This is a genomic window from Paenibacillus sp. J22P165 (assembly GCF_059692015.1).
This window is the reverse complement of record NZ_JCAUAP010000002.1, coordinates 115,344-173,014: the sequence shown is the minus strand read 5'-3', so window position 1 is coordinate 173,014 and position 57,671 is coordinate 115,344. Positions and strand designations below refer to the sequence as shown.

General features: G+C 44.2%; 49 protein-coding genes (2 of these 49 cut by a window edge). 43 read left to right on the top strand and 6 right to left on the bottom strand.

All coding sequences use genetic code 11. The features are described 5' to 3' along the window. From miaA to AC58QM_RS04835, 6 genes are all read left to right on the top strand, one after another. Positions 1–948, top strand: partial view of a tRNA (adenosine(37)-N6)-dimethylallyltransferase MiaA gene (gene miaA, locus AC58QM_RS04860; protein WP_497282757.1) — the 3' portion only. Its footprint begins 24 nt before the window's first position; the window shows 948 of its 972 coding nt (coding positions 25–972); its start codon lies beyond the left edge, outside the window; it ends in the stop codon at positions 946–948. Positions 949–1,015: 67 nt separating this feature from the next. Beyond that, positions 1,016–1,255, top strand: a complete 240-nt coding sequence (gene hfq, locus AC58QM_RS04855) for an RNA chaperone Hfq (protein ID WP_056620871.1) — start codon at positions 1,016–1,018, stop codon at positions 1,253–1,255. Positions 1,256–1,404: 149 nt separating this feature from the next. Next, positions 1,405–3,960, top strand: coding sequence for a transglycosylase domain-containing protein (locus tag AC58QM_RS04850; protein ID WP_497281873.1), 2,556 nt, complete (start codon positions 1,405–1,407; stop codon positions 3,958–3,960). Between the two features lie 172 nt (positions 3,961–4,132). Continuing rightward, on the top strand, positions 4,133–4,861 hold the full coding sequence (locus AC58QM_RS04845) for a peptidylprolyl isomerase (protein ID WP_497281871.1): 729 nt from the start codon (positions 4,133–4,135) through the stop codon (positions 4,859–4,861). A gap of 43 nt (positions 4,862–4,904) precedes the next feature. Then, positions 4,905–5,564, top strand: coding sequence for an alpha/beta hydrolase (locus tag AC58QM_RS04840; protein ID WP_497281869.1), 660 nt, complete (start codon positions 4,905–4,907; stop codon positions 5,562–5,564). A gap of 5 nt (positions 5,565–5,569) precedes the next feature. Next, positions 5,570–6,280, top strand: coding sequence for a YdcF family protein (locus AC58QM_RS04835; protein WP_497281867.1), 711 nt, complete (start codon positions 5,570–5,572; stop codon positions 6,278–6,280). Positions 6,281–6,332: 52 nt separating this feature from the next. On the opposite strand, the gene AC58QM_RS04830 is transcribed toward AC58QM_RS04835, so the two are convergent. Together AC58QM_RS04830 and AC58QM_RS04825 are read right to left on the bottom strand one after the other, a co-directional pair. Beyond that, positions 6,333–7,199: an SDR family oxidoreductase gene (locus AC58QM_RS04830; protein WP_497281865.1), complete on the bottom strand. Its 867-nt coding sequence runs from the start codon at positions 7,197–7,199 to the stop codon at positions 6,333–6,335. A 34-nt stretch (positions 7,200–7,233) separates the two neighbouring features. After that, positions 7,234–8,040 (bottom strand): GNAT family N-acetyltransferase, encoded by an 807-nt coding sequence (locus AC58QM_RS04825; protein ID WP_497281863.1) that lies wholly within the window; start codon positions 8,038–8,040, stop codon positions 7,234–7,236. A 126-nt stretch (positions 8,041–8,166) separates the two neighbouring features. On the opposite strand from AC58QM_RS04825, the gene AC58QM_RS04820 reads away from it, so the two are divergent. From AC58QM_RS04820 to AC58QM_RS04770, 11 genes are all read left to right on the top strand, one after another. Beyond that, complete coding sequence (locus AC58QM_RS04820; RefSeq protein WP_497281861.1) at positions 8,167–8,646, top strand: GNAT family N-acetyltransferase; 480 nt, start codon at positions 8,167–8,169, stop codon at positions 8,644–8,646. Positions 8,647–8,663: 17 nt separating this feature from the next. Beyond that, positions 8,664–9,665, top strand: coding sequence for a lipoate--protein ligase (gene lplA, locus AC58QM_RS04815; RefSeq protein ID WP_497281860.1), 1,002 nt, complete (start codon positions 8,664–8,666; stop codon positions 9,663–9,665). Positions 9,666–9,789: 124 nt separating this feature from the next. Beyond that, entirely contained in the window at positions 9,790–10,767 is a 978-nt protein-coding gene (locus tag AC58QM_RS04810; protein WP_497281859.1) for an AAA family ATPase, read from the top strand. Positions 10,768–10,951: 184 nt separating this feature from the next. Next, the gene (locus AC58QM_RS04805; RefSeq protein ID WP_497281857.1) at positions 10,952–12,439 is read left to right on the top strand and encodes an FTR1 family iron permease; all 1,488 of its coding nucleotides are present in this window, start codon (positions 10,952–10,954) and stop codon (positions 12,437–12,439) included. A 27-nt stretch (positions 12,440–12,466) separates the two neighbouring features. Then, the gene (locus AC58QM_RS04800) at positions 12,467–13,633 is read left to right on the top strand and encodes an imelysin family protein (protein WP_497281856.1); all 1,167 of its coding nucleotides are present in this window, start codon (positions 12,467–12,469) and stop codon (positions 13,631–13,633) included. Between the two features lie 19 nt (positions 13,634–13,652). Beyond that, positions 13,653–14,918 carry an iron uptake transporter deferrochelatase/peroxidase subunit gene (efeB, locus tag AC58QM_RS04795; RefSeq protein WP_497281855.1) on the top strand — a complete coding sequence of 422 codons (1,266 nt, stop codon included), beginning with the start codon at positions 13,653–13,655 and terminating at the stop codon, positions 14,916–14,918. 211 nt (positions 14,919–15,129) lie between these two features. Next, positions 15,130–16,461 (top strand): GTPase HflX, encoded by a 1,332-nt coding sequence (gene hflX, locus AC58QM_RS04790; RefSeq protein ID WP_497281854.1) that lies wholly within the window; start codon positions 15,130–15,132, stop codon positions 16,459–16,461. Positions 16,462–16,492: 31 nt separating this feature from the next. Then, on the top strand, positions 16,493–17,713 hold the full coding sequence (locus tag AC58QM_RS04785; protein WP_497282755.1) for a methionine gamma-lyase family protein: 1,221 nt from the start codon (positions 16,493–16,495) through the stop codon (positions 17,711–17,713). Positions 17,714–17,808: 95 nt separating this feature from the next. After that, on the top strand, positions 17,809–18,219 hold the full coding sequence (locus AC58QM_RS04780) for a MerR family transcriptional regulator (RefSeq protein ID WP_047676992.1): 411 nt from the start codon (positions 17,809–17,811) through the stop codon (positions 18,217–18,219). Between the two features lie 56 nt (positions 18,220–18,275). Continuing rightward, positions 18,276–19,604, top strand: a complete 1,329-nt coding sequence (glnA, locus tag AC58QM_RS04775; RefSeq protein WP_497282754.1) for a type I glutamate--ammonia ligase — start codon at positions 18,276–18,278, stop codon at positions 19,602–19,604. A 91-nt stretch (positions 19,605–19,695) separates the two neighbouring features. Then, positions 19,696–20,934 (top strand): aminopeptidase, encoded by a 1,239-nt coding sequence (locus tag AC58QM_RS04770; RefSeq protein WP_497281852.1) that lies wholly within the window; start codon positions 19,696–19,698, stop codon positions 20,932–20,934. 72 nt (positions 20,935–21,006) lie between these two features. Here the strand turns inward: AC58QM_RS04770 and lexA are convergent, their stop codons facing one another. Beyond that, positions 21,007–21,624, bottom strand: coding sequence for a transcriptional repressor LexA (lexA, locus tag AC58QM_RS04765; protein ID WP_056620907.1), 618 nt, complete (start codon positions 21,622–21,624; stop codon positions 21,007–21,009). 144 nt (positions 21,625–21,768) lie between these two features. Between lexA and AC58QM_RS04760 the strand changes: the two genes are divergently transcribed. The 3 genes from AC58QM_RS04760 (at position 21,769) to AC58QM_RS04750 (ending at position 23,331) form a co-directional block, all read left to right on the top strand. After that, complete coding sequence (locus AC58QM_RS04760; RefSeq protein WP_497281851.1) at positions 21,769–22,170, top strand: LysM peptidoglycan-binding domain-containing protein; 402 nt, start codon at positions 21,769–21,771, stop codon at positions 22,168–22,170. Positions 22,171–22,314: 144 nt separating this feature from the next. Then, the gene (locus AC58QM_RS04755) at positions 22,315–22,500 is read left to right on the top strand and encodes a DUF896 domain-containing protein (RefSeq protein WP_497281850.1); all 186 of its coding nucleotides are present in this window, start codon (positions 22,315–22,317) and stop codon (positions 22,498–22,500) included. Positions 22,501–22,539: 39 nt separating this feature from the next. Beyond that, positions 22,540–23,331 (top strand): HAD family hydrolase, encoded by a 792-nt coding sequence (locus AC58QM_RS04750; protein ID WP_497282753.1) that lies wholly within the window; start codon positions 22,540–22,542, stop codon positions 23,329–23,331. 86 nt (positions 23,332–23,417) lie between these two features. Here the strand turns inward: AC58QM_RS04750 and AC58QM_RS04745 are convergent, their stop codons facing one another. Further along, positions 23,418–23,957 carry a 1,2-dihydroxy-3-keto-5-methylthiopentene dioxygenase gene (locus AC58QM_RS04745; protein ID WP_497281849.1) on the bottom strand — a complete coding sequence of 180 codons (540 nt, stop codon included), beginning with the start codon at positions 23,955–23,957 and terminating at the stop codon, positions 23,418–23,420. Positions 23,958–24,171: 214 nt separating this feature from the next. Between AC58QM_RS04745 and metH the strand changes: the two genes are divergently transcribed. The 9 genes from metH to AC58QM_RS04700 all read left to right on the top strand — a co-directional run bounded on the left by metH (position 24,172) and on the right by AC58QM_RS04700 (position 38,151). Next, positions 24,172–27,609, top strand: coding sequence for a methionine synthase (metH, locus tag AC58QM_RS04740; protein ID WP_497281848.1), 3,438 nt, complete (start codon positions 24,172–24,174; stop codon positions 27,607–27,609). 105 nt (positions 27,610–27,714) lie between these two features. Next, positions 27,715–28,644 (top strand): ribonuclease Z, encoded by a 930-nt coding sequence (rnz, locus tag AC58QM_RS04735; RefSeq protein WP_497281847.1) that lies wholly within the window; start codon positions 27,715–27,717, stop codon positions 28,642–28,644. Between the two features lie 304 nt (positions 28,645–28,948). Further along, a complete protein-coding gene (locus AC58QM_RS04730; RefSeq protein ID WP_497281845.1) occupies positions 28,949–32,203 on the top strand; it encodes a discoidin domain-containing protein in 3,255 nt (1,084 codons plus the stop codon). A gap of 147 nt (positions 32,204–32,350) precedes the next feature. After that, positions 32,351–33,124 (top strand): GNAT family N-acetyltransferase, encoded by a 774-nt coding sequence (locus AC58QM_RS04725; RefSeq protein ID WP_497281844.1) that lies wholly within the window; start codon positions 32,351–32,353, stop codon positions 33,122–33,124. A 17-nt stretch (positions 33,125–33,141) separates the two neighbouring features. Next, positions 33,142–34,062 carry a lysophospholipid acyltransferase family protein gene (locus AC58QM_RS04720; protein ID WP_497281842.1) on the top strand — a complete coding sequence of 307 codons (921 nt, stop codon included), beginning with the start codon at positions 33,142–33,144 and terminating at the stop codon, positions 34,060–34,062. 17 nt (positions 34,063–34,079) lie between these two features. After that, positions 34,080–35,075, top strand: a complete 996-nt coding sequence (locus tag AC58QM_RS04715; protein WP_497281840.1) for a metal-dependent hydrolase — start codon at positions 34,080–34,082, stop codon at positions 35,073–35,075. 187 nt (positions 35,076–35,262) lie between these two features. Beyond that, the gene (locus AC58QM_RS04710; RefSeq protein WP_497281838.1) at positions 35,263–35,802 is read left to right on the top strand and encodes a prepilin-type N-terminal cleavage/methylation domain-containing protein; all 540 of its coding nucleotides are present in this window, start codon (positions 35,263–35,265) and stop codon (positions 35,800–35,802) included. Next, on the top strand, positions 35,786–36,322 hold the full coding sequence (locus AC58QM_RS04705; protein ID WP_497281836.1) for a PulJ/GspJ family protein: 537 nt from the start codon (positions 35,786–35,788) through the stop codon (positions 36,320–36,322). The genes AC58QM_RS04710 and AC58QM_RS04705 overlap by 17 nt, the downstream gene beginning before the upstream one ends. 11 nt (positions 36,323–36,333) lie before the next feature. Further along, positions 36,334–38,151, top strand: coding sequence for a hypothetical protein (locus AC58QM_RS04700; RefSeq protein WP_497281834.1), 1,818 nt, complete (start codon positions 36,334–36,336; stop codon positions 38,149–38,151). A gap of 72 nt (positions 38,152–38,223) precedes the next feature. Here AC58QM_RS04700 and AC58QM_RS04695 read toward each other — a convergent pair whose 3' ends face one another. Next, positions 38,224–42,822 (bottom strand): Ig-like domain-containing protein, encoded by a 4,599-nt coding sequence (locus tag AC58QM_RS04695; protein ID WP_497281832.1) that lies wholly within the window; start codon positions 42,820–42,822, stop codon positions 38,224–38,226. 316 nt (positions 42,823–43,138) lie between these two features. Here AC58QM_RS04695 and AC58QM_RS04690 point away from each other — a divergent pair, with 316 nt between their 5' ends. From AC58QM_RS04690 to AC58QM_RS04660, 7 genes are all read left to right on the top strand, one after another. Further along, complete coding sequence (locus AC58QM_RS04690) at positions 43,139–44,803, top strand: GspE/PulE family protein (RefSeq protein ID WP_497281830.1); 1,665 nt, start codon at positions 43,139–43,141, stop codon at positions 44,801–44,803. A 20-nt stretch (positions 44,804–44,823) separates the two neighbouring features. Next, a complete protein-coding gene (locus tag AC58QM_RS04685) occupies positions 44,824–45,876 on the top strand; it encodes a type IV pilus twitching motility protein PilT (RefSeq protein ID WP_497281829.1) in 1,053 nt (350 codons plus the stop codon). Further along, the gene (locus AC58QM_RS04680; RefSeq protein WP_497281828.1) at positions 45,876–47,084 is read left to right on the top strand and encodes a type II secretion system F family protein; all 1,209 of its coding nucleotides are present in this window, start codon (positions 45,876–45,878) and stop codon (positions 47,082–47,084) included. Before AC58QM_RS04685 ends, AC58QM_RS04680 begins: the two co-directional genes overlap by 1 nt. Positions 47,085–47,106: 22 nt before the next feature. After that, positions 47,107–47,598: a type II secretion system protein gene (locus tag AC58QM_RS04675; RefSeq protein ID WP_497281826.1), complete on the top strand. Its 492-nt coding sequence runs from the start codon at positions 47,107–47,109 to the stop codon at positions 47,596–47,598. A gap of 79 nt (positions 47,599–47,677) precedes the next feature. After that, a complete protein-coding gene (locus tag AC58QM_RS04670; RefSeq protein ID WP_497281824.1) occupies positions 47,678–48,436 on the top strand; it encodes a prepilin peptidase in 759 nt (252 codons plus the stop codon). 15 nt (positions 48,437–48,451) lie between these two features. Then, positions 48,452–50,059, top strand: a complete 1,608-nt coding sequence (gene pilM, locus AC58QM_RS04665; protein ID WP_497281822.1) for a pilus assembly protein PilM — start codon at positions 48,452–48,454, stop codon at positions 50,057–50,059. After that, complete coding sequence (locus tag AC58QM_RS04660) at positions 50,043–50,645, top strand: hypothetical protein (RefSeq protein ID WP_497281820.1); 603 nt, start codon at positions 50,043–50,045, stop codon at positions 50,643–50,645. The genes pilM and AC58QM_RS04660 overlap by 17 nt, the downstream gene beginning before the upstream one ends. Before the next feature lie 60 nt (positions 50,646–50,705). On the opposite strand, the gene AC58QM_RS04655 is transcribed toward AC58QM_RS04660, so the two are convergent. Further along, a complete protein-coding gene (locus AC58QM_RS04655) occupies positions 50,706–51,299 on the bottom strand; it encodes a nitroreductase family protein (RefSeq protein WP_497281818.1) in 594 nt (197 codons plus the stop codon). Between the two features lie 156 nt (positions 51,300–51,455). Between AC58QM_RS04655 and AC58QM_RS04650 the strand changes: the two genes are divergently transcribed. The 7 genes from AC58QM_RS04650 to AC58QM_RS04620 all read left to right on the top strand — a co-directional run. Next, positions 51,456–51,671, top strand: coding sequence for a hypothetical protein (locus AC58QM_RS04650; protein WP_497281816.1), 216 nt, complete (start codon positions 51,456–51,458; stop codon positions 51,669–51,671). Positions 51,672–51,730: 59 nt separating this feature from the next. Continuing rightward, positions 51,731–54,019, top strand: a complete 2,289-nt coding sequence (locus AC58QM_RS04645; RefSeq protein WP_497281814.1) for a DEAD/DEAH box helicase — start codon at positions 51,731–51,733, stop codon at positions 54,017–54,019. After that, entirely contained in the window at positions 54,016–55,404 is a 1,389-nt protein-coding gene (locus AC58QM_RS04640; RefSeq protein ID WP_497281812.1) for a ribonuclease H-like domain-containing protein, read from the top strand. Before AC58QM_RS04645 ends, AC58QM_RS04640 begins: the two co-directional genes overlap by 4 nt. A 156-nt stretch (positions 55,405–55,560) precedes the next feature. Continuing rightward, positions 55,561–56,364 (top strand): Fpg/Nei family DNA glycosylase, encoded by an 804-nt coding sequence (locus tag AC58QM_RS04635; protein WP_497281811.1) that lies wholly within the window; start codon positions 55,561–55,563, stop codon positions 56,362–56,364. A gap of 16 nt (positions 56,365–56,380) precedes the next feature. Continuing rightward, the gene (locus AC58QM_RS04630) at positions 56,381–57,214 is read left to right on the top strand and encodes a deoxyribonuclease IV (protein ID WP_497281809.1); all 834 of its coding nucleotides are present in this window, start codon (positions 56,381–56,383) and stop codon (positions 57,212–57,214) included. 4 nt (positions 57,215–57,218) lie between these two features. Beyond that, a complete protein-coding gene (locus AC58QM_RS04625) occupies positions 57,219–57,569 on the top strand; it encodes a cyclic-phosphate processing receiver domain-containing protein (protein WP_497281807.1) in 351 nt (116 codons plus the stop codon). Positions 57,570–57,589: 20 nt separating this feature from the next. Further along, positions 57,590–57,671 carry the beginning of an ABC transporter ATP-binding protein gene (locus AC58QM_RS04620; RefSeq protein WP_310223868.1) on the top strand. Its footprint extends 692 nt past the window's final position, so only the first 82 of its 774 coding nucleotides appear in the window; it begins with the start codon at positions 57,590–57,592; the stop codon falls past the right edge of the window.

Below are 57,671 nucleotides of genomic sequence, written 5' to 3'. Positions count from 1 at the left end.
CCGAAATTACTCGTGCTACTTGGTCCCACCGCAGTTGGCAAAACCAAGCTCAGCTTGGAGATTGCGCAGCGCTTCAATTGTGAAATTATTTCTGGTGATTCGATGCAGGTTTATCGTGGCATGGATATTGGCACTGCCAAAGCTAGTGAAGCGGAGCAGCAAATCGTTCCGCATCATTTGATTGACATTCATGATCCGTCGTACTCGTTTTCTGCAGCCGAATTCCAAGAGCGGGTCAAAGGATTAATCCATGACATCCACTCGCGTGGCAAGCTGCCTTTTATCGTAGGTGGCACAGGCTTATATATCGAATCGGTTTGTTACGATTATCAATTTACCGATGTCAGTATGGATGAGGAATTTCGGCAAGCACAGGAAGCCTTTGCGAATACGCATGGGGAAGAGGCCCTGCATGCCAAGCTGCGGGAGATCGATCCTGAAAGTGCAGACCGTCTGCATGCGAACGATCGAAGACGCGTCATTCGAGCGCTTGAGATTTTCCATATCTCAGGTGAAACGATGACCGCTCATTTGGCCTCCCAGAAAAAAGAATCTCCTTACGAACTATGTATTATTGGGTTAACGATGGATCGAGCTCTTCTTTATAAGCGGATCGAAGAACGCATTGATGCGATGATACATGAAGGTTTGGTGGAAGAAGTACAAGCGCTTCTTGCCGCTGGCACCCCAAAGTCAGCGATTTCGATGCAAGCACTTGGCTACAAAGAGATCGTTAGCTATCTGGAGCATGAGCTTAGTTTCGAGGATGCCGTGACCCTGCTTAAGCGGGATACACGTCGATTTGCGAAGCGTCAATTGTCTTGGTTTCGGCATATGAAGGACATTGATTGGGTTGATGTGACGGACATAGCAAATTTTTCTGCCCATTTCGAAATGATTAGTGATATACTAGCAGGAAAGTTTGTACATAAAATAGAATATAATTAACAAATATCACCATTAGAAAATAGCGCCGTGAAGGCGAAAGTTTCATTCCATTAAGGGGGACATACTGATGAATCGATCCATTAATATTCAGGACAATTTTCTAAATCAGCTGCGTAAAGAAAGCATTCCCGTTACTGTTTATTTAACGAATGGCTTTCAAATTAGAGGACTTATTCGTGCATTTGATAACTTCACCATCATTATTGACAGCGAAGGACGTCAACAAATGGTGTACAAGCATGCCATCTCTACCTTCACACCACAGCGTGCTGTTTCGTTAATGGCAGCTGCAGAAGCAACGGAATAATTGGGTTCTCGCTTCAATTTGCAACTTTTTAATGGACTGAAACGTCTAACCGAATAGAAACTTTTGGGAGCAACCTTGTATAAAGGTTGTTCTTTTGTTGGTTTCATCTTCTAAATAGAGAGAAACGAAACGTAAGGGAGTTGGTGAATATGGATAAACCTACGAGACGTCCATCCACGCCGCAAACCAAGCCAAGGGAGTCCAAACAGAGCAATAATAAGGGCTCTAAGAAAAAGCGATTTAGTGCACGTAAGCTCATTATGGGTACCATCATTGCTGCAATCGTTGCTGTGATCTGTGCGACAGGAATCTATATTGTTGTCATCATGAGCGGCTTCAAAATTTTGGATGCGAATATTGATAAAATTATTTCCACGACAGAGTCGACACTTATTTATGCACAAGAGGAAGGCAAAGATAAGGATGGGAAAGACAAACCTGCCACAGAGATCTCAAAAATTTATCGTGGTGAAAATCGGGAAAGCGTTAATATCAAAGACGTGCCTGAACGACTGCAGCAAGCTTTTATCGCTACAGAGGATCGGCGCTTCAATGAACATTCGGGTGTTGATTTGAGAGCAATCGGCCGTGCACTTGTTACCGATATTGTTCACATGAGTGCAGTTGAAGGCGGTAGTACAATTACGCAACAGCTGGCCAAAAACGTATTCCTTAGCTCAGAGAAGACCGCGTTCCGGAAAGGAACGGAAATGTCAATCGCCTTTGCGCTTGATGAACGGTTTACGAAGGATGAGATTCTAGAGAAATATTTGAATCGTATTTTCTTTGGGAGTAATGCCTACGGTATTAAAGCAGCAGCCAAGGTGTACTTTGGCAAATCGAATTTGAATGACTTGGAAGTATGGGAAATGGCGACGCTTGCCGCGTTACCCAAAGCGCCTTCGAGATACTCACCATTAACACATCCTGATTTATCCAAGGAACGTCGAGCTGTTGTTCTAAGGCTGATGACGGATCAGGGTTACATTACAGAGGCTGAGCGTGCGAAAGCCGCTGCTGTCGATTACGTACCGCCTACGACTGTAAGCACGGGGACGAAAGCATATGCCTCATTCGTAGACTATGTCGTAAATGAAGCGGAAGATATGTATGGTATTGAAGAAGATGAGCTTTTAACCAAAGGGTATCGCATTTACACAACTATGAATATCAAAGCGCAGCAAAACATTGAGAAAACCTACGCGGAACCGAGTTTCTTCCAAAAGGACGCAACAGATGGTCAAAAAATTCAGAGTTCGATGGTAATTTTGGATAATAAAACCGGTGGTATCATGGGATTAATTGGTGGACGCGATTATAAAACCAAAGGGTTCAGTCGTGTGTACTCGAAAAGACAGCCAGGATCTTCATTTAAACCAATTGCGGTTTACGCTCCTGCTTTAGAAAGTGGGAAATATACCCCATATTCGTTACTTGATGATACGCAGACGTCTTTCGGCTCGTATACACCACAAAACTATGACCGTCAAACACATGGGCAAGTTACGATGTTTGAAGCCGTCAAGAAATCCTACAATCTAGCACCTGTCTGGTTATTAAATAAAATAGGTGTTGGGACGGGGACTGCTTTTGCTAATAAATTAGGTACTACCTTAAACGCTCAGAAGGATCAGAATTTGGCAGTTGCGCTAGGCGGCCTCACGGATGGCGTATCGCCATTGCAAATGGCGACAGCTTACACGGCCTTTGCTAATCAAGGGATTCAAAACAAAACGCATGCGATTCTACGTATAACCGATTCACAAGGTAAAGAAGTTGCGGCATACAAGCCGGAGAAAAAGCAAGTCATGCAGGCGAAAACTGCCTACTACATGACCTTGTTATTGCAAGGTGTAGTAGAAACAGGTGGTACGGGTGTCAAAGCGAAGTTGAATCGGCCAGTTGCCGGGAAGACGGGATCTACAGGACTTGATATTAAAGGCATTGAACAGTACGATCGAGATGTCTGGTTCGTGGGCTATACGCCTGAATGGACTGCGGCCGTGTGGGAAGGCTTTGATAAAGTCGATTCCAAGCATTATGTGACGGTAGGAAGTGGCAGCACAGCTGCTATTTTCAAGGAAGTCATGACGTTGTCGTTAGCGGGCAAGACAGTTACAAACTTTGTTAAGCCTGCAAATGTAGATGATTTGAAAGAACCGCCGACTGGGATTGCGGATGTATCAGCCGTTTACGTCCCAGAAACGAAGCAAGTGAAAATAGCATGGACTTCGTTAGGCGATAAAGTTAGCTACCAATTGTTCCGTAAAAGCTCAACTGAGGCAGAAGCTCAAATGATTATTCAAACACCTAAATCGCAAATTGAAGACACGACGATAAACAGTGGGGAAACCTATCAATACTACGTCGTTCCGATGGAAACGAGTTCGAATACGCCAGGTGCGAAGTCGAATGTAGCTACCGTCGAAATTCCAAAGGATAATTCGTTGCCGAACGGAGGGCTTCCATCTCCTACACCATCGTTATCTCCTTCACCTTCACCTGGGAATGGGACCAGTCCATCCCCGTCACCTTCTGGGAAGCCAGTTCCTTCGCAGTCGCCAGTGCCAACGATTAAACCAGGTAATGGCAATGAAACCGGACCTAGTCCAACGCCGAGTCCATCCTTGAGTCCGAAGCCGACACCAACGCCGACACTTTCTCCGGGTAAGCCAACGGATGACAAGCCGAAGAGTGGGACTTAGTTCGTAAAGCGAGCATAATAAGGCCCTAAAAGGGCCTTATATCTCAGGGCGAGGCGGACAAGCATTTAACGTCCGAAAATGGCGTTATAAAGCTTTTACTCATCGCCAAGCAATCGCTCGATGGCACTTACGTCCTGCAATGCCAATCACATTTAAACTGGAGGATCAATTAATGAAATTTGCCACCAAGTCAATGAATTACAAAATGCTAATCACCGCTTCCTTACTTACGCTAACGCTTCTCGCTTCCGCATGCGGTAACAAACCAACAGAAACAACTGGCGGGACTTCTTCGCCGAGTACGAGTACATCTTCTCCAACTGCAGCAGCATCGCCGGCGACATCGCCCTCTGGAGCGAAGCAGTGGAGCAAAGCTCCTGATATGATCATTGATTCCAACAAAACATATCAAGCTGAAGTGACCACTTCCAAAGGGACGTTCACCATTGACCTGTACGCCAAAGAAGCGCCAAAAACAGTGAACAACTTCGTCTTTTTGTCCAAAGAGGGCTTTTACAATAACGTGACGTTTCACCGTATTATCAAAACGTTCATGATCCAAACGGGAGATCCTCAAGGGACCGGCAGAGGTGGCCCAGGTTATAAATTTGCTGATGAGCTGAAAACAACGCATACCTACGAACCAGGTACGGTTGCGATGGCAAACTCGGGCCCTAATACAAATGGCAGCCAATTTTTCATCTGTTCGGGTGCGGATTGTGCCTCATTGAACAAGATGCCGAATTACTCTATTTTTGGAAAAGTAACGGCTGACGGTATGGCGACTATTGCAAAAATCGCGGAAACACCTGTGGAAAGAGATCCAAATGGTGGAGATTCTTCCCCAAGTAAGCCAAAAGAAAAGGTCACGATTAACACCATTACCATCAAAGAAAAATAAACTAACATAAACAACGCTTTCATGCTAGATAGGAGTGGATCTCATGAAACAACCGTGCTTATTGTTCCATGGATTTACAGGTGGACCTTATGAGGTTGAGCCGTTAGCTCGGCATTTACGAGAACGTGGTCAGCTATGTGAGGTGCCGATCCTACCTTGGAATGGAGAGAGCCGTCATCAGCTTCACGCGTCGCGTTGGGAAGATTGGGTGCAGGCAGCCGAAAGGCATGCGGACAGAATGACAGAAACCTATGGGTCCTTTGATATGGTGGGATTTTCAATGGGGGGTCTTCTAGCTGCTTATTTATCCGTTCGGTACCCTGTACGCAAACTTATTTTGTTAAACACAGCTGTCATCTATGTTAGCCCTGGCAGGCTGCTGAACGTCCTGCGTGATGAATGGAAGTATCAGCGAAAAATCACTTTAATAAAAGGGAAATCCACCCCGCTCGTTGCTACATGGCAATTCACAAGACTAGTTCGACATTTGAAGCCAGAGCTGAGTCAAGTGAATAAACCAACACTCATCGCGCAGTCGGAGAGAGACCAAGTGATTCATCCGCAAAGTGCGCGATATATTTATAGTAAGCTGAGAGGGCAGCGAGAGCTGCATTGGCACGCCAAATCGGATCATTTGATCTGTTTGAGCGAGGATGCTCCGGCCTTATTTAGACAAGTAAGTGCATTTTTGGATAAGGAGTAGGTTGGATGCCGGTAAAGCCTAGCATGAACAAGAAACAAAGCGCCATCATACCCGCGCCAACGAAAAGGAAAGCCAATACGACTAAAGGCAAACGGCCTTCTAAGTTGTACCGCCTATTTGTAAGGACATTTCAAATTACATTGATCTCTTTTACACTGCTGGTTGCATGGCTTGTTTTTATCCAGTGGAAAGTGCAGGTTGGTCCGCAACAGACTTTACCGAAGCAAGTAGATGTAGGTATTGTATTAGGTGCCTCTTTGCGCAATGATATACCGAGCCCAGGTTTACAAGAACGGCTAGACTTAGCCGTGAATTTGTACAACCAAGGACGTTTCAAACAACTTATCGTAACCGGTGGATTGGATCACAATGGCTCCAAGCTAACAGAAGCTGAGGGGATGCGGGACTATTTGGTGAAAAAAGGGGTGCCGAAAACAGGCATTTTAATCGAGCCCAATGCGACGAGTACCTATGAGAATTTACTGTTCAGCAAACAAATTATGAATGAAAAATCATTTGTGAGTTCAATCATCGTTACCCATAAGTTTCATGGCTCACGGTCACTTGATATTGCCAAAACGTTGGGCTACATAGATCCACTTGTCTCCACGACAAAGTCAGAAGTACTCTTCATGCCTTATCATGATACGAGAGAAACGTTGGCTTACACGAATTGGTATTTAACCAAATTGCAATTGAAGCTTGGTCTAAAATAAAGAAAGCATGACAGGAAAGCGGAGAACCGCTGTCTGTCATGCTTTTTCTCTTCTAGCCATTCACAATGGTGCCACCGTTGATATGAAGAATTTGCCCAGCCATATACGAGGAGTCCTCGCTGGCTAAGAATACATAGCTCGGAGCCAATTCACTAGGCTGTCCTGCTCGTTTCATTGGTGTCGTAGAGCCAAAGACCTCTACTTCCTGAGCTGTAAACGTAGAAGGGATCAGAGGCGTCCAAATCGGCCCAGGAGCGACCCCATTCACTCGAATGCCTTTGGCATTCAACTGGAGGGAGAGTGAACGTGTGAAGGTGACGATGGCGCCTTTCGTTGATGAATAATCAATTAATTGCTCGTGACCGTGGTAGGCGGTAATGGAAGCAGTGTTAATGATAGCACTGCCAGACTTCAAATGAGGAAGCGCGGCTTGCGTCATATAGAAGTATGAGAAAATATTCGTACGAAACGTTCGTTCCAGTTGAGCGGATGTAATATCTGTAATGCTTTGTTGGGGATGTTGTTCGGCTGCATTATTCACCAAGATGTCGAGCTTCCCGAACTCCTTGATAACTTGCGAGATGACTTGTTTGCAAAAGCTCTCTTCACCAATGTCACCTGCGATGTGCAGACACTTCCGGCCTGCTTGCTCTACATGTTGATGTGTTTCTTCCGCGTCCTTATGCTCATTCAGGTAAACGATGACAACATCTGCACCTTCTTTCGCATAAGCAACAGCAATGGCGCGACCGATCCCGCTATCACCTCCCGTGATGATGGCGACCTTATCCTTGAGTTTGCCTGCTGGTTGATAACTGGCCTTCTCAAATTCGGGGAGCGGCGTCATGTCGGATTCTATGCCAGGCTGGTGGTTCTGGTGCTGTGGTGGGAATACGGGTTTCTCCTTCGTGGCAGTCATGTAATCGTCTCCTTTCATCCAACGAAATTCTTTGTTAGGATGATACAAGAGCAGCCAAATCATACTTCACACGGTAATGATAGCCATATTTCGTTTGATATCCCAGGTTCTCATATAAAGAAACGGCTGGTGAGTTGTCAGTAATAACTTGTAAATATTGCTGTGTAGCGCCTTGGGTAATACTCCAAGCTGTCATGGCATGAAGAATGGCGTATCCGTAGCCTTTGCCGCGATGCTCTTCATGCACAATCACATTGACGAAACCAGCCCATTTGCCCTCTACGATGGCTGTGCCAAGTGCAACGATTTGCCCTTGTTCCTTCAGTGTGATAAAAGCTTTAGGTGATGGCATCCGATCACATAACCCTTGATAGAAGCTCCTACGTTCTTCTGGGTACTTTTCAAGGTATAGGAAGGCATCCAACCACTCTGGAGTTAGCGTTTCTGAAATCATTACATCAAGTGATAAGGAGGTAGGATACTTCCTTTGCATGCACGTTAGTGCTTTAGCAGCTACGAATGCACTCTCAGCCGTCATCATTAAACAAGGAGTATCGAGTTCATAACCTTGATCTTGCAACAGGCGATCCAAATGCTCAGGTGATGCATGACTGATATGGAAAATAGCAGGTAGCCCGTGACTATGGTAAAATTGTTCAACACGTGAAAGCCAATTATCCTCACGCGGGTAAGAACCAACTGCAAAAACGCTGTTTGCCCGTTTGGTTATACCCTGTGAAGCTCTGACATGCCAGTGATCCACCATGGAACTAGTTTCTGCTGGCCAAGTATTGGCTGCTATGCGATCGATGAATTCGAAAAAATCTCTTTCTGTTTGCATGAAATGTAACCTCCATCCCCTTAAACTATTACATAAACATACATTTTAATGCATAAAAATTCAATGTTAAAAAATCAAATGTACCTACATTAGACGATTGGATTTAATTTTCGGAGGTAAACAAGGATGGAACTATTATTGCGATCGGCGACGTTGGAAGACTTCAATGCTGTGAACGCCATCATTCGAGAGGGTCAGGAAGAACATGCGGAGGCATTGCCAGATCGATTTACCCGACTAGATCATGTTGTAGCAATGGGATGGTACAGGAGCTTCTCGGCGAAGTCGGACAAGGAGATCCTTGTAGCGGTACTTGGTTCTGACGTGATCGGTGTAGCTATGCTGGAGATGAAACAGAGTCCGAACTATGAAGCGTTAGTTCCACGTAAGTATGCCTACTTAAATGAACTTGCCGTAGCTTCCACGCACCAGCGGCAAGGTGTTGGCAGGAAGCTTTATGAGGCTGCTACCCGATGGGCGCGAGAGCGCGAAGCTGCATCTCTAGAGTTAAATGTTTGGGAATTTAATGAGCGAGCGATGCGCTTCTATGCATCCCTTGGTATGCTGACCTTAAATCGTACCCTTACGACAAAATTAATGGATTAGAATAAAGGAGAATAGGTATGCTTTTTATTGATAATGAAGGAATTACAGATCCGAGGATCAACCTGGCCATTGAAGAATTTGCCCTGCGACAGCTCCCTGCTGGCGAAAGTTATTTGCTTTTTTATATTAACGAACCCTCCATCATCATCGGTAAAAATCAAAACACGTTAGAAGAAATTAATTCTGAATATGTCAAAGCGAATAACCTGCACGTTGTCCGTCGTTTGTCTGGCGGAGGCGCGGTATACCACGATCTGGGCAACTTGAATTTCAGTTTTATTACCCAAGATGATGGGAACTCCTTTCACAATTTTCAAAAGTTTACGGCACCCGTGGTTGAAGCACTGCATGGACTTGGTATCGAAGCGGAATTAACAGGTCGCAATGATATTCAAGTGGGTGAACGCAAAATATCGGGTAATGCGCAATTTTCAACGAAAGGGAGAATGTTTAGTCATGGCACGCTTCTGTTTGATTCGGAAGTAGAGAATGTCGTGTCAGCCCTTCGTGTTGATCCGGATAAAATTCAATCGAAAGGGATTAAATCCATACGCAGCCGGGTTGCCAATATCGTTGAATTTCTAAAAGAACCCCTGACGATGGAGGAGTTCCGAGTGAAGCTTCTTACCTCTATTTTCGGAGTGAATGAAGCATCTGTGCCAACGTACACGCTTACTGAACAAGACTGGAATCAGATTCATCTCATCTCAGAAGAGCGTTATCAGAATTGGGATTGGAATTATGGCAAGTCACCCAAAAGTACGGTTCAACATGCGAAAAGAATTGAAGGCATTGGTCGCATCGATATTCGGCTAGCCATTGAAGAAGGACATATTCAGCAAGTTAAAATATTTGGTGATTTCTTTGGTGCACATGATGTGGGTGAGTTAGAAGAGAAGCTAGTTAGTACACGTTATGAGGAGAAAGCAGTGCGTGAACGCTTGTCAGATGTGGAATTGAAAAGATACTTCGGCGCGTTGGATATGGAGATATTCATAGATTTGCTTATGTTAACCTAAGTCTAAAGGGAACAAGTAACAACTAACCGTGTATAACTATGCTAGCTACGGTCTAAAATGATGTTTCCAAGCGTAGGATGGTGGATACGAACTAATAAACCATCATGTAAACGAGGTGATCCTCATGAGTGGTAGAAGCTTGCCATCCAGACAAATCAACATCGTTTTACGGCAGCCGGAACCAGGCAGTCAGCGGCGTACTGTTGAGGGATCAGGTGGGCAGTCAGGCGCTGTACCCCTTGCCGACGCCGAGCCGATGATCTCTGGCAAAAAGACGCCAATGGAGGGGCCGCTATCGGATATTTTCAAAGAGCTGAATCAATTGATAGGCTTAGAAAATGTCAAAGAGCTAGTACATGAAATTTATGCGCTCCTGCAGATCTCTCAATTTCGTGTTGAAGCTGGACTTATGAGCAATGCTCATGTGTACCATATGATTTTCAAGGGCGCCCCTGGAACGGGAAAGACGACTGTAGCACGGCTTCTAGGCCGCATGTTTCATGCTATGGGCGTACTGAGTAAGGGGCATTTCATTGAAGTGGAACGGGCAGACCTTGTAGGTGAATACATCGGGCATACCGCCTTGAAAACACGCGAACTGATGAAAAAAGCGATGGGCGGCGTCCTATTTATTGATGAGGCATACAGCTTGGCACGTGGCGGGGAGAAGGATTTCGGCAAGGAATCCATTGATGCGTTAGTCAAAGGTATGGAAGACAAGAAAAATGAATTTATCCTTATTCTAGCTGGCTATAGTGATGAAATGGAGCAATTCTTAGCTACGAATCCCGGACTTCCCTCACGCTTTCCTATTCAAATTGAATTCGAGGATTATGCCATTGATCAACTGATTCAAATTACGGAGTTGATGGCGAAGGATCGTGAGTATGTGCTCTTGCCGCAAACCCTTGCGAAATTGAAGCAGCATCTCGCTGAGGAGAAAGCGATGACCTGGCGAGCGTTCAGCAATGCGAGGTATGTTAGAAACATTTTGGAGAAAGCGATGCGGCATCAAGCAGTTCGGCTACTTAGTCAGTATGTGAACGCACCATCCAAAATCGAACTGATGTCGATTCGCCCGGAAGATGTGAAGTTTAAATGATGACATCAAAAAGCTAATTAACTTATTTAAGTTAATTAGCTTTTTTTGTGTGGAAAGCAATTGACAGTTTTGAGGATCTGAGTAAAATAAACAGAGTACTTATTACGTTGATAATGATTATCAATATTACTTATAAATAAACGGTTAGCGATTAAAAGTTTACCACTCCAAGGAGTTGTTTTGTATGAGGAAAGTTATTTTATCCAGTTGTATTGCACTTCTACTATTTCTCTCTGTGCCATTATTCGTTAGTGCTAAGCCTCAGGATGATCTAGCCAAGGAAGATGCAGGTATCGTAAGTGCAATTCAAGCGGCAGAAAGCGGTAATATCGATCAAGCGACGAAGTTGTTTGAAGCTTTTCAAATCAACTGGCTGAGCTATGAAGATGGAATTAAGGAGCAATCCTTAGCGGCATACCAAAAAATTGAAGGAGCCATGGGGGAAGCATCTCTGCAAACGATGAAGCAGCCGGTCGATGCTCAAAAGCTTGCGGCGAAGCTGAAAGATTTACATACGTTGAATGCTTATTTCGTACAGGGCAATCTCACCGCGTTCGGTTCATCAGCGAAGAGTGATAAAGAGGTAACCGTAGCATCGCTAATAAAGTTGTTGGAGCAAGCATCGGATCAACTGAAGCAAAGGGATATCGAAGGAGCATCCGAGAGTATTCAAACCCTTCGAAATTCCTGGTTGCTTGTTGAAGGGATTGTGTTGACACAATCCTCCTCCGTGTATACGTCCATGGAACGAGATATGGTGACAGCGTATGCGCAGCTATCGGCAACACCTCCTCAGGATCAAGACGCTGCTGTGACAATTGCTCGCATGCAGGCTGATTTACAGCCTTTGGCGGCAAAGACAAGCTACACGATGCTAGATGCTACGACGATTATCCTTCGAGAAGGACTCGAGGCTTTACTTGTTGTTATTGCTTTGCTCGGGTTTCTGAGGAAGGCCGGTCACGAAGATAAGAAGAAATGGATCTGGTATGGCGTTTATGGAGGACTACTTGTGAGCATAGCGCTGGGTATTGTGGTTCAACAATTATTTTCGGCGAGTGCTTTTGGTAATAACAACTTTTTAATTGCTGGTTGTACAGGGGTTTTTGCTGCTCTGATGCTCCTGTATATGAGTTATTGGTTACATAGCAAGGCGAGCATTTCCAATTGGCAGACTTATATTCGCAATCAAAGTGTCAAAGCTTTAGCAACTGGGAGTCTAGCTTCCCTTAGCTTACTTGCTTTTCTAGCTGTTTTCCGAGAAGGGACAGAAACGGTGCTATTTATGATTGGGATGGCATCTTCGATTTCCTTGGCTTCGCTGCTTGGCGGAATCGCTATTGGTGTAGGTTTGCTGCTTATTATTGCATTTCTGATTCTGAAGATCGGTCTTCGTATCCCGATGCGGCCATTTTTCTTGGTTTCAAGTGTGTTTGTTTTCTATCTATGCTTCAAATTTGCTGGGATGGGCGTACATGGACTTCAATTAGCTGGTTACTTGCCCGCAACAACAGCCGATTGGCTGCCAAGCTGGGATACCGTAGCTCTATATCCTACTTTAGAGAGCGCCATTCCTCAGTTGATCCTTCTGCTTCTGGCAGTCTTTGCAGTGATTAGGGATCGTCTTAAAGCCATTTCTAACAGAAATATGTCAATAAACAATAAATCCTAAATTAAAGAAAAGTGGAGGAATTATCCCATGAAAAAAAGCCAACAACTTCTCATCTTAGCAGCAGCAACTACGCTTGTTCTCGCAGGTTGCGGTAAATCAGAGCCAACTGAGATTGCTAAAGTGCCTTTTAAAGAGGGTTCAACGACGTTAGTAACAAGTGTCGACAGTCTAAAGGGTCAATTAGAGGCTTCCAAAGTAAAGGATGCCAAGAAACTTGCCGATCAGCTGCAAGATCAATGGGCAAGCTTCGAGGATGAAGTAAAGCCTAAATTCCCTGAACTCTATTTTAAAGTTGAAAAGTTTTTGACACCGCTTGAAGCGGGTTTGAAAGAAGATAAGCTGGATTTCCCTACATTAACGGCTTTAAATACAAATTTAAAAGCGGCGTTGACGGAGCTGACCACTTCTTTTGCAGAGAACAAAGGAGCTGTTAATAAAGACGTTATTGAAGCTTCTGCTGCGCTTAAGGAAGCCGCCAAAGCTTACAACAAGTATGTACAAGATCAAGGAAACCAACTGGTGATATTGCTCGATCAATTGAACACTGCCATCAAAAGTGGTGATATGAAAAAAGCGACAGAAGCATATGGACTAGCTCGTATGCCGTATGAGAGAATTGAGCCAATCATCGAAACATTCAGTGAGCTGGATGGTGTGATGGATGCGCGCGTGGACGATTTTAAAAACGAGAAGGATCCTGCTTTTACAGGGTATCACCGAATTGAATACTTATTGTTTGTGAAGAAAAACATCAAGGATGCTGAGCCATTTGCTGCTCGATTGCTTGAAGATGGTAAGAAAATGCAACAAGCGATTGCGGCTACTACGATTGCTCCTACAGATTTTATCGCAGGTGTTGGGGAATTGATGGAGGAAGCACAATCCAGTAAAATCACTGGTGAAGAAGAGCGCTGGAGCGGAGCAACAGTGCCGGTTATTCGTGCCAATGTAGAAGGTGCCCAAGCAATCTATGATCTTGTGAAAGCAGAGTTGAAGAAGAAAGATGCGGCTTTGGATGAGAAAATCAGCAAGAGCTTAGCGACAGTTATCGAAACGATGAACACACTTTCACCTGTTGGTCCAACATGGAATGATTTCAGTAAACTCGAGCAAGCCAAACAAGTTGATTTGAAAAATAAATTAGAAGCATTGGCTGAACCGCTTGTGAAAATGCCGGGGACGCTAAGTAAATAAAGGAATGGGGTTAAGCGGTATGTCTGACAAAATGAATCGTCGTGCCTTTTTGGGGATGACCGCTGCGGGTGCGGCGGGCGTTGTTTTGGGAGATTTGCTTGGAAAGGCGAAAGCCGCACTTCCAACGAATAAAGCTGCCGCTACCACAACCGGTGAGACGCTGGATTTCTATGGCCCTCATCAGACGGGAGTTGTGACACCGGCACAAAATTTTGCTAATGTGGCGGCTTTCGATGTAACGACTAGCGATGTGAAAGAACTGCAAGCACTATTGAAGCAGTGGACAGAGATGGCAGCAACCCTGATGGCAGGGAAACCGCTGGCTGTTGAGCCTCAGGATGCGGCTTTTCCCCCAACGGATACGGGCGAGCAGCTTGGCCTTGATACAGGTAAATTAACACTTACATTTGCTGTAGGCGCTTCTCTTTTTGAAAAGGAGGGCATGGACCGCTTTGGACTTCGATCCCGTAAACCAGCAGGGTTGACTGAGATGCCAATTTTTCATAAAGATTCCTTACAGGATCAATTAACACACGGAGACATCATCATACAAGCGTGTTCCGATGATCCAATTATCTGCTTCCATGCGATTCGCAACTTATCTAAAGCAGCTAGGGGCGTTGCTCACTTGCGTTGGCAGCAAACAGGTCAGCTTGGCGTGAAGGCGCAAGGGACGAAACGGAATTTATTTGGTTTTAAGGATGGTACAGCGAACCCAGCCTTGCAAGACGAGTCTTTTATGAAGAATAACGTGTGGATTGATTCTGGCGACAGGAACAGCGAACCTTGGATAACAGGGGGTACCTATATGGTAGTTCGCCGCATTCATATGCGGATTGAAACGTGGGATCAACAAACATACGCTGATCAAGAAGAAATTATTGGCCGTCAGAAAGTTTCCGGGGCACCCATGGATGGTACAGCAGAATTCGATACGCCACAGTTTGCCGCTGACGCTGAAGGCAAGGTAACAGCTTTAGACTCGCATATACGTTTATCTAACCCGCGCTCGGGAGAGAACTCGGAGAGGGAACGCATATTACGACGTGGATATAATTTTATGGAAAATTTGGACAGCGTAGGTCGCATCAATGCAGGTCTTCTGTTTGTCTGCTTCAATCGGAATATCCAAACACAGTTTGAATCGATTCAAAAACGATTGACGAATCCGAAAATGCCAGATCAAATGCTGGCTTATACAGATACGACAGGCGGCGGTTATTTTGCTGTATTGCCAGGTGTTCCTGTGAAAGGAGCTTACCTGGGCCAAACATTATTTGAGTAAAATAAGGATATAGGAACAGGGTTATTGCGCGAGTAGAGAGATCTATTTGTGTGACTGCCCTGTTTTTTGTTGGCAAGTCCGTTATAATCGATTTTTCCTGTGCAGCAAATTGACTTTCCTAATCATTTCCTCCACAATAATGAAGGAATAGGCCATTTTGGCCTTATTTGAGTCATTTTAAGTAATTTGCAGGAAGTTAAAGGAGACGACTATGAAAACAACTTCACATATGGTAGAGAAAGAAATCGATGACAGAGCTGTGCTCGTCAGTTTGATTACACAGAAGCAGAAGAAAAATGAGCTTTTGGCGGAATATTCGTTGCAAGAGCTGGTGAAACTGGCAGAAACTGCTGGTGTTCAAGTGCTGGAAACGATGACGCAGAACAAAGAAGTCAAGGATACGAAGTGGTTTATTGGAAAAGGAAAGGTCGAAGAATTGAAGCTGATGTTGGAAGAGCTGGGCGGAAATACAGCGATCTTCGATCAGGAACTGTCGGGTGCACAGGTTCGTAATTTGGAAGCAGCACTTGATGTGAAAATTATCGATCGTACACAGTTGATTTTGGATATCTTTGCTCAACGTGCCAAAACACGTGAAGGGATTATTCAGGTTGAATTAGCGCAGCTGAGCTATCTGTTGCCGAGACTTTCAGGGCAAGGTAAAAACCTGTCTCGTCTAGGCGGCGGTATCGGAACGAGAGGTCCCGGTGAATCGAAGCTGGAAACAGATCGTCGGCACATCCGTGGACGCATTGACGAGCTAAAGGCACAGCTGGAGGAAGTTGTTCGTCACCGTACACTGCACCGAGAACGTCGCAAGAAGAGCGGTGTATTCCAAGTCGCTTTAGTGGGGTATACCAATGCAGGGAAATCTACCTTGTTGAAACAATTAACACAGGCTGATGTCTATATTGAGAATCAACTTTTCGCTACCCTAGATCCAACATCACGCACAATGGTATTACCAAGCGGCAAGGAAATTGTCCTTACAGATACAGTAGGCTTTATTCAAAATCTTCCCCATGATCTTGTCGCTTCGTTCCGCGCCACGTTGGAAGAGGCGAATGAGGCTGATTTGATTCTTCATGTGGTAGATAGCTCAACGGATATGCGGGGCGAGCAGATGCGTGTCGTACAAGAAGTACTAGCAGAGCTTGGCGCACATCAGAAAGAACAAATCACGATTTTTAATAAAATTGATCTCTGTCCGCAAGCGGATCGGGAGATGCTTACAACCGAAGGCGAATTCATGAAAATGAGTGCCTATACGACTGAGGATTTAGAACGACTTCGTATTACGATTGAAGATAAGTTGATGGGTGATAGCAAGGAGTTCCGCATTCCAGCCGATAAAGGGGATATTATTGCCCTCATGTATCGCATTGGTGAGGTACTTGAGACCGATGTGGATGGGGAAGACATGATCTTCAAGGTTCGAGTGAACAAGGAGGATTATGTCAAACAGGCCTATCTGCTAGTAGCTTACGATCAATCGGTAGAGAAGAAGTCAGAGCAGGATGAGAACGAGGGAGAGAGCAACTAAGATGCATTTCGGGGAAAAAGTAATGGCTAGAATGGAAAAGGCGGAGCAACGCGTAGAGAGCGCTTTTCGTCAAATCGAGAAAACCATTGATCTGAATCAATGGAAGGTCATTGAAGCCTTCCAAAAACATAAAGTAAGTGATTATCATTTTGCTTCATCGACGGGGTACGGGTATAATGACCGTGGCCGAGAAGTGCTTGATCTTGTCTATGCGGATGCGATGGGAGCGGAAGCGGCACTTGTGCGGCCTCACTTTGTATCAGGCACGCATACGATTGGTACGGCTCTGTTTGGCGTGCTTCGACCTGGCGAACATCTACTTTACATCACGGGTAAGCCCTATGATACGTTGCACAAGGTCATTGGTAAGCCTGGCGATGGCACAGGCTCCCTCCAAGACTTCGGCATCGGCTATGACGAAGTCGAGCTCTTGGAGGATGGCTCTCCGGACTGGTCCGCCATCACCGCAGCCATTCAGCCGAACACGAAGGTGATCGGCATCCAGCGTTCACGCGGCTACTCGTGGCGGCCGTCGTTCACGATCGAACAAATCGGTGAAATGGTCCGATTTGTCAAAGAGATCAACCCAGAGCTCATTGTCTTCGTGGACAATTGCTATGGTGAGTTCACAGAGCCGCAGGAGCCGACGCAGGTTGGCGTCGATCTCATGGCTGGCTCGCTGATCAAGAACCCCGGCGGCGGCATCGCCCCTTCGGGCGGCTACATCGCCGGGCGACGCGACCTCGTTGAGCTCGCCGCGTACAGACTGACCGCCCCCGGTATTGGGGGCGAGGTTGGAGCCATGCTCGGCGCGACGCGAGCCATGTTTCAAGGGCTATTTCTTGCCCCGCATTTGGTGGGGCAAGCCGTCAAGGGCTCGGTCTTCGCGGCAGCGATCTTCGAAGACCTCGGCTTTGTCAGCTCTCCGCGCTGGGATGCGCAGCGGACGGACTTGATCCAAGCGATCCGCTTCACGTCGGCGGAGCATTTGATCACTTTTGTCCAAGGCATCCAGAAGGCGTCTGCTGTCGATTCGCATGTCGTGCCAGAGCCTTGGGACATGCCTGGCTACGAGCATCCTGTCATCATGGCCGCTGGCACATTCATTCAAGGAGGCAGCTTGGAGCTGTCTGCAGATGCCCCAATTCGAGAGCCATACATCGCTTATATGCAGGGCGGCTTGACCTACTCACATTGCAAGTTAGGTGTACTAACGGCTATCCAACATATGGAAGACAAGGGATTACTGTGAAAATTTAAACTGTGAACAAACCTGACACTCCTTGACACGTTTTTGTTAGAAAGGTACAATGATAGAGAGGTACTTACTGACCAGGAGTGATTAGCATGAGTGATGAAATACGTAGAAATATGGCGTTATTCCCTATCGGAATCGTCATGAAGCTGACTGATTTGACAGCAAGACAAATTCGATACTATGAGCAACACGAACTGATCATCCCGGCACGAACAGCTGGTAATCAACGGCTCTATTCGTTTAATGACGTGGAACGTCTTCTTGAGATTAAAGATTTGATTGAAAAAGGTGTCAACATTGCAGGTATCAAGCAGGTTCTTATCCCTGTTGATAAGGATTCTGAGGATGCAACCATCCTTAACGAGCACACGGAAGTGAAACGGAAAGAATTAACCGACTCTCAATTGCACAAAATGCTGAAGCAGCAATTGATTGGCGGGGGTAAACGTCCGGATCAAGTGTCTTTGATTCAGGGGCAGTTGTCCAGATTTTACAAATAAAATCAGTTGCCCAATCGCTTAACATTTGAGAGGAGAATGCACACGTGAGTTATAACATTAACTATTCCAAAGAAGATATTCTTCGTATTGCCAAAGCAGAAAACGTTCGTTTCATCCGTTTGCAATTCACAGACTTAATGGGAAGTATTAAGAACGTAGAAATTCCTTTAAGCCAACTTGAGAAAGCGCTTGATAATAAAATGATGTTCGATGGATCTTCTATCGAAGGTTATGTGCGTATCGAAGAGTCGGATATGTATTTGTATCCGGATTTGGATACATGGGTTATTTTCCCATGGGTTACAGAAAGCAAAGTTGCACGTTTAATCTGCGACATTTATATGCCGGATGGCACGCCATTCCCTGGGGATCCGCGCGCTATTTTGAAAAATGCGTTAAAGCAAGCAGAAGAAATGGGTTACACAGCAATGAACGTTGGACCAGAACCGGAATTCTTCCTTTTCAAAACGGATGAAAAAGGTAACCCAACTACAGAGTTGAATGACCAAGGTGGTTACTTCGATTTGGCACCAATGGATCTTGGGGAAAACTGCCGTCGTGATATCGTGCTAACTTTGGAAGAAATGGGCTTTGAGATTGAAGCATCTCACCACGAAGTAGCGCCAGGCCAACACGAAATCGATTTTAAATATGCAGATGCGATCAAAGCAGCTGATCAAATTCAGACTTTTAAGCTTGTTGTCAAAACAGTAGCTAGACAGCATGGCTTGCACGCGACGTTTATGCCGAAGCCATTGTTCGGAATGAACGGATCAGGAATGCACTGTCACCAATCCTTGTTCAAGGGTGAGACGAATGCGTTCTATGATGAAAGCGATAAATTAGGTTTGAGCACAGTAGCAAGACAATATATGGCGGGCGTACTTCGTCATGCACGTTCTTTTGCTGCGATTACCAACCCTACGGTTAACTCTTATAAACGTCTAGTTCCTGGTTATGAAGCACCTTGTTATGTGGCCTGGTCAGCTAGTAACCGCAGTCCAATGATTCGGATTCCAGCTTCCCGCGGTCTAAGCACGCGTGTTGAAGTTCGTAACCCGGACCCAGCGGCAAATCCATACTTGGCATTAGCAGTAATGCTGGCAGCTGGTTTGGATGGCATTAAGAACAAAATGCAGCTTCCTCCGCCAACCGATCGTAACATTTATGTGATGACGGAAGAAGAGCGTGAAGCCGAAGGTATTCCTAGCTTACCGCTTAACTTGAAACAAGCACTAGACGAGTTGCTTCGTGACGATGTTGTTTGCGATACACTAGGCGAACACGCGTTGGCGCACTTCTATGAGTTGAAGGAAATTGAGTGGGACATGTACCGCACACAAGTTCACCAATGGGAAAGAGATCAATATCTTTCCTTGTACTAGGATTTGATTCTTACAATTAGATAATTAGAGCCCGTCAGCCTCGTTTATGAGAGCTGGTGGGCTTTTTAATGCGAAGGAGAATAATTGAACAATGGACAATTTTAATCGTAATCTAGAAAAGTATGCAGAGTTAGTGATTCGAATTGGGGTTAATTTGAATAAAGGTCAGGATCTCTTGGTAGAAGCACCTATTGAGACGCTTGATTTAACAAGACTTATTGTCCGGAAGGCATATGAAGCAGGTGCGAATTATGTGCATGTGCATTGGCAAGACGATGTTGTAACACGAAGCAAATTTGATTATGCACAGGATGAATCGATGGACTATTACCCAGAGTGGTATACAACGATGTTAGAGCGTTTTGTAGAAAATGGCGGCGCATTGTTGAATATCAAGGTTCCGAATCCGAACTTATATGATGGGATTGATGCTAGTTTAATTTCGCGTGCATCGAAAGCTGCGTCAACAGCGAGAGCTAAGTATCAACAGTATGTTCGTACAGGCCAGTTCAGCTGGTGTCTGATCAAAGCACCTACAGAAGCTTGGGCGAACATGGTGTATGCGGATTTACCTGAAGGGGAACGAATTCCTGCGATGTGGGATGCTGTTTTCCAATTCAATCGTGTTTATGAAGATGATCCTATCGCAGCATGGCAAACACATTTGGATACGCTGAAGGCCACACATAGCTTGCTGAATGCTAGAAGTTATAAAGCACTGCGTTATCGGGCTACAGGGACTAATCTGCGAGTTGAACTTCCAGAGGGACATATTTGGCTAGGCGGGGATAATGAGAACGCTCGGGGCATCCGTTATGTGGCGAATATGCCGACGGAAGAAGTGTTTACCATTCCAAACCGAACAGGGGTAAGTGGAACTGTAGCGAGTACGATGCCGTTAAATATCAATGGGGCATTGGTGGATCGGTTTTCATTTACGTTCGAAGCAGGTAAGGTTGTAGATTTCCAAGCTGAAGTGGGTTATGACCATTTGGCTCGTTTATTGGATATGGATGAAGGTGCACGCTATCTAGGAGAGGTTGCACTTGTGCCATTTGATTCTCCGATTTCCAATGTTAATCGTATTTTCTATAACACGGGTATTGATGAGAATGCATCATGCCATTTGGCCTTGGGCAGCTGTTATCCGATCAATTTGAAGGAAGGGACTACACTGTCAAACGCGGAGTTGAAAGCTCGTGGAGGGAACAGTTCCTTGATCCATGTGGATTTCATGATAGGTTCTGCGGAGCTTGAGATCGATGGGGAACTAGCAGATGGGACGATTGAGCCGATTTTCCGCGCGGGGAACTGGGTGTTAACTTTTTAAAAGTAGGAAAAAGAAAGGCTCTCAAGTGAAATTTCACTTCGAGAGCCTTTCTTTTGTGGCGGTATTCAAGTCTTACATATCCCGGAACAAACCGATAACGCGCCCTAGAATCGTTACATTCTTCAAGAGAATAGGTTGCAGCGCGGAGTTCTCAGGTTGAAGGCGAATATGATCCTTCTCTTTGTAGAAACGCTTAACGGTTGCTTCATCATCTTCGGTCATGGCGACAACGATATCGCCGTTGTTCGCTGTTTGTTGTTGTTTAACGATGACATAGTCGCCATTATGAATGCCAGCTTCGATCATACTGTCACCCATGATGCTGAGCATGAACACGTTGTTGTCGCCAACCATACTGGAAGGAAGCGGGAAGTAATCTTCGATATTCTCAGTGGCTGTAATGGGAACACCTGCTGTTACTTTACCAACGAGGGGAACACGAGCGACGGAAACTGCGAATTGGGACTCAGCACCATCAAGCCCTAGAATTTCGATTGCACGCGGTTTAGTAGGATCTCGACGAATCATGCCTTTTTTCTCAAGACGCTCCAAATGTCCATGTACAGTTGAACTGGAAGCTAGTCCAACAGCTTCGCCTATTTCTCTAACGGAAGGCGGGTAGCCCTTATCTTTCACTTCGTTCTTAATGAATTCCATTATTGCTTGTTGACGCTGCGAAATTTTACTCATAAGATATCACTCCAATACTGGGAATCATTACCCAAAGTATAACATAGAACCCGAGTTCGTACAAACATAAGTTCGAGAAACGGTTGACTCAAACATGTGTTCGTGTTATTCTGATATCAGAACAAATGTTTGGGGGATGATTTTATGTATATGGCTTATTCACAATCGAACGGAAGAACAACACTTCAAGGTACTGCTCAAGCATCCAAAGGGATGACGACTAAACGGGGTCATGCGAAACTACTACTTCGTTTCTTGCTGATAGCAGTAATTCTTGGAACTGTGTTTTCGTTTGGTGCGATTGTACAAGCCTATGCAGGTGATAGTACGGTTACATCGTCTATACCAACTGATTCCATTCAACCATCCGCACAACCGATCCAACACGAAAAGATTGTTATTCAAAGTGGTGATACACTCTGGGAAATCGCGGACTCTCACAAAAAGAAGGGTGAGAACACGCGTTCTTATGTCGAACGATTGAAATCATTTAATCATTTATCGAGCAGTTCTCTACAAGCGGGTCAGGTTCTATTACTTCCTTAATACGTACATTTTTAGCTATCTATATAGATGAAAGTTTGAGCCATGGACCCTTAGGTCTATGGCTCTTTATGATGTATCCTTGACAATCACAAACTGTGATGGCAAAGTAGTACTCATATTGAAATTTTGACTGGGAGGATTACAATGAGTGACAGCATGGATAAAACGATTGAGCGCATCAATGAATTAGCTCGCAAAGCGAAGACAGTTGGTCTAACAGATGCAGAACTGGATGAGCGCAACGAGCTGAGAAAGAAGTATATTGATGCATTCAGAGGGAACCTGAAAGTCCAACTGGATTCAATTAAGTTCACTGACGAAGAGAATTAAGCTTACACATAGATACTACATTCAAAGGGGAAATGAATGATGACGTTGAAAGCTGTGCTTTTTGATTTGGATGATACTCTATTATGGGATGATCGTAGTGTGGAGGAAGCCTTTACTGCAACTTGTGAAGAAGCAGCGAAGCATGTCGATGTAAAACCTGAGGAATTAGAAGCGTCTGTTCGTAAAGAAGCAAGAAGTTTGTATGAATCCTTCGAGACGTTCCCATTTACGAAAATGATTGGGATTAATCCATTTGAAGGACTATGGGCTAACTTCACGCAAGGTGAAGATGAGAACTTCCGTAAGTTAGAGAAGCTAGCGCCAGGCTACCGCACGGAATCTTGGACAAGAGGTTTAGCTGCACTTGGGATCGAGAATCGTGAGCTAGGCTACAAGCTAGGGGAGCTGTTTGCAGCTGAGCGTCGCAGTCGTCCCTATGTATATGAAGAAACGTTCCGCGTGTTAGACGCGTTGAAGGGGAACTACAAGCTGCTTCTTCTAACTAATGGTTCACCAGATCTTCAAAAAGAGAAATTAGCAGGTGTTCCTGCGATTGCTTCCTACTTTGATCATATCGTAATTTCAGGTGAATTCGGTCAAGGGAAGCCAGCTGCGGCTATTTTCAACTATGCCTTAGGGCTGCTTGATATCAATGCTGATGAAGGCATTATGATTGGGGACAAGCTAACAACAGATATTTTGGGGTCGGGAAGCATCGGTATGCGTAACATCTGGATTAACCACCATGGACTACAAAGTGGCGATGAAATCGTACCAGCTTACGAAGTAAGCCGTCTTCAAGAAGTATTGCCGATTATTGCGAACAGTTAGGTCATAAGGTTTGTTAATAGAAAAGCCCAGCAGCTAAGCAAGACGTAATGTCCTGTGCTGTTGGGCTATTTTTTACGAATATAAGATTAAGCTTTACTGAATTGTGGATCATCAACATTGTAAGCGACCCAGCCATCTTTTTCGATGAAAAGGCGAACAGCAACAATCTCACGGTTATCCATCAAAGTGAAGAAGTGGTTCGTGTTCTCTGGAACGGAGATGACATCTCCTGGCTCAAGTTCAACATCGAAATAGCCGTGTTCTTCGGATTTGATAATGAAAATTCCTTTACCTGACACGATGGCACGAATCTCATCTTCTGTGTGCGTATGCACTTGCTCGAACTTCTTCAGAAGCTCTTCGATATTCGGCGTTACATCAGAAAGGGAAATAACGTCCCAAATTTCATAACCGCGTCTAGCGGCTAGATCTTTGATTTCTGGTTCATACGTGGAAATGATTTCTGCTTTTTCTTCCTCACTTAGGGTGAATTTCTCGCGCAGTGCGACAGGAAGCTTGTTTGCGTCCCAGTGTTCATAGACAACTTCTTGACTATCCAAGAAGGCTTTAACTTCATTTTCGCCTTCGATGCGTTCATTCGTATTACGAATTCTAATTTGTGCCACGCTACATCCCTCTTTCTAGAATAAATATATACATATTATAGTGGAAATCATGGTAACTGTCGATGGAAGGAAATGAATATTTCCGATAAAACCCATAGGAATTTATGATAATTCAAAATCTTTTCATAAAGGCCGTATTCTGTTACACTAAATCTTAACATAATTTGTCGTTTTTTTTATTACGGTTTAGGAAAAGTTGAAAGGGAGTCTAGTCATGAAGAAACCACCGATTCAAGAACAACTAAAGAAAAAGATTATGATCCTAGATGGTGCCATGGGTACGATGATCCAGCAGGAGAATTTGACGGCTGATGATTTCGGAAGTGATGACTTAGATGGATGTAATGAAATCCTGTGTGTGACACGCCCAGATGTCATTCAAAAAATTCATGAAGCTTATTTCGCCGCTGGCGCTGATATGATAGAAACGAATACGTTCGGAACGACGAGTGTCGTTTTGGCGGAGTATGACTTGCAAGATCGTCATCGGGAGTTGAATATCGCCGCTGCCAAATTGGCGATTGCGGCTGCTGAGAAATATTCGACACCAGAATGGCCGAGATACGTTGTGGGGGCAATGGGTCCGACAACCAAAACCTTATCCGTAACGGGTGGTGTGACTTTCGAGCAACTGGAAGAAAGCTACTACGAGCAGGCACTTGCACTCATTGAGGCAGGCGTAGATGCGATGCTGCTAGAGACTTCCCAAGATACACTCAACGTGAAAGCAGGAAGTATTGGGATTCGCAGAGCATTTGAAACCTTAGGTGTAGAGCTGCCCATTATGATTTCCGGAACGATTGAGCCAATGGGAACAACGCTTGCTGGACAAAATATTGAATCCTTCTATATTTCACTCGAGCATTTGAAGCCGATATCGATGGGTTTGAACTGTGCAACAGGACCAGAATTCATGAGAGATCACATCCGTACACTCTCTGGTATTGCTGATACAGCGATCAGCTGCTATCCAAATGCAGGTTTGCCGGATGAGAATGGTCACTACCACGAATCACCAGAATCTTTAGCGAAGAAGATGGCTGGATTTGCAGAGCAAGGCTGGATCAATATTGCCGGCGGCTGTTGCGGAACGACGCCTGAGCACATTCGTGCGATGGCTGAAACGTTAGCCAATTACAAGCCAAGATCAGAATATGGCTCGCATCCACCTGCGATTTCCGGTATTGAGACTGTCTATATTGAGCCAGAGAACCGTCCTATCATGGTTGGTGAGCGGACGAATATTTCCGGATCCAGAAAGTTTAAGCGTCTGATCAAAGAGGGTAAATTTGAAGAGGGCTCTGAAATTGCTCGGAACCAAGTGAAAAACGGCGCACATGTCATCGATATTAATCTACAAGATACAGATATTGACGAAGCTTACGCGGTAGAGGAGTTCATGCAAGAGGTTGTCAAAAAGGTCAAAGTGCCATTAATGATTGACTCGACGTATGATCACATTATTGAGCTTGGACTCAAATATTCTCAAGGTAAAGCGATTATCAACTCGATTAACTTAGAAGATGGAGAAACGAAATTCGAAGGAATTTTACCATTGATTCATCGTTACGGAGCATCTGTCGTATGTATTTTGATTGACGAGCGTGGCCAAGCGGTATCGCGTCAAGCGAAAATCGAAGTGGCAACACGTTCTTATGAACTTCTTACTGGCAAGTATGGGATGAATCCGGAAGATATTATTTTTGATCCGAACATGTTCCCTGTTGGTTCAGGAGACCCGCAGTACATTGGTTCTGCCGTTGAAACAATTGAAGGGATTAAGCTGATTAAAGAGAAATATCCGCTTGCCAAAACGATTCTAGGACTAAGTAATATCTCATTCGGTTTACCGGATGCGGGTCGTGAAGTTCTGAACTCGGTTTACCTGTACCACTGTACGAAAGCTGGACTTGATTATGCGATCGTAAATACGGAGAAACTAGAGCGGTATGCGTCGATTCCGGATACAGAGCGTCAACTAGCAGAAGAACTCATTTATAATACGACTGATGAGACTTTGGCGAATTTTGTCGCCCACTTCCGTGAGAAAAAAGTCGAAAAGAAGGAGAAGATTTCCAATCTATCCCTGGAAGAGAGACTGGGGTCTTATGTTGTTGAAGGAACAAAGGAAGGGTTAATACCTGACTTAGAAATCGCACTTCAAACCTATTCCCCACTAGAGGTCATTAATGGGCCACTTATGAAGGGAATGGAGGAAGTAGGGCGTCTCTTCAATGGTAACGAACTTATCGTAGCAGAGGTGCTTCAAAGCGCTGAGGTCATGAAAGCGTCCGTTAATTACCTGGAAGCATTCATGGAGAAATCCGAGACTGCCGTGAAGGGTAAAATTATTTTGGCAACTGTCAAAGGGGACGTTCATGATATCGGGAAAAATCTCGTTGAGATTATCCTGTCCAATAACGGATACAAGATTATTAACTTAGGGATTAAAGTACCGCCGGAACAAATTATTGAAGCTTATCGGAAAGAGCAAGCAGATGCGATCGGGCTATCTGGCTTGCTAGTTAAATCCGCACAACAAATGGTAATTACTGCGCAGGATTTGCGGACTGCAGGTGTGGATGTACCGATTCTCGTTGGTGGAGCTGCGCTGACTCGGAAATTCACCAAGACTCGTATTCAACCGGAATATGAGGGTGTAGTTCTATATGCGAAAGATGCGATGGATGGTCTGGATATTGCGAACAAGTTGAGTGATCCTGAGCAGCGCAAACGGTTGATTCAAGAACTTCGTGATAGCTTGGAATCCGATGTGATGGATACGGGGAAAAAAGAAGAGAAGCTGCCGCAGCTTACACGCGTGAGTTCATCAGCTGTCTCCAAAGATCTGCCTGTTCAAGTACCGCAGGATACGGATCGTCATATCTTGCGTGACTATCCTATCAGCCATTTGATGCCTTATGTGAATATGCAAATGCTGTTAGGTCATCACCTTGGTTTGAAGGGGAAAGTCGAGCAGTTGTTGAGTGATAAAGATACGAAAGCGATGCAGTTGAAAGACACAGTTGACTCGATTCTCCATGCTGCCCAGCATAATGGTATTATTAAGGCTCATGGTATGTATCGCTTCTTCCCAGCACAGTCCAATGGGAATGATGTCATCATTTATGATCCGTCAGATACAAGCAAGGTACTCGAGACATTTACATTCCCTCGACAAGACAAGGAGCCGTACTTATGTTTGGCCGATTATTTGAAATCCGTTGAAAGCGGCGAAATGGATTACGTAGGTTTCTTACTCGTGACAGCTGGCCATGATATTAATGAGTTGGCTAAGGAATGGCGCGATAAAGGGGATTATTTGAAATCTCATGCTTTGCAAGCGACAGCTTTAGAAGTAGCAGAAGGTTTTGCTGAGCGCGTTCATCACATTATGCGTGATGTCGTTGGGATTGCAGATCGCGTGGACATGACGATGCAAGAAAGATTCGGGGCCAAATATATCGGTCAACGCTTCTCATTCGGTTACCCAGCATGCCCTAATCTCGATGATCAGGCGAAGCTGTTTAATTTGTTGAAGCCAGAGGATATCGGCGTTGAGCTGACGGAGTCGTTCATGATGGAGCCGGAAGCTTCTGTATCCGCGATTGTTTTTGCACATAAAGAAGCACGTTACTTTAACGTAGGATAAGTAGGTAGAGAGCGAGGCAGCCAGTGTGAACTGTTCAGGTTCCGCGGTATCCTCGCTTTCGGTTTTACCACCGATGTGATATTGAAACAGAATGGGGTTTGGCTTGTGGATTTGTATTTTCTTGGAACGGGGGCAGGGATGCCCTCCAAGCAGCGGAATGTAACCTCAATCGCCTTGAATTTATTGGACGAGAGGGGAACATACTGGCTAGTTGATTGCGGGGAAGGTACGCAGCAGCAGATATTGAACTCTCCTGTGAAACTTGGGCGTACAGAGAAACTGTTCATCACGCATTTGCATGGCGATCACTTGTACGGACTTCCCGGGTTGTTGACGAGTCGCTCCTATCTAGGAGGCGATACGCCCTTGACGCTCTATGGGCCACGTGGGCTCAAGAAATTTGTGGAGACAGCGCTAGAGGTCAGCGGTGCCCATCTAACGTATACACTTCATCTTGTTGAACTTGATGAGGAAGGCGTTATTTTCGAAGATGAAAGCTTTCTTGTGGAAACTGCGCGCTTAGAGCATCGCATTGAATGTTTCGGTTTTCGAATTGTAGAGAAAGATCAACCTGGCAAGTTGCTGAGCGAGAAGTTGCAAGAGCTTGGTGTACCCGCAGGTCCGCTCTATGGTCAATTAAAGCTAGGTCATTCCGTGAAGCTGGAAGATGGTCGAATGATCCATGGGCAAGATTTCTTAGGTGCACCAGTTCCTGGTCGCATCGTTGTTATTCTAGGGGATACTCGCTATTGTGAAGGTGCCAAAAGGTTAGCCCGCGGCGCTGATGTGCTTGTACATGAAGCGACGTTCGCGATGGATAAGCAAGAGCTTGCGTATGCCTTTGATCATGCGACTTCCACCGACGCGGCAAGGACGGCTCAGGAGGCTGGAGCCAATGCGTTGATTATGACGCATCTTAGCTCTCGCTATCAAGGAGAAAGCATCCAAGTGCTGCTCCATGAAGCGCAGCAAATTCACGCCAACAGTCACTTGGCGAAAGATTTCTGGAGCTTTGACGTACCACGCAAAGGTTAAAATAAATAAGCTTCTTCCGATGGTAACATGCGGAGGAAGCTTATTTTTGTGTTCTTTCGTCAATTTTGTGAGGTAGCCTCATACACTAAACAAAACCGATGGAAATTGAGGTGAAGGTATGGCAATTACACTTGGTGAAGTGCTGCTTTCTATCTTTATATCCTCGATCTTTTTCATCATGATAAAGGAAATTAGGAAGTCTTACAAAGATTCAGAATAATTAAATAATTAGCTCGGAAGCCCTATACGTAGTGCTAAGGCTTCTGATAAAATAAGTGTAAACGCTTTAAAAATGGGGGTGGACATGACGTATCCGGTTTACAGATGGACTGTATACCCTATCACGGTTTTCTTTTTTCTATGCGCTTTATTTGGATTAGTATGTCTATCCAAAGATGCATATGCCTCTGAGATTCCGGTTTCTCAAGGTAAATCTACTGTTGCATCAACGGTTACAGGAGCTACATACAGCGCAAGTCAAGCAGTTGACGGATTTATTCATACGAAATGGATGGCAAGTAACGCGCAACTCCCGCAATGGTTAACCGTAGATCTTGCGCAAAATGTGCATGTATCACGGGTTGAAACTGTATTTGAACATGTTAATAGTTCTTATGCTTACAAAATTGAAACCTCAATCGATGGCATCAATTGGCATGTTTTTGCTGATCGATCCTCAAATTCATCCATAAACTTTCCCTTTTATTCGGACAGCGGGGATAGTACTGCGAGATTCGTTCGATTACAAGTGCTAGGCGTTGGTTCGCCAGGAGATCAAGCCAGTGTGTATGATTTTCGTGTTTATTCATCGAATGATGCACTAGCGCTTCTTTCACAAAATAAGACTACGGCAGCGTTTACTAGTTTTTCAGGTTCATGGGGCTCTGATAAGGCTGTAGATGGTCAATTGTTATCGAGCTGGGCACCAAGCAGCCCTAACTTGCCACAATGGCTTGTCGTGGATCTCGGGCAGTTGAATCAAGTACAGCGGTTTGAGACGACGTATACAAATTCGCAAGATGTGTATGGGTACAAAATTGATTTCTCTATCGATGGTCTGAGTTGGTATACCTTTACGGATCGGACTGGAAATACACATGCGGCTGAGCCGCGATATGTGGACGAAGGGAATGTTACGGCACGTTATTTTAGGCTAACAACAACACGAGCAGCTTCAGGGGGTTATGCCAGTGTCGCCGAGTTTCAAATCTATGGGCCAGATGGCGGATCAACCAACCTTCCTAATACACAGACACCAACAAGAGTTTATTTAGATGAAGAGGGGTATCAACTGCAGCCTAGTGAGACGACAGCTAGTTACTTGACAGCCGTCTATGCTAATGGACAAACGACGAGTATTCAATCCGGTGCCACCTACAGAATGGCTAATACGGCTGTCGCAACGGTCAATGCAAGTGGGGTAATAACTGGAGTGGCTGCGGGTTCTACAACTTTGACGGTTACCTATAACGGCAGAACGACTTCAGCAACCATTACGGTAGCTTCCCTAGTGCCAAACTTGAATCGCATAGCTTTAGACTCCTATACGTATTCGCTTCAAACTGGTGCGACACGAGCTCTTTATGTGACGGGATATAAATATGATAGCAGCACGCAAACACTGACAAGTGGACTAACGTTTGCGAGCTCAAATCAATCAGTAGCAAGTGTGAATGCCAGTGGGGTAGTGACAGGTATTTCGCCGGGCACATCGACGATTACCGCGTATTATGGGAATTTTACAGCATCGGCGAGCATACAAGTTACAGCTGCCGTGAGCCGGATTGATGCTGACGAAAGCTCCCTTTTCTTAGACGTAAACGACACCCAGTATATAACTATTCATGCGTATGATTCGCAATATCATGCAACAGAAGTAACTGCGAATACGAGCTTCACAAGTTCAAATTCATCAGTCGTCACAATTAGCAGCGGCGGCTATCTGACAGCTATAAGTGCAGGGAGTGCCATTATTACGGCAACATATAGCGGCATCTCTACAACGGTGTATGTCACAGTAGCACTGAAGGATCTAGTAGCTCCAACTTGGAACTACGGCTCTACAATTACCGTTACACCGAGTTCGGTATCTGCGGTTACTTTAACCTGGACTGCAGCTACGGATAATGTTGGCGTTACTTCTTATCGGGTGTATAAGGACGCTGAGTTGGTAACAACTGTGAGCGGAAGCGAGCTAACGACCGAATTGTCGGGATTGACGCTAGGCACACCGATGAACTTTAAAGTGGAAGCGGGAGATTTGGCGAATAATTGGTCATCATCTGGGCCAAGCGCAGCTTACACATTAGCTGGAGGCCCGAAGGTGATAGCTTCTTCGACGGTACTTCTTACGAGTGAGCGAGTGCGTGAATCGGCACCTGACGGCAGTATGCTGTCCAGAATCCGAGTTGATGAAGTTGAACTGAATGATGCGATCAGCGCAATAAATAATGGTTCGGTCTCTATCCTATCGATGAAAATTCAAGATGATAATGACACAACTATAGTAGAATTCTCATCCAACTTGTTGAGTGGATTACAGGAGACAGGAGCGAATGCAAGTCTCCAACTGGATATGAACGCTATACAGTTTACAATTCCGCTGATGCTTTTCAAAAATCATGTCAGTGATGCCAATAGAACGAATGGGTTATTCGCCGTTCTCATCCGACATGAAGCAGGTCACCTTGCGGAAAAGCTGAGGGAGCAAGCAGCCTCAGAGCAAGCGATTTTGCAAGTTACCAATCCGATTGAATTTGAAATTCAAGCAGGCGGTGTTTCGATACCTAATTATGAAAACATCCATGTCGAGAGATCCATCAAGCTTCCAGGAGCTTCGTACACCCCTAATGTGACAGCAGTTCGACTTGATGCTGAATCAGGCAAGATGGCTTTCGTACCGTCCCTCCTAACAGGTGGGGGTAATGCATGGAATATGATTATTAAGGACCAGTATGGCGGGTTGTACACCATCATCCAAAAAAATAAGCAGTTTGAGGATATGGGCGCACACTGGGCTAAAGAAGACGTTGAAAAATTAGCCTCTAAGAATATCATTACGGGGGTTGATGAACGAAACTTCGCGCCTGAAAAGGAAATTTCTCGGGCTGAGTTTGCCACATTGCTCATTCGGGCTTTGGGTATGCGTGGCAACAATTCGGCAGCGGGACCCTCGCAATTCAAGGATATCCACGAGACAGATTGGTATGCACAAATGGTAAATACAGCAGCAAGCGCAGGCCTAATCGAGGGATACGATGATGGGACTTTTCGACCTCTTCAGCAAGTAACACGTGAGCAAATGGCGGCTATGATTAATCGTACGGTTCAAATCACAGGTGATCAGCAAGAAAGTTATGCGCAAGATACGATTCTGAATCCATTTATAGATCAACATGCCATTGATACTTGGGCAAGGAATGCAATGGCGTTCACTTTACAACGAGGCTTGATCCAAGGTGTTACGGAAACACAGCTAAATCCCAATGCCTTTGCAACACGAGCGCAAGCGGCAGTCATGCTGAAGCGTTTACTCATTTATTTGCAATTCATGAATTAACGTGTTTAGGGCGCAATTCGCTATTAAGCGATTGCGTTCTTTTTTTTGTGCTCAACCTTACAAATTCTTCACAACAAGCAAATAAATCGGAAATATTGCTCTGTTAATCTAGAGTTATAAAACTCTAGTGAAGGGCGTGAGGACGAAATGAGTGGAGTACCTCTACAATTGGCGCCGCAACCTGCGAAACTGATGATGAAGCTAGCTAGTAATTCACAAGAAATCGAACAAGCGATGCGATTGCGTTATCAGATTTTCGTGGAGGAAGAGAAGAATTTGCGTCTGCGCAATGAGAGTGGGTTGGAAATGGATGCCTACGATGAATATTGCGATCACCTCATTGTCAAAGAACTAGAGTCAGATCAGGTGATAGGTACGTATCGTCTTCTTCCAGGTGATCGAGCCTTGAATGCGATCGGCTTTTATTCAGAGACCGAATTTGATTTGGATAGTTACAGTAGTTTAAAAAGGCAGTCCTTAGAGTTAGGTCGCAGCTGTATTGCTCCTGAGCATCGCGGCGGAAGAGCGATTGGTATGCTTTGGGAAGGGATTGCAGGTTATATAAACAATAGTCCATATACACATTTAATCGGTTGTGCCAGTGTGCACATCCCAACGGTAGAGGAATTGAATGAAATTTACACACTGCTTCACAAAAAGGAAGTATTGACGGACCGTTATGGGGTCAAGCCACTTGAGACGCATCGAATCTCTGGTTTAGCTCAAATTGATCTTGCTGGTAAAGAAAAGGAAATGTTTCGGAAACTGCCTCCATTAATGAAAGGCTATCAGTGGCTGGGGGCAGAAATCGGTGGGGATCCCGCCTACGATGAGTTATTTGGAACGGTTGATTTTTTCATTGTTTTTCAAAAAGATAAAATAACGAGTCGGTACAAACGACACTTTTTGCCTGCAGATTGAGTTGAGGAGGGCTTACCTTGTACGAATGGATTGCCAAACTAACTTTGGATAATGGTAGACAAAGCCGTTTGGCGCGCGTGTTACCCATTTTTCCATTGTGGTTAATGTCATGCCTATGTGCTGTGTTAGCTGCATTATTGTGTGTAGTATCGCGCAACGGGTTCCTAAAGCGTGTGGAACATAATCTGGCTGATCTCTTATCCCCGATTTCCAAACGTAAGCTAAGGTCTCTAAGAAGACGGTATGTGCGGAATGTTGTTTACTCGCTATGTGAAATATTGCTTTTATCTGATCGCATGCAAGAGAAGAATTTTGAACTGCAAGGTGAAGAGTATTTGCATGAAGCGCAGCAATTGGCCAAAGAAAAAGGTTTTATCATATATGCGCCGCATGTAGGTAATTTCTTCAGTTATTATTGGTATTTCTCGAAAAGGTACGATTGTCTTACGGTGGCTTCGGCTGGCAGTCCGGAATTGTTGCCTTTGTACATGAAATTCGCTGAATTAGGATGTAAAGGCTTGGATTACGATCGTGTTCCGCCTCTTGAGTTGTATCGGACCTTGAAAAATCATGTGCTGTCTGGTGGAGTCGTCTTCCTTCTAGGTGATTTCTGGAGATCTTCATTTCCTTTATCGAAATTATTCGGTAGAGTTACCCGAACACCTGAAGGAGCTGCGATGTTAGCACTTGAGCAGCAAGTACCGATTATTCCTTTTTACGGTTACAGAAAGCGGAATTTTAAGCATCAACTTATCGTTGGCCCCCCTTTAAACCTACAATCCCATTCAGCACGAGCTTCGCGATCTGCTAGAGCAGATACCAATCTTATTCTAAATAACTTTATCGAACGGGTTATTCGTGAACAGCCGGCTTCTTGGTTTTATTGGTTTAACGCCCATGAGAGATGGGAGAACGCGCATCAGCAAGTAAGAGCATAAGGATGGAGGGGTTCAATATGGATTCAGCTAGCCACTTATTGTTTGGGGTAAGTCTTGCAGGACTTGCCTGTTTGGCGCCAGGGGTTGTACAAGAGCCTACGCTGGTTCAGGCTATACTAGCGGGGACATTGATAGGGTCCTATGCGCCGGATTTCGATACGGTAGCCCGTTTGCGAGGATATGCCAGCTATGTACGCAACCATCGCGGTGTGACGCATTCTTTGCCGGCGTTATTCATATGGCCGCTATTCATAAGCTTGCCGCTCGCCGCGGTGTTTGGTGTATGGGATCATTATTTTAGCTTATACCTGTGGACATTTCTTGCTGTAGTCTGTCATGTTGGTCTAGATGCGTTGAATGTCTATGGTGTTCAGTGCTTGCGGCCTTTTACGAAAAAGTGGATTCATCTGGATACACTTTGTCTCTATGATCCATTCCTATTTATTCTTCACGCGGCAGGCGCGATTATGTGGTTTGTCGTTTGGCGAGGAGAGGCAGGCAGTCACATTGGTGAAATGTATGCGCTGATTTTTGCGGCTACGATATTGTATATTGGCACGCAAGCCTCTCAGCGGAAAGCCTTGATGAAGCTCGTAGAGAAGGAGTTAAAGCTAACTACAGGAGTCTGTCGTCTGGTGCCTAGTTTAAGTTGGTTTTACTGGCAGTTTATTTATGAAAGTGAGACTAGTTTTTATCTAGGGGAAATTCGTTCTGGTAAGGTGATTGTCCTAGAACAATACAGCCGCAAGAATTACAATTCGGAGGGCTCTCATCCAATCGTGAAAGCAACCATGGGAACAGAAGGGGTCCGATCTTTTCTGCATTATGCTCAGAATATATATGTATGTTGGAACGTGAAGAACGGCGGTTATGAAGTGCAATGGCGAGATATGCGCTTCTGGTACAAACGGAAATTTTCCTTCGGAGTGGACGTACAGCTGGATGATAATATGAATGTGGTGAGTGATCGGATCGGGATGGACAAAAAGGCATGGGATCCCCCTTACGTGTAAAATAAGTTGATTAAGTCTCACTCCATAGTGGAGTGGGGCTTTTTACTGTGGTCTGGACATACGAAGAGTGCCCGTTTTGTCATTTTATAAGGAGGAAACATGCTGTTTATGTTGAAAATATGGTACAATAGTCCTAGGTATATAGTTGTGGTAATTCGATCATAAGAGAAATGGGAGTCCGATAGAGATGAATAAACGAAAAGCGCGAGATGAGGGTTTCACACTTATTGAAGTGTTAGCTGCAACTGTCATTCTGTCGGTGGCTTCCCTAGCTATGATGACCTTTTTCATCAACGCCATGTCGTATAACAAAGGGAATCAGAATAAAACGGTGATGGTTAATTTGGCGCGTAACGCTTTATTTTATATGGAAAAGCAGCGCTTTAATGATGTGAAGAATTATTTTGCGAATGTGGACGAAGTGGAAGATGGGAATCCCGTTATTACGTTTTCAGGTTGCTCATACGACGGTGCGTTACATTGTTCGCAAGGTGAAAAAAGGGACTATCTAATTAACTTTTCTGGCATTCAGAACATTTTGTCACCGAATATTAATGGACGTGATTATGAAATTACCATTACTTATCAGAATGATTTGAAAAAGGGGCAAGAAAATGTTGATAAATATTTGATTCCGATACGCGTTAACGTTAAGTCAGGGTCAGATCCCAATCGGAGAAATCAAGCATTCGTGGAGGGATATGTCATCAATGAGCAGATTCGCTAGATATATCAAAAATGATCAGGGAATGACCTTGGTTGAGCTTATTGCTACTTTAACGATATTGTCTCTGGTTATGGGGTCTATTTATGGTGTGATTACTTTTGGGTTTACAGCCTACAACAAGGTGACTGTAGAGAATTCCTTACGTGATGAGGCTGACATTCTTATGTCGACCATCATGTCAGAGTTATACACGTATGGACCTACCTCAGTTCGAAGCATTGTGAATGAAAATGGCTTAACGTTAGAACGTAAGGGAGCATTCGTTACAGGAACCGTGCCTAATAAACAAATTAATATTAAAAATGGGACACTCTTTATCAAGAATGATACTGATGCAGAGGGCATAGGGGCTATCGCAGATTTGAAGTCACACTTGTTGACGGGTTCCAAAATTGAATTGGATTGCGGTACCGCTACCTCGTGTACGGATGGACTGATCAAAATTGTTCTTGTACTTCAACAGAGTGACCAGAAGCAACAACTACATCAAATTACGACGGAGAGTCGATTTGGATTCTAGGAGGGGAACTCGTGAACCGTTGGAAAGATGAACAAGGAGCGGCGCTGTTAATCGTTCTTTTTATGATTATTGTATTTACAATACTGGGTATGGCTGTTCTTAGTGCAAGTTTAGGAGGGGCTGTAAGAACGGAAACAAAGCAAAGAGATGTGCAAAGTTTACATCTTGCTGAAAAAGCGTTGAATGAAGCGGTGGCTATTCTTAAGGCTAATTTAGATGGTCAGGATGTTAGTCCAGATGCGATATCGTATCAAATTAGAGATGAAATTCTTCCTAAAATTAATCGGAATATTGTGGAGACGGAATATCAAGAGAAACCTGTGATTAATGCAAGTGTCAGCGGTAACCCGCCTGTCGTCCTCGTTGAAGCTACAGCTACCGTGAACGGTGTGAAAAGGAAGCTTGAACAGCAAATAACCATTAATACCTATCCGGATATGTTAAATTATGCAGCGGGTTCGGAAGGGAATCTCATCCTAAATGGTTCACCTTATTTTCTGAATGGTGATTTGTACGCGGGTGATAAACTGAAAATTAAAAATGAAGCTAACTATCTCTATAACGACCCGGATGAAAAAAGTGAATCAACAAAGTTTCCGGTTTTAGATGGAAGAGCCTTTGTACAATCCTTTGATAAATTTACCTATTGTGATGGGAAGAATGGAGCAATAGATTGCACTAACAATTATGTGTCTATAAGTCATACTTCGGACTCGGGTGTAACAACAATTCCTGTTGTACTGAGCACGGAGAAAGATAATGTGCAATTTAAGTCAAAGGAAAGCTTTGTTCAGTTAAATATGGATGAATCATTTATTGATAAAGTAACGGAGGCTCTGCATGGAGATAGTGCTTTGCGGACGATTGTAAAAAATAAGTATTATGCAAGTATCCCTAATTTGATAACGTTTATTGAAGAGAGTTTACCTGAAACTCAGAAGCTGCCTAATTTGCCGCTAAATGCAAGCGAGGAGGATGCTAACGAATATATAAGTAAACTCCAAATATTTAATAATACAATAAATAAGTTTCAGCTAGGCGGAATCACTGTGCTCTACAAAGGTAATTTTAATATGGGCATTGGGGGAACATTTTCGCAACTTTTATATACCCCTGATGCGAAGGGGAGCCGAACAGGTCATTTATCAAATGCTGCTCCTTGTTTAGAAACCTATTGTAATAGCAATTGGTTCATTATTGATGGTGACTTAAACATCGAGCCAACAGCAGACAATTCGCCAATAAAAATCAGAGGGAATATTCTTGTTACAGGGAATGTGAATATTCAAGGGAACGTTGACATTGATGCTACGATATTTTCGCTTAGTAATTATCAAGCGACTTCTTCGGATAGTAAAGCAGGTGTTGTTCCATCGAAAATTGCGACTGGTGTGGAAATTAGTGATGCGAGTATTAAAGGTCTTAACAATAAAGAGTTGTTGCTCATGTCAAAGGGTAAAATATTAATTACTCGTGTGAATTCGTTTAAACCTCTTCCTTCTTCTGGATATCCGAGTACAAGTGATGATATTACTAGGCTAGATGCTTTCTTTTATACAGAGGATGACGCTGAGTTGTATGGAGTAGGCTCAGTGTTTTGGATAAAAGGCGGATTCTTTGCGAGGGGAGATCTAACGATTAATGCTTTAAGAGGAAATACCGAGCCAGATATAAACTCTAAAATTGTTGCTTTAGGGCAAACGAACGATCAAAAATTTTCGCGCTTTATCATTGATTACAAAAAGGATATTTTCACAAATCAAAATGTGGGCCTTCCGCGAGTAAGAGGAATAAACCTGAAAACAAGCAAAAAAGTTCAAACACACTAGAACTAATCGATGATAAAAAAGGCTATACCGAGAATTCCTCGGTATAGCCTTTTCTGTGTGGCGAAATCGGTATTAATAGCGATTATCAAACTGCTTTTGAACAATAACACGAACCGTACCGAATACCTGATGGTCATCGATATATCTAAGGGTAACATTCGTTGTACCTGCTTTAGTCCCCGTAACAACACCGTCACGCAACGAAACGATAGTGGGGTCATCGATAATCCATTCTAATCGACCTTTGAGCTCGTCGCGCCATTTCGTTGGCGTAACCACAGTTTGAGACCAGATGTCGAAGGTGTTTTTATCCGTATTTAGGACTAAACGAATCGGGCCGTCAGGTAATTTGATGTTGGTTAATGCTTGATCGATCGTTACGTTTCTAATATCTTCTTTACCGCCAACGAGGACTCTTACTTTAATGCTTCCTTTAGTATCACCCGTAAGAGTAACGTTCTGGGCGCTGTCTGTATTTAATGTCGCGGAGCCAGTGGAACCAGCTTCTTTGATGATGAACCATTTAAAGCCGGTGTGAACAGCATCTGTCCGTTGAATTAAGGCAGTCAAATTAACAGATGAGCCTTTGTCCACGGAAATTGTGCTGTGTGAGTTATCAGTCTCATCGGGTTCGCCATTAACTTGGCGTCTAATCGAAACGGATTTAACAGGGTTCTCCACAGTTACTCGAAAGTTCGCCGAATACTGTTTACCCTCATTTGTTTCGATCGTAACTGTCCCTGTTACAGTACCTACTTTAGCGCCAGTTATGGATCTTGTAAGAATGTCGTTTCCTGTAAACACAACAATAGACTGATTAACATCATCTAATCTCCAAGTGCTCTTAATGGGAACCTGGTGAATGAAATTTGTGGATACCTGTAACGTTACAGGCGTATCCTCTACGTTGATTTGTACAGGGGTATTAATCGTAATAGCCGGATCAAGCACGGTGATCGTTATTTGGTCGGATAAATTACTTCCATCACGAGAGCTTACGGTAATCGTTGCTTCTCCAGCTGCCTTAGCTTTGATGGTTGCAAGTCCTTCATTTGAGCTTGCATTCGTGCTTGTCTGCAAGATTTCAATCACATTTGAATTCGATGAATGCCAGTCCAAGGATGGATTTGTAGCATAACCAGGCTGATAGTAGGCGTGTAAGGTGGATAAGTCACCAACCTCATAACTCGTCCCGCCATCAAGATCTAAGGATGTGAGTGGAGCCAAGACGGTTACGCCATACGTTTGATTATAAGTCTTTCCTTTGTCCGTTGTGATCGTGAGGTGGACAACGACTTGTCCAGGTGATTTCCCCCAAAGGACGCCGTTGATCAGGGTATTCGTATTTTCACTGAATTTTGCAATGGCATCATTCGATGATTGCCAGTAAATTGTATTAATTTTTTCATTGGCTGTTACAAGTACCGATTTTAATTCAATGGGCTGATTGACGTTCACCACAGAAGGACCTGTAATATTTAAGCCAGGTATAATGACTGTTACTTGGGCTGTGGCAACTAATCCACTTCCATCTTTTGAAGTCGCTGTGACATTGGCAACACCGGCTTGGATACCAGTTACGACGCCAGTATCATCGACGCTTACAATAGATGGTGCGTCTGATGACCACGTGAAATCCGTATCTCTAACAAATGTAGCATCATCGGGTTGATATTTTGGAATTAACTTTGTCTTGTCGTCCTTCGCGATTGTTACGCCATCTAAGGCTAGACTTGTTAATTTCGTGAAAGCCGTCAGTAAACGATCTGTAAAAAGAATCGTTTGCTCAGTTGCAGTACTGTAATCCTTAAAGCTCAAAGTCGCATTGGTTAAAGAGTAATCGCCGTTGTATAGCGGCTGTACGTGAATCGAAAAGAAACTATTATCCCCTATGAATTTGGTTCCGACTTGTTTATAAGGAATGTCTGGTAAGTTTCCTTCAATTGTATACCCTGTGGCTACAGTGCCGGATTTAGAAAATCCTGCTGGCATGTCAATGATTTCTAAATTTGCTGGTAGCTTTTCTTTGAAATGGATCCTTTTAATGGTAAGATCGCCCACATTGATGGCGGTATTGTAATCCATTGCAATTGGTGTTATGGCGTACTGAATCGTAACTGGTGTGTTTTTCTCGACACGAGCACTTGATAGGGTACGAGTTGGATTCAAGCCCGTTGAGGTAATAACTTTGACTAACACACTTTTTGTTTCTTTTGCACCACTTGGATCTACGGTAGAAACCGTAATTGTCAGGTCTCCACCTCGATTAGCCAATGGATTCGGATAAGTTCGTGTGACTGTTTCTCCTTTGGGTTTTTCTAAGTTGGAGAGAACCGTATCAACTTGCGTTGACCCATTCGCATTTTGGTAAGTAAAAGTTACTGTAGAAGTGACTATCTTATCATCTAAATCCAAATCATCAGGCTTGAAGCTGACGGAAATATCGCTATTCGCTGAGATATAGTTTTTGGAGTTATTGTTGAAAGCGGCTGGTGATAAAATGTCCAATGTAGGCTTATGGTTGGAACCAATAAATGCCCGATACATCGTGTTGACGAACAGCTTCTGTTCCCAAACTGGGAAGGAGCTATTTGTTGTTGTATTTACGAAGTTATGTCCTGTTCCTGAGTAAGTAACGTTCCCTTTGGAGTAAGTATAGTAATGGTTCCAACTGTCCTCGATATCGCGAGGGTCCCCTTTAATGTTGTACCAAGGAATGACAGTTGGATCATCCAAATTAAGTCGGAAATATTGATCATGTGTGGTTGCTACAGCAGTAGGCAAATCACTAATAAAGAAAGGGAATTGTGTAAGTAGCCCTTCATTTACTTTGACAGTAGATGTAGACGTATTAGGTGCATTGAGCCCCATGTTCGTCATCGGACCAATTTGACCAGTAGCTGCTTGGAAATAGTTAATCCATGTCTGATTTCCTTGATAAACCGTATCATGTGTGAACATGACCCCTTGCTTCGTAGCAATGAAGGATTTAACAGCCTCAGCAGCGGTGTTAGAAATATCGCCCGTTCCATTATAGGAATCATTGAATCCGAATATGACCATATCGTATTTGCTGTTTAGTGTACTGTGGATCGTTGAATTGAAGGTGTTGAAATCTGTCACGGTAAGATTAATATCATAATCACTGGAGTGCAAGTACGTTTGGTCCATGTTCGTACTTTTAAGTAAGCTGCTTGTTAAAGCTGTAGATTGTGAGTTCGGTAACACTTGCAGTACATTAATCGTTGGTTTTTGGTCCTTGTAGCGGAAAACGCCAGAAGCTGTATCCTTCAGTCTGCCTGTGCTTGTCTGATCTACAAGCTCTAGCCGCCAGTAGTACAAGCCTGAATAACCTTTAGGAAGTGTAAAGCTAATGGTGTTGTTCGTTAATGCAGTAACAGGTACGGTTTGAACGATGTTCGCTGCACTGAATCTTAAGACACTGTCGGTACCCAAATACAGATTTGCTACAAGATTACGTTGTGCGAGATTACGTACATTGGAGACATCAAATGTATAAGTTAAGGTGTCGCCTGCTGTATATGTTGCATTTCTATTTGTGCTTACTGTGTAATCGGTTGGCTTGACTGTTAAATTGAGCTGAGGTCTAACATTTGCGTTCACGAGCAGATTGGTTTTAGTAATGAAGGTACTGAAAGAAGATAAATCGGAATTGTTAACGAAAATAACGTTACTTTTTGGTGTTGTATTATATGGATTAAATAAGTTATAGAGCTTTCCGCGATTGCTGATCCAATTGCCACTGGAATCCAAATAGCCTTGATAAAGGGCTCCTCGATTTTGTTTGGAATTACTTGAGGAATCACTGTAAACGATAACGGGGAGACCCTTATTTATGTATTTTTCGGTGATTTCAGTCGCCTTCAATGTTGTAATGTCATTTTCTTCGTAACGCGTATTATGATTATTACCTTTTTCGGAAGTGGGATTGAACAAACTTTTGCCAAAATAAATGGCATCATATTTCCCATCCAACTCATCGCGAAGGGCAACGAACTTCTTGATACTCATCGTTTCAAGTTGAAAGCTGGGGTTCGTGCCAAGCACAGAAGATAGATCGGAAATAACGGAATTCGCGTCGTTGCTTGAAATTTTTTCTAAATCTTTGATTTCAAGAACCTTTAACGGCTTGGTGAGGTCGAAGTAGGTGACTTTGAATTTGGCATTCTCATTCACGGTATCTTGGTCAGGTATTAAATAGGAACTATTTGCTTCGTATCTGACGAATTTATTTGTTGTAGTCGATTTAAATGAGGTGAAAGAATTATCGTAATTCGACATCGTAAATAGTTCTGCATCAGATGGAGACGACGCATTTGCTGAAAGAACTTTCGTACTGTTGTTGTCAAGGGTAATAACTCTAACATACCTAGCATTCGTTCTTGATTTCAGTTTAACTTTTCTATCTCCTTGTTCGATGACATCGAATAATTCACTAAACCAAGGATTAGTTTGACTGCCCTTAAGTTTAGAGGTATCACTCGTATCCACCGAAACAAACTTGTTATTAGAAGCTTGAAAAGCAACCGTAACCGAATCTCCCGTAGCCGCAACTGCTTCATGTGTAAACGGCCCTTGATACAAACTGAACATCGAAGCGAGTAAAGCAGCAATTAGTATGAGACTTATTCTCTTATGTATGGTCCTCAATCGATCATCTCCTCTTTAATTTAATGCGAGTAGAACTATATGAGACTATTTTACTACTTTTGACAATGAAAAATATACAGTTTGTGCACGTAATATCGAATTTTTTTGTAAATTTATTTGTTTTATGAGTTTAATTACCTATTTATTTGTCGATTTTCGGGAAAAATTTCAGGAAAACACTGAAAAACATATTCACTATGTGACTTCGATGTTGTATAATGAGTCTTGCAATCGAATTATAGGTATATAGACCTATTTTGTTTGGGTAAATGACAACTCTATTTACCTCGTTAACCAGGGATGGAGCTGAATGGGTATGGCACTACTTAGGAAAAGATTAGGTGATTTGCTAGTCGATAGTGGAATTATTTCGGAGGCTCAACTCCAAGAAGCACTTCAAGAACAGCGGAAAACGAAACAAAAACTAGGTGACTTGCTGATCACGCAAGGCTATATCACCGAGCAACAATTAATTGAAGTTCTTGAATTTCAACTTGGTATCCCACATGTGAGCTTGTTCAAATATCAGATTGACCCTGAGATTACAAAAATCATTCCAGAAAGCATGGCTAGGCGTTACCAAGCAATTCCACTAACTAAAGATGGTGGAAAGCTCATGGTCGCGATGGCTGACCCGCTTGATTATTTTGCAATTGAAGAAATGCGGATGAGTACAGGCTATCGCATTGAACCGGCAATCACGAGCAGAGATGAGTTGCAGCGAGCAATTGCGCGACATTATGGTCTCCAAGATTCGATGAGTCAAATGTTGACGGATATGCCCTCAACGGAAGATATCAAAGAAACGGAAATCACCGATGAGGATTCTCCTATCGTTAGGCTCGTGAATCAGATGATTCAGCAAGCCGTGCAACTGAAAGTATCTGATATTCATGTGGATCCAGGTGAGACAAGCCTTATGATCCGCTATCGGGTGGATGGACACCTACGAACGGAACGGGTTATTCCTAAGCAAATGCAAGGCTTTATTACCGCAAGGTTGAAGATTATGGCCAAGCTGAACATCGCCGAACGAAGATTACCTCAGGATGGTCGCATTAAAATGCAAGTGGATTTTAAACATGTAGATATTCGTGTTTCCTCATTACCAACCATTCACGGTGAGAAAATTGTATTGCGATTACTAGATCTGTCCACAGGTGTTAAACCAATTGACCAGCTTGGTTTTGGTGAGCGTAACATGGGTGTTTTCAGAGAAATGATTGAGCAGCCCTACGGTATCTTGCTAATTACGGGACCAACCGGAAGTGGAAAGACGACAACGCTGTATTCTGCGCTTAGCCACTTGAATCGAGAAAATGCCAACATTATTACGATTGAAGATCCGGTTGAATATCAATTGCAAGGCATTAACCAGGTGCATGTGAATCCGACCATTGGTTTAAGCTTCGCAGCAGGGCTGCGTTCGATCCTTCGGCAAGATCCGAATATTGTGATGGTCGGAGAGATACGCGATTCAGAAACAGCAGAAATCGCCATTCGAGCTTCATTGACAGGTCATTTGGTACTATCCACCCTACATACGAATGATTCCGTAAGTACGATTACACGTTTCAGAGATATGGGAATTGAACCGTATTTAATTGCTTCCTCCTTGATAGGAGTTGTCGCGCAGCGTTTAGTTCGAAGAATTTGTTCAGAGTGCAAAGTAGCTTATGTACCGACGGAACAAGAAGCTATTTTCATGAAAAATAAAGGCATCTATGCGGATAAATTGCACAAAGGTGCTGGTTGCGGCAACTGTAACCGAACAGGATATCGAGGTCGATTCGCCATTCATGAAATTCTCGTGATCAACGAAGAACTCCGTCAATTAATTAGTCATAAAGCAACAGTTCAGGAAATGAGAGCAATAGCTCAAGAACATGGCTTGATTCAATTGATGGATGATGGCATAGAGAAAGTGAAAATCGGAATCACAACTTTGCAAGAAGTTATTCGTGAGACTGTCGCTTATTAAAGAGAAGGGAGGTGGTCTTCATGTCTAATTCGTTAATATCTATGTTGGATTTACTGAAGCAAGCTCATGAGTCAAAAGCATCGGACTTGCATTTATCCGTTGGGTCTCCGCCAGTGATACGTGTGCATGGCACATTACAACTGCTCGAACAAACGGCTTTAACGGCGGATGAGACGCGGTCGATGGCAGAGTCGTTATTAAGTGCTGCACAAATTGAGCGATTTCAAGAAGCGGGTGAGATTGACTTTTCTTACGAGTTAGAAGGTTGTTCGAGATTTCGGATCAATGCCTATCGCCAAAGAGGACGAGTAAGTGTCGCGATTCGTACGATTCCCACTGCGATACCATCTCTTGAACAGCTGCAGCTGCCTTCCATTATTTCTACATTGGCTTTAAAACCACAAGGCTTGGTGCTCGTAACAGGACCCACAGGAAGCGGGAAATCTTCAACGTTAGCGGCCATGATTAATTACATCAATCGTAAAGAGAAAAAGCACATTGTCACGCTCGAAGATCCTATCGAGTTTCTTCATACGCACGCCTCATCGATTATTGATCAAAGGGAAGTCGGAAGTGATACCAAATCATTTTCGAATGGCTTGCGAGCTGCGCTACGTCAAGATCCAGATGTTATTTTGGTAGGAGAAATGCGAGATCTCGAAACCATTGCCGCAGCGGTTACAGCAGCTGAGACAGGGCATCTGGTTTTTGCAACCTTACATACCTCGGATGCCCCACAAACTATTGACCGTATTATTGATGCGTTCCCAGCTCATCAGCAAGGGCAAATCCGCGTTCAGTTAGCTGCTGTTCTGGTTGCTGTCATTTCGCAACGACTATTTCCAAAGCCAGGTGGTCAGGGACGTTCTTGTGCTACGGAAATTATGATCAATACGCCTGCTGTAGGAAACTTGATTCGTTCGGAGAAAATTCATCAGATTAAGAGCGTCATGCAAACGGGTAAAAATCAAGGAATGCATACGTTAGAGATGGCAATTAAAGAACAAATGCAACAAGGGCTCATAGATCCGATCGCAGCAAGAGCGTATCTTGCTGAAGGTGGTGTCTTGTAATGTCCGAGTATGTGTACGAAGTAAGAGGTCATAGCGGTAAGCAGCATAAAGGTAAAATTACGGCTTCTGATAAGCCTGCAGCCGTTGATGAGCTTCGTAAAAAAGGCTACATCGTTCTCTCCGTAAAAGAAGAGCAATTTAAAGCATTAAAGACGGAGATTTATATCGGAAATCCCGTCAAAACGATTCATTTTATCGTCTATTGCCGCCAATTTGCCACGTTGATCCGAGCGGGAGTGAATATCGTTGAGGCTACGAGTATTTTGGCGGCTCAAACCGAAAGTAAAGCACTAAAAAAGGCTTTAATTGATGTGGCTTCAAGTATATCGAAGGGAGTTTCATTCTCCCAATCGATTTCGGAGCACAAAAGGATTTTCCCTTCCATGTTTATCAACATGGTGCGAGCAGGTGAGGAGACAGGGGATTTGGATGGGACGCTAGATCGTTTAGCCAAATTCTTCGAGAAAGAGCACGTAACACGAGAGAAAATTAAATCAGCGATGACGTATCCAGCTACAGTCGGCGGTTTATCCATTGTTGCCGTTATCTATCTCTTGAAGTCAGTCGTGCCACAGTTTGTGAGTACGTTCGAGTCCTTGCACGCTGAGTTACCACTGATTACACGTATTGTGTTGTCGCTGAGTAACAGCATTCAGAACCAGTGGCTGATGTGGTTAATCGCAATTATAGCCATTGTTGTTATTTATCAGGTTGCGAAGCGGAACGTTAGAGGAGCTTATGCGATTGATTACCTGAAGCTGAAAGTCCCGGTTTTTGGGAAGTTGAAGCAGAAAGGGTCTGTAGCGGTGATGACCCGAACCTTAGCTTCGCTGTATGCGAGTGCTGTCCCTGTGCTACAGTCGTTAGCTATCGTTGAAGAGGTGGTAGACAACAAGGTGATTGGTGGTTTTATTCGCAAATCAGCCGAGTCGTTGCGCCAAGGGAATCCACTATCTGAACCACTCAAGCAAGCATGGGTGTTTCCACCTCTGGTCACTCAAATGATTGCAATTGGAGAAGAGACAGGCTCTTTGGATCAAATGCTCGAAAAGATTGCAGATTTCTATGAAATGGACGTTGAGAATACGGTAGATCGCTTGAAATCATTATTAGAGCCATTGTTGTTAGTTGTTTTGGCAGGTTTGGTAGGCGGAATCGTAGCAGCGATTATGCTGCCGATGTTCAGTATGTATTCGAATTTAAGCTAGATAAAATATGGAGGTAATGACGATGTTAATTAAAATGATGAATCGTTTGAAAAAAGAAGAGAAGGGCTTTACCTTGATTGAGTTATTGGCAGTTATCGTTATTTTGGCGGTTATTGCGGCGATTGCGGTGCCTTATATTTTGGGAATAATTCAAAAATCAAAGGATGATTCGGATGTAGCTACATTTGTACAGGTATATAATGCTTCAAAATTGTATGTGACTGCAGAATTGAATGGTTCAGCTGGAAGCACTGCTATTCCAGTTATATCAGATAGTGCAACCAATCCCAAAACTGGTCTCCAATTTAAACATTATTTAGAAGATCCACTTGTTTTACCGAGTTCGAAAGATAAAGTTACTGGCGGATTAGTTACTTATTCAAATGGTGCGATAAGCAGTATTTCTTTAATTGTTGATACAGGAAGTGCTCCTGGTGTTTATACTTTGGGAAGTGCAAGTATTTTATCAAGTAGTGGAAAAGTTACAAAAACTGCTTTACCAGAATCAGAATAGCAACTTTTACAATATCCCTCTAAAGGAATCGGTCCATTCCGATTCCTTTTTTAAAATCTAACGAAAGCGACCCTAACACATGACGATATTAATCGCGATTTATGTTTTCATCCTTGGTCTTGTTCTAGGTTCGTTCTATAACGTAGTTGCTTTACGCGTGCCTGCGAAGCAGTCCATCGTGAAGCCGCCTTCCGCGTGCCCATCCTGTGGGACGCAATTGAAAACTAGGGATCTGATCCCGGTGATCAGCTATCTTTTTAACCGAGGAAAATGTAAATATTGCCAAGCGAGAGTTTCTATTTTATATCCAATCGGAGAGCTTGCAACGGGGTTATTGTTTCTCTGGGTGTATGTGCATGTGGGTATGTCAGCGGAAGCAATAGTAGGATTTGTGCTGGTAAGTTTATTAGTTATTATTACGATTTCGGATGTAACGGTTATGCGAATACCGAATCAGGTTTTACTCTTTTTCTTTCCTATATGTGTAGTTGTAAGAGTTGTTGTTCCAGATGAACAGGCTTGGTGGAGTTATGTGCTTGGAGCTGTAATTGGATGTGGAATTGTCGTTATGATCTCCATGTTAACGCGCGGTGGAATGGGAATGGGAGATGCCAAGCTCCTGTTGGTTTGCGGCTTTGTCGTAGGTTGGACTCATATCCTTGTGGCTTTCGTTTTGGCATGTCTAATCGGTAGTCTAATCGGTGGATTGCTGCTGCTGTTAAAACTCATCAAGAGAAAACAACCGGTCCCATTTGGCCCCTATTTGGCTGTGGGCATTCTTATTTCATATGGATATGGATCGGATCTCATACAAGCGTACCTCAATTTAATCGGATAGCAGGATGTGATGGGCATGTTCGGTCTAGGTAATAAACGAATCGGAATAACAATTGATCAAACGGGTGTCCGATATGTAAGGATCAAGAAGAAAAAGTCGTGGGAGATCGGGTCTAGCGGCTATTTGCCAATCCCACCAGGCATCATTGTTGAAGATCATATTATGAATACAGAGTCACTAAGTCTGCAAGTTAAACACTGGGTCAAAACGGAGAAACTTCGGGGAGCTACGGCAACTGTTGCAATCCCAACTTCGCAAATTATTATTCGTAAAATGCGTATTCCGAGTGTTAAGGCTGCTGAGCTTAGTCAACTCGTAGAGCTAGAGGTCGAAACGGCACTCCGTTTACCTTTTGAAGATCCTGTTTATGATTTCATTAAAGTCGGACATGACGATGAGAGTACACAAGTCCTGGTATTTGCTGCACCTAAGAAATTAATGCAGAGTTATGTAAACATTTTTGAAGATGCGGGCGTTCATGTTAGAGCCGTAGAAATATCAGCGACAGCACTTGCCAGAGCGATCGCTGCGCAGCAGAATGATTTTGTCCAAGAATCGATGCTTGTTTCACTAGATAAAAATGCTCTTGAAGTGTATATGCTGCAAAATGGCAATCCCATCTTCATGCGAACGATCACGTTAGTGGATCATGAAACGAATGGTATGGAAGAATTGACTTCCGATCAGGTTGGCGAAATTATTGCCGAGATTTCAAGAATGTTGAGCTTTTATCAATATAGCATTCAAGAAGGGGCAAGCCGAATCTCACATATAATCGTAACGGGGGCAAATGAAACTAGAATTCAACTACATAGAGAATTGCAACTGGGACTTACAGAACTTCATGTAGAGACGCTGGATTTTGATATTTTCACCAAAAGTAGATCCAAAGATTTTAATGCCAACGCGTTTCGTGTTGCTGCTGGTGTTGCGATGTTTTCGAAGCGAAATGCATGCATTAACCTGCAGCCGCATCGGAAAGCAGAGACCAAGATTAAGATGTTTATCTTATGGATATTTGTCATCGCATGGATAGCCTGCATGGGTATTAGTGGCTATACGTATTGGGGAAATAGCAAAGAAATTACACAAAACACGTCCAAACTCACTCAATTAAATCAGAACAAAGCGATTCTAGAAGCCAAATTATTGGTAAAACCCGAGCTTACCTCTGACCCAGCTAATTTTATTACAACAATGAAGGCTTCTCGTAAAGATGTCGTCGTCATAGCAAATGATCTGATGAAACCATTACCTGTAGATGGGCGCATCACTACGATGGCCTACTCGGCAGATTCACAGATCTCCCTAACGGTACTTTTTACCAAAATGGAAGATTCAGCGCGCTATTTGTATTACCTTCGCAAACTTACTTTTGGGGAGAATGCCTTGCTACAATCCATCACAGAATCGACGAATGGGAAAACAACGTTGAATGGCGCTGCGGAAAGCAGCTCCTCAGATGATACTGTCACTGACATGAATGCGAGTTCGCTACCAGCGAAGCAATATGTGGTGAATTATTCCATTTCTCTGAAGAAGGAAGCGGCCAAGGATGCTGCGAATAAGGCTGCGACGACGGAAGTGAAGGGGGCTGCGACAACGAATGTCCAAACAAAATAATCAGCAAACATTGCTTTTGTTCGTCGCTGTGCTGCTTTTTTTAGGGCTATTCGCCTTTTATTACTTTGTGCAGATTCCTTCCTCAACCAAAGTGAAGAATCAAGTGAATGAAGTTAGCGCTCTTGATAAGCAAATTCAACTTCTCACGCAAAAAGTGAGTGAAAAGCAAAAAACAAACCCAGGTCCATCAATGAAAGATGTACAAGCTGCGCTTCCTCTGTGGGATAATACAGAGCAATTAACACTTGATTTAAATAAAATCAGAACAGATCAGAATGTTACTTTTAGCAGCATTGCTTACAGTATGAATGATAAAACGGCGCAGCCAACAGACACGACGAAAAAGAATGCTTTCCCGAATGTTCGAGAGATCAAAGTAACAACAACTGTAAATGGAACATTCAAAGAAGTTTCGGCTGCGCTATCACAATTGCAATCCCTGCCGCGTTTGATCAATGTGGATGCTGTTAACTATGGTAATTTACCGAAAGAAGCAAACAAGAAAATCACAGTAAATCTAAGTTTTACGGCATATTTTGATCCATCTTATAAGTCGAAAGTGGACAAAATCGAATCACCGTATTAGAAAAAAACAGGACGCCACTTATCGTAAAGTGATGTCCTGTTTTTTCGTAAACAGCTAGCATTATTCAAATTGTCCGGCGTAAATAAACTCACTCACTTCGCGTCTTCCTGATGGAATTTCGCGTTCTTGCAAGTTCTCAGGGAGAGCTTCGACAGGTCCGCGATGTCCAATAGCAATAACAGCATGAAGCTGATAATCAGCTGGGATTTGAAGGGTTTCACGTGCTTTGTCGGCATCAAATCCACCCATAGCATGCGTGACTAGTCCTTGATTATTTGCCTCAAGTGCTAAGTATCCCCAAGCCGCGCCAGCATCGAACGCATGACTAGGGTTATCTGTCCCTTTTGGTGTTTTGGTATGTGAGAAAATGAGAGTAAGAACAGGAGCTTTCTCGCACCAAACAAGATTAAATGGATTTATAAATGTATGAAATTTAGCTAGTTGTTCTGGTGTGCGAGCAACAATAAAGCGCCACGGTTGATTGTTACTTCCTGAAGGTGCCCATCTTGCTGCTTCAAATAGGCTAAGCAAAACATCTTCTGAAACTTCTTGATCCGAGAAGGAGCGCGGCGACCATCTTTCAAGGAATTGTGGGTTGATTTCGTGTTCCGGTTGGCGGTGTGTTTCGATTTCTGCTGGTAATGATGCGGACATTAGTAATTCCTCCTTATTTTCGAATTCATCCTAATTTTACCTTATTCTACGCTGGTTTACGAATTTCTTAATTTTTAGTTGAATTGTATGGGCTTGGAGCAATTTGGCAAAGCTAAATGTTATGAAATGATGGACTAAGAAGAGGTGCGAGAAGCCGTGAATTTCACAAGTCATGATGTCATTATCATTGAAAGAGCTTTAAGAACTGCCATGAAGCATGATAGAGAAGAGCACCGAACTAGAGACTATCAAGAAGTATTGTATAAAATGCAAGAAAGTGCAAATCAAGCATTATCAGTTACAGCTCAGATGACAAGCGATGATCTTGACGGTTTTCGATACGATTATGACGATTCAGCTGATTTAATGTAGACATACGAACGTATATTCTGTAAAATGGAAGAAACGAAATGGGTAAGGAGATTCGGTTTATGAATCCTTTCACAGGTAAGGTTTCTTCAATGATAGAGATGATTGCTGGGCTGCGCCAAACGCCCGAAATCATGGCACAAGTGACATATTGGCACACAATACCCCCACGTGATCCGAAGCTGGCTAATTTTCCAGAAGGATTGCATGAGGGTATTTGTTCTGCGCTTAAACATAAAAACATTGGACAATTATATACGCATCAAGCGGAGTCTTTTCGTCAGGTGACTGCGGGGAATCATGTTGTAACGGTTACTCCGACAGCGTCTGGAAAGACGCTTTGCTACAACTTGCCAGTTCTGCAGAAGATTTTGGAGAACGATGCCTCGCGAGCGCTCTACTTATTTCCAACGAAAGCATTAGCACAGGACCAAGTTGCTGAACTTCAGGAAATGATTGAATTTATGGACGTTGATATCAAAACGCATACGTATGATGGCGATACGCCGCCGACGGTTCGGCAAGCCATTCGAAATGCCGGGCACATTGTCGTCACGAATCCAGACATGCTGCATTCTGCCATTCTCCCGCATCACACCAAATGGGTGAAACTATTTGAGAATTTGAATTATATTGTCATCGATGAGGTCCATTCCTATCGGGGTGTTTTTGGTAGTCACGTGGCCAATGTGATCCGCAGGTTGAAACGGATTTGCCGTTTCTACGGGTCAAATCCACAGTTTATTTGTGCATCCGCGACGATTGATAACCCGAAGGAGCATGCGGAGCGACTAATCGGTGAATCCGTTGCGTTGATTGATAATAACGGTGCACCAGCTGGCGAGAAGCACTTTGTTTTTTATAATCCTCCGGTCGTTAATCAACAACTGGGGATTCGTAAAAGCTCCGTCTTGGAGACGCGCAAGCTAGCGGGAACGCTGCTGCGGAGCGGGATACAGACGATTGTTTTTGCACGAAGCCGCGTGCGCGTTGAGATCTTGCTGACCTATCTGCAAGAGCTCGTGAGTCACGAGCTGGGCAGCAAATCGATCCGCGGCTATCGCGGCGGGTATCTCCCCAAGCTGCGCCGGGAGATCGAAAGAGGCTTACGCAGCGGCGAGATACGCGGCGTCGTGAGCACGAACGCGCTGGAGCTGGGTATCGACATTGGCCAGCTCCAAGCGTGTGTGCTTAATGGCTATCCAGGCACAATAGCCAGCACTTGGCAACAGTCCGGGCGTGCCGGACGGCGGCAGGAGACCTCGCTGACGATCCTCGTCGCGAGCAGCAACCCCCTGGATCAGTATTTGATCCAGAACCCGCGGTATTTCTTCGAGCGCCCTCCTGAGCAGGCGCGGATTCATCCCGACAACTTGATCATACTTGTGGATCATGTGAAGTGTGCGGCGTATGAGCTGCCTTTTGAAGCGAATGAGAAGTTCGGCGAGGAGTCGCTCACCGATGTGCTTGAATATTTAACCGAGGAACAGGTGCTTCATCAGGTCAATGATCGTTGGTATTGGATGGAGCAGTCCTTCCCCGCACATAACATCTCGCTGCGCTCTGCGGCGCAAGAGAATTTCATTATTATCGATATGACCAATGGTCATCGGGTGATTGGGGAATGTGATCGTTTCAGCGCACCAACACTGATTCACGAAGAAGCTATTTATATTCATGAAGGCATTCAATTCCAAGTGGAAAAGTTGGATTATGAAGAAAAGAAAGCCTTTGTGCGACAAGTTAGTGTGGATTATTTTACGGATGCGAGTATGGCGGTTCAGTTGAAAGTGTTGCATGTGAATCGAGAGGGTCGTGTAGGCGGTCTTCTTCGCCAGTTAGGCGAGGTTACGGTAAATGCACAGCCAACGATTTTTAAGAAAATTCGTTTGCGAACTCATGAAAATATCGGCTCGGGGCCGATTCGATTGCCAGAAGAGGAGCTGCATACGAGCTCCTATTGGTTTACTTTTGACGAGGCGATGGCGGCGGGACGATCGGCCAATGACATGCAGCATGCGCTGCTTGGCATTGCCAATGTCCTGGCGCATCTGGCGCCGTTGTATTTGATGTGCGACCCGATGGATATTCGGGTCGTGCCGCAAGTGAAGGCGGTGCATAACAAGCTGCCGACGGTGTTTTTCTACGACCGCTATCCAGGCGGCGTAGGTCTTAGTGATCGGCTGTACGAGGTCCACGGACAGCTGATGGACCAGGCGCGGAGCCTGATTCAAGATTGCGGTTGTATCAGCGGCTGCCCAGCCTGTGTCGGGCCGATCGAAGAGGTCGGCCTGCTGGGCAAGAAGCTCGCGCTGGAGCTGCTCGCAGAGCTTGAAGGCGGTGCCCGATGAGCGGGCTCCGCGAAAGGCTCGGCCGGCTGCGTGGACCCGCAGCCGCTGGCGTAACACCGCCGCCCCCGCCGGAGGCAGGGGGCGAGTGGGCGCAGCTCGGCGCCCATATCACGACGAGCCCAGCGGGCTCGTTCATCATGCGGCGCCGTGTGTACGGCGCGGACAGCGCGCACGGCAAATATCGGCTGCGAGAGCTTGCCGATGTTGCGCCTCAGCTGTCCAGCTTTCACGGCGGGGACGCCGTCGTCCGGCTCGAAGAGCTGCTCTTCTTCGATACCGAGACAACCGGACTCGGCGTCGGTGCAGGCAATGTGCCGTTCATGGTCGGCATCGGCTACTACACGGGAGAGCTGTTCACGGTGGAACAGCTCATGATTCGTAACCCAGCAGAGGAACATGCGATGCTGGTGTATTTGAAAGAATTGTTAGAACGATATACGCATATCGTTTCGTATAACGGCCGAACGTTTGATTGGCCGATACTTAAGAATCGGTTTGTTTTGAATCGTCTTAGCTTGGATGATTCAGAGCTCCTTCAGCTCGATCTTCTATATCCGTCAAGGAGTCTATGGCGGAACACGCTGCCTTCCTGTCGGCTCAGCAAGGTGGAGGAGAGCCGCTTAGGGTTTGAGCGCGTGGATGATGTACCAGGATCGATGGCACCAGCGTTGTATTTTCAATACTTGGCTGAGAAGGATCCATCCGTACTTGAAGGTGTTTTCATCCATAATGAGCATGATATTGTGACATTGGCCGCTTTGACGATTCATTTTGGAAACCTGCTGAGGCCAGATGATGGACTAAGTGATCTTGAACTTGACCCCAGGCTCGAACTAGAAGAGCTTTTCCGCACAGGCCTATGGCTTGAGAAAATGGCACGACCTGCCAAAGCGAAGCGTTATTTTGACGAGTTATATGAGAAATTAACGTTGGATGTAGCTACGACACCGCCAATTGAACGCGAAACGGCTTTGCTTCAACTAGCAAGCTACTACAAGAAATGCGGTCAATATGACCGGGCAACGACACTGTGGAAACATGCGATCCTACTTAAGCCTGCGAGCATTTCCTTGCAGTTAGAGCCATATTTGGAGCTTGCGATGTATTTTGAGCATCGTGAGAAGAATTTGACTCAAGCCATTTTTTATGCGGAGGAAGCATGGGCAAGACTTTGGCGAAGACGTGCATTGCACCGTGGTGATCGTAAGATTAATGAGATCGAGGAAGCATGGGAGAAACGGCTTGGCCGTTTGAAAGATAAAATGTGTAAAAATGAGAGGATTTCTCAGTCTCAAGGACTCCCATCTTCGTTAGACCATGTGTTGCCAAAAAGAAAGAGCAAAAAAACGATTAAGCCGGCATACGCCAGCGAAGGTTTAATATAATGATCATTTTTTTGATATGAACGTTACCCTTCCTGAAGGGGTATTACGCTTTCCTAATCTCCGTAACGCTTGTGTAGTTTTCGGCCCTTATGAAGGGTGTTTACACGAGTCGCCATTTGGTTATACAAGGTATAAAAACGGCTAGGAGTGAGCGTCGTGCCCGAGCTTCCGGAAATGGAAACATATCGTCAGCAATTGTCGAGATTGATACTAGGTGTACCGATTACGGGAGCCGAAGTAACACGGCCCAAATCATTAAATATAGACCCGGACGAGTTTGTTAGAAAGCTTACGGGTAACCGAATTGCACGGATTGAGCGCAGGGCCAAGCACTTGCTTTTTCACCTAGCTACTGGAGAAGTATTAGTGTTGCACCTCATGCTTGGTGGCTGGATATTTTACGGCACGCAGGAAGAAAAGCCCGACAGAACTGTTCAGGTAGAGATCCACTTGGGTGAACATCATCTATCTTTTATTGGACTACGATTAGGGTATTTACACTATCACACGTCAACGGAAGTTGAAAAAATATTGCAAAAACTAGGGCCTGAACCACTTGGAGTGGACTTGAATCAATTTCGTCGTGTGTTACGCTCGAAAAAAGGCAATCTAAAAGTGTCCCTAGTTGATCAAAGTTTTTTATCTGGCATTGGGAATTGTTATTCAGATGAGATTTGTTTTGAAGCAGGGATTTTGCCCTTGCGTAAAGTACCTTCGCTCTCTGATAATGAGCAAATGAAGCTCTATCAAGCGATGCAAGCCTTACTTCGAGAAGCGATTCAATTCGGTGGCTATATGGAGGAACCGTTATTTGTTGGGGATCGGTTGACGGGACAGTACAATCCGCGCTGTCGTGTTTATGATCGGGGGAATGAGCCTTGCCCGCGTTGTGGTCAACCCATTATTCATACGGAAGTATCTAGTCGGAAATGCTTCTATTGTGCCCATTGCCAAGTGTGAAAGGTAGGATGGAACCATGTATGTCGGTGCACATGTAAGTACCCGTGGCAGTTATCTGAACGCAGCCAAGGCAGCAATCTCAATTGGGGCAACTGCTTTTCAATATTTCCCTATGAATCCTCGAAGTCTTGTAACGAAAGCAGTCAACGCCAAAGACACAAGCGCTTGTTCGGTGCTATGCAAGGAGCAAGGCATTGTTTCTATTGGTCATGCGCCTTATGCCTTGAATCCAGCAGTGGATGAACCTGAACGTGAAGTCATGGTTAAGCTACTGAAGAATGGTTTGGACATTGTGAATGCCTGTGGTTCAGTCGGGCTTGTGGTACATTTTGGCAAATATGCAGGAAAAGACCCGTTACAAGGTTACAAAAATATTATACAATGTTTGAATAGCGCTACGGAGGACTACACGGGTGCTTCTTTCATTTTGCTTGAAAATCAAGCAGGAGAAGGGGCTCAGTTAGGTCTGACCATGGAAGAAATGGTACAGGTACGGTTGCTGTGTAATCATCCTGAGAAAATCGGTTTTTGTCTCGATACTTGTCACGCATTTGCCAGTCGTTTATGGCAAGGAACTGATTGGCGTGAGCTGGAATCGAAAGGGACAAAGCTAGATTATCTGCCACATTTAAAAGCGGTTCATCTGAACGATTCTGTCTACTCTTACGGATCACGCCGTGATCGGCATGCGAATATCGGGGCAGGTCATATCGGAGTAGCGAGTTTTCAAACAATGTTAGCTTCCCCTTATTTGCAGGGGATTCCTGTGGTTTTGGAAACATCTAGCGGACCAGATGGCACGCACCGGCAAGAAATTTCGTTCGTAAATTCGTTGCTGGAAAGGAAATGAGTGGATGATTCATGTATACTTAGATGATTCGCGTCCTTGTCCTCAAGGATTTGTTTTAGCCAAAGATGCCGTAGAATGTATCACTTTACTCGAAGAATATGAAGTTGATATTTTATCGCTGGATCATGACTTGGGTTGGATGTCGAAACAAACAGGCATGGATGTCGTTCATTGGTTGATTAGTGGACGTAAGTTTCCCAAGACGATTTATATTCATACGTCCAGCCCTTCTGCATGTACACAGATGTATCAAGCGCTATATGCTGCTAAGCCAGAGGACATGGGATTATTCGCGCATCGCATGCCGGATGAATTACTGTTACAAGTTGCTCAAAGTAAACCAAGAAAACCGTAATCTGAAAGGAAACCGAACTTATGATTCATTTATCAGGGATACATTTTATTCGTGGCGAACGCCATATTTTAGATGATGTGAATGTACATATCGAATCCGGTG

Bases quoted from the DNA above. Each gene is read 5' to 3' on its own strand.
- lplA (WP_497281860.1), top strand. From the start codon at position 8,664: ATGCTTTTTATTGATAATGAAGGAATTACAGATCCGAGGATCAACCTG.
- AC58QM_RS04690 (WP_497281830.1), top strand. From the start codon at position 43,139: ATGGCACTACTTAGGAAAAGATTAGGTGATTTGCTAGTCGATAGTGGA.
- AC58QM_RS04625 (WP_497281807.1), top strand. From the start codon at position 57,219: ATGATTCATGTATACTTAGATGATTCGCGTCCTTGTCCTCAAGGATTT.
- AC58QM_RS04805 (WP_497281857.1), top strand. From the start codon at position 10,952: ATGAGGAAAGTTATTTTATCCAGTTGTATTGCACTTCTACTATTTCTC.
- AC58QM_RS04820 (WP_497281861.1), top strand. From the start codon at position 8,167: ATGGAACTATTATTGCGATCGGCGACGTTGGAAGACTTCAATGCTGTG.
- AC58QM_RS04840 (WP_497281869.1), top strand. From the start codon at position 4,905: ATGAAACAACCGTGCTTATTGTTCCATGGATTTACAGGTGGACCTTAT.
- AC58QM_RS04770 (WP_497281852.1), top strand. From the start codon at position 19,696: ATGGACAATTTTAATCGTAATCTAGAAAAGTATGCAGAGTTAGTGATT.
- hflX (WP_497281854.1), top strand. From the start codon at position 15,130: ATGAAAACAACTTCACATATGGTAGAGAAAGAAATCGATGACAGAGCT.
- AC58QM_RS04660 (WP_497281820.1), top strand. From the start codon at position 50,043: ATGTCCAAACAAAATAATCAGCAAACATTGCTTTTGTTCGTCGCTGTG.
- AC58QM_RS04825 (WP_497281863.1), bottom strand. From the start codon at position 8,040: ATGCAAACAGAAAGAGATTTTTTCGAATTCATCGATCGCATAGCAGCC.
- metH (WP_497281848.1), top strand. From the start codon at position 24,172: ATGAAGAAACCACCGATTCAAGAACAACTAAAGAAAAAGATTATGATC.
- AC58QM_RS04645 (WP_497281814.1), top strand. From the start codon at position 51,731: ATGAATCCTTTCACAGGTAAGGTTTCTTCAATGATAGAGATGATTGCT.
- AC58QM_RS04755 (WP_497281850.1), top strand. From the start codon at position 22,315: ATGAGTGACAGCATGGATAAAACGATTGAGCGCATCAATGAATTAGCT.
- hfq (WP_056620871.1), top strand. From the start codon at position 1,016: ATGAATCGATCCATTAATATTCAGGACAATTTTCTAAATCAGCTGCGT.
- AC58QM_RS04675 (WP_497281826.1), top strand. From the start codon at position 47,107: ATGTTAATTAAAATGATGAATCGTTTGAAAAAAGAAGAGAAGGGCTTT.
- AC58QM_RS04725 (WP_497281844.1), top strand. From the start codon at position 32,351: ATGAGTGGAGTACCTCTACAATTGGCGCCGCAACCTGCGAAACTGATG.
- AC58QM_RS04685 (WP_497281829.1), top strand. From the start codon at position 44,824: ATGTCTAATTCGTTAATATCTATGTTGGATTTACTGAAGCAAGCTCAT.
- efeB (WP_497281855.1), top strand. From the start codon at position 13,653: ATGTCTGACAAAATGAATCGTCGTGCCTTTTTGGGGATGACCGCTGCG.
- AC58QM_RS04730 (WP_497281845.1), top strand. From the start codon at position 28,949: ATGACGTATCCGGTTTACAGATGGACTGTATACCCTATCACGGTTTTC.
- AC58QM_RS04655 (WP_497281818.1), bottom strand. From the start codon at position 51,299: ATGTCCGCATCATTACCAGCAGAAATCGAAACACACCGCCAACCGGAA.
- AC58QM_RS04760 (WP_497281851.1), top strand. From the start codon at position 21,769: ATGTATATGGCTTATTCACAATCGAACGGAAGAACAACACTTCAAGGT.
- AC58QM_RS04705 (WP_497281836.1), top strand. From the start codon at position 35,786: ATGAGCAGATTCGCTAGATATATCAAAAATGATCAGGGAATGACCTTG.
- lexA (WP_056620907.1), bottom strand. From the start codon at position 21,624: ATGAGTAAAATTTCGCAGCGTCAACAAGCAATAATGGAATTCATTAAG.
- AC58QM_RS04835 (WP_497281867.1), top strand. From the start codon at position 5,570: ATGCCGGTAAAGCCTAGCATGAACAAGAAACAAAGCGCCATCATACCC.
- AC58QM_RS04845 (WP_497281871.1), top strand. From the start codon at position 4,133: ATGAAATTTGCCACCAAGTCAATGAATTACAAAATGCTAATCACCGCT.
- AC58QM_RS04715 (WP_497281840.1), top strand. From the start codon at position 34,080: ATGGATTCAGCTAGCCACTTATTGTTTGGGGTAAGTCTTGCAGGACTT.
- AC58QM_RS04800 (WP_497281856.1), top strand. From the start codon at position 12,467: ATGAAAAAAAGCCAACAACTTCTCATCTTAGCAGCAGCAACTACGCTT.
- AC58QM_RS04670 (WP_497281824.1), top strand. From the start codon at position 47,678: ATGACGATATTAATCGCGATTTATGTTTTCATCCTTGGTCTTGTTCTA.
- AC58QM_RS04780 (WP_047676992.1), top strand. From the start codon at position 17,809: ATGAGTGATGAAATACGTAGAAATATGGCGTTATTCCCTATCGGAATC.
- AC58QM_RS04810 (WP_497281859.1), top strand. From the start codon at position 9,790: ATGAGTGGTAGAAGCTTGCCATCCAGACAAATCAACATCGTTTTACGG.
- AC58QM_RS04785 (WP_497282755.1), top strand. From the start codon at position 16,493: ATGGAAAAGGCGGAGCAACGCGTAGAGAGCGCTTTTCGTCAAATCGAG.
- AC58QM_RS04710 (WP_497281838.1), top strand. From the start codon at position 35,263: ATGAATAAACGAAAAGCGCGAGATGAGGGTTTCACACTTATTGAAGTG.
- pilM (WP_497281822.1), top strand. From the start codon at position 48,452: ATGTTCGGTCTAGGTAATAAACGAATCGGAATAACAATTGATCAAACG.
- AC58QM_RS04850 (WP_497281873.1), top strand. From the start codon at position 1,405: ATGGATAAACCTACGAGACGTCCATCCACGCCGCAAACCAAGCCAAGG.
- AC58QM_RS04630 (WP_497281809.1), top strand. From the start codon at position 56,381: ATGTATGTCGGTGCACATGTAAGTACCCGTGGCAGTTATCTGAACGCA.
- AC58QM_RS04750 (WP_497282753.1), top strand. From the start codon at position 22,540: ATGACGTTGAAAGCTGTGCTTTTTGATTTGGATGATACTCTATTATGG.
- AC58QM_RS04830 (WP_497281865.1), bottom strand. From the start codon at position 7,199: ATGACTGCCACGAAGGAGAAACCCGTATTCCCACCACAGCACCAGAAC.
- AC58QM_RS04680 (WP_497281828.1), top strand. From the start codon at position 45,876: ATGTCCGAGTATGTGTACGAAGTAAGAGGTCATAGCGGTAAGCAGCAT.
- AC58QM_RS04640 (WP_497281812.1), top strand. From the start codon at position 54,016: ATGAGCGGGCTCCGCGAAAGGCTCGGCCGGCTGCGTGGACCCGCAGCC.